Source organism: Paenibacillus sp. JDR-2 (assembly GCF_000023585.1).
GTDB lineage: Bacteria > Bacillota > Bacilli > Paenibacillales > Paenibacillaceae > Pristimantibacillus.
In genome coordinates this window covers 6,477,501-6,531,919 of the sequence record NC_012914.1, presented here as the reverse complement: position 1 = coordinate 6,531,919, position 54,419 = coordinate 6,477,501, and the positions used below count along the sequence as shown (strand labels likewise).

The window sequence follows — 54,419 nt, the reverse complement described above, 5'->3', positions numbered from 1 at the left end:
ACGTTAAGTTAAACAATCCGAGGGTAGAACATTTATCGTATTCCTTGGCGACAACTTCGTCTAATTTAATATCAAGCAGATTGCACATGGCGGTCATGTAGAACAGATTCCGTCCGAGCTCGGATTTGAGCACGTCGCGGCAGGATTCGCATACATGGCCAGAGATATGACTTTGAAGCGTAGATTTGGCACTCTCGAGATTTGGTTCATCTGCATACTCTTGCTTGCGTGCATTGAGTTCAATACAACCACAGTCCGTTACGGTCTTCGTCACCGCGCGGTTAACGGATGTACCGGACTGACCAAACTTGGACATAACGTCCAGCAGGCTTCGATGCCTAAGCAATAGTTCTGATACTTGCTGCTGGAATTGTTCCAGTGTAGGAGCACTCATCGATTCCACCTCTTTCATCAGCTTCATCTGCTTTAACTGCTAATTCCATTATAAACATACCCCGCTATCATTTCAAAATGAAAAATCATTCACGAACCGCCGTTTAGTCCGTCCATTATTGGAACATAATTGTAATGGAGGTGGTATTTATGATGAAACGAATTATTCAAATGGCCGGTCTATTATTTGGCGGATTGGCTGGGCTCGAAGTAGAAGGCAGAACGAATAGCATAGAAGGCTGGACGCAATCGTCGCTTGGTATTTGGCAAGGAACTAGCGTGTATTATTTCGCGATTGGGGCACTTTTTGGACTTCTTGTTGCGAGCATGGCTGCAGGACGAATTATGAAGTTTATGCAGCGCGGTATTGATCAAACGGCCGAAATGCCGATGAAGGATTTACTGGCCGGCAGCGGCGGGCTTCTTGCGGGATTGTTCTTGTCCGCGCTCTTGTACCCGGCGGTAGCAAAGCTTGGCGGACCGGGGCTTTTGATTCCGGCCGTGATGTCCCTGTTCTTCGGCTACTTGGGTCTTCGAATCGGTCTTAGCAAGAAGGACGAGCTGGCGGCAGCGGCATCGGCGATGCTGGAACTGCGCAAGTCAGCTCCGGTGGCTGATGAGGCGGGTGGCTTTGAAGAGCATAAAATTCTGGACACCAGCGTAATTATCGACGGCCGGATTGCGGATATCTGCAAGACCGGATTTATCGAAGGAACTCTCGTTATTCCGGAATTCGTGCTTGAGGAACTGCAGCATATTGCGGACTCTTCGGATCTGCTGAAGCGTAACCGGGGACGCCGCGGACTTGATATTTTGAACAAAATTCAAAAGGAATTAGATGTTCGGGTGCTTATCTACGAAGGAGACTTTGAAGAAATAAGCGAGGTGGACAGTAAATTGGTCAAGCTGGCGAAAGCCCTTAAAGGCAAGGTTGTTACCAATGACTTCAACTTGAACAAGGTATGCGAGCTGCAAGGTGTATCGGTACTGAACATTAATGACTTGGCTAATGCAGTGAAGCCCGTCGTCCTGCCCGGTGAAGAAATTATCGTACAAGTTATTAAGGACGGCAAAGAGCATGGACAGGGCGTCGCTTATCTGGACGACGGCACAATGATCGTTGTGGAAGGCGGACGCGATTATATCGGTACCACGATGGAAGTTCTTGTAACAAGCGTTCTGCAAACATCTGCAGGCCGGATGATATTCGCGAAGCCGAAGCTGTTGGAAAAAGCGCTGTAACCTTGTATAGTAGGGAGTAGTTGTTTATACGTACGAGGGAGATTGGGCGATGAATGCACATTGGGGAGCGGTTGTCGTTGCGGCCGGACGCGGCTCGCGGATGGGAACCGCAGAAAGCAAGCAATATTTGCCGCTGCACGGTAAGCCGATTCTCGTGCATACGCTGGAATTATTCCAAGCGATGGACGAGATAGCAGATATAGCGCTTGTGGTTGGCGCGGAGGACGTGGAGCGCTGCACCGGGCTTGTCGAGGAGTATAAGCTTGGCAAAGTGACGGCCGTGGTAGCCGGGGGAAGCGAGCGCCAGCATTCGGTCTTTGCGGGAATCAAGGCGTTGTCGCCGGCTGCCGAGTGGGTGATGGTGCATGACGGCGTGAGGCCGCTTGTAACGCAAAAGGCGATACGCGCCTGCTGCGGGAAAGCCGAGCAGAACGGCGCTGCCGTCTTGGCCGTACCGGTCAAGGATACAATCAAACAGGTAGACGACACGGGTCTGATCGTTTCAACGCCGGACCGCCGAAGCTTGTGGGCGATACAAACGCCGCAAGCTTTTCGTCGTGATTTGCTGACCGCAGCGCATGAGCGCGCGGCAGAGGAGCATTTTCTCGGTACGGATGATGCCATGGTGGTGGAACGTACAGGCGCGCCTGTCGTTATTGCGGAAGGCGACTATACGAATATCAAAATTACGACGCCGGATGATCTGCCCTGGGCAGAATTTTTGTTAGAGAAACGCAGGAGAGAGGAGAACAAACAATGATTCGAGTAGGACAAGGCTTTGACGTGCATCAGCTGGTGGAGGGCCGTCCCTGCATTATCGGGGGCGTAACGATTCCTTACGAGAAGGGACTGCTGGGCCATTCCGACGCGGATGTGCTGCTGCATGCGATTACGGACGCGATTCTAGGGGCGCTTGGGCTTGGCGATATCGGCAAGCACTTCCCGGATACTTCCGAAGAATTCAAGGACGCCGACAGCCTGAAGCTGCTTGAACACGTATGGGCGCTGGCGAAGGAGCGGGGCTACAAGCTTGGCAACTGCGATTCGACGATTATTGCCCAACGTCCGAAGATGGCGCCTTACATACCGCAAATGGCGGAAATTATCGCGCGCGCGCTGGAAGCGGACATCGAGCAGGTGAACGTGAAGGCGACCACGACCGAGCAGCTTGGTTTTACCGGCAGAGGCGAAGGAATTGCCTCCCAATCGGTTGTCTGCTTGATCCAGGATGTTATAATCAAGTAATGGTTTAGTTATACGAGAGGGGTTATTAGCGATGACACAAGAAGTGAGAGTCCGTTATGCACCGTCCCCGACGGGTCATTTACATATCGGTAATGCCAGAACGGCCTTATTTAATTATTTGTATGCGCGCAGCCAGGGCGGCAAATTTATTATCCGGATTGAAGATACCGACGTGAAACGCAACGTGGCAGGCGGGGAAGAGAGCCAGCTGAAATATTTGAAATGGCTTGGCATCGACTGGGATGAGAGCATTGACATCGGTGGAGGCTACGGCCCTTACCGTCAGACCGAGCGCCTTGATATTTATAAGGAATATTGGCAGGACTTGATTGACCGCGGCCTTGCTTACCGTTGCTATTGCACGGAAGAAGAGCTTGAGCAGGAGCGGGAAGAGCAGATGAGCCGCGGCGAGACGCCTCGTTATTCCGGACGCCACCGCAACCTGACGGAGGAACAACGCCAGGCGTTTGAAGCGGAAGGCCGCGTAGCCAGCGTGCGATTCCGTGTGCCGGAAGGCAAAACCTTTGCGTGGGACGACATGGTCAAAGGCTCGATCAGCTTCGATACGGCGGAGATGGGCGACTTCGTTATCGTGAAAAAGGATGGCATTCCGACTTACAACTTTGCCGTCGTCATCGACGATTACCTGATGAAGATCAGCCACGTGCTGCGAGGCGAGGATCATATCTCGAATACTCCGCGCCAGCTGATGATTTACGAAGCGCTTGGCTGGGAAGCTCCGAAGTTCGCTCATATGACGCTGATCGTGAACGAGAGCCGCAAGAAGCTCAGCAAGCGCGACGAGTCGATCATCCAGTTCATCGAGCAATACGACGATCTTGGCTATCTGCCGGAAGCGCTGTTCAACTTTATTGCTTTGCTCGGCTGGTCGCCTGAAGGCGAGCAGGAGATGTTCTCTCATGACGAGCTGGTAAACGTATTTACGGCTGAACGTCTAAGCAAAAGACCCTGCCGTATTCGACACGCAGAAGCTGAGCTGGATGAACGGCGAATACATGAAAAAGATCGACCTCGAGCGTCTCGTCGACCTTTGTTTGCCGCATCTGCAAAAGGCTGGCCGCTTGGGCGAGCAACTGGATGCCGCTGACCGTGAATGGGTTACGGCACTTGCTGCTCTCTATCAAGAGAAGCTACGCGCAGCGTCGGACATCGTAGAGCTTACGGAGCTGTTCTTCCTCGATACGGTCCAGGATGAAGAGGAAGCTAAGGCTGTGCTTGCCGAAGAGCAGGTACCGGCTGTCCTGACTGCGTTCCTTGCGAAGATCGAAGATAGCGAAGCTTCCGCCTTTACCGTTGACGGCATTAAAGACTGGATCAAAGCGGTTCAGAAGGAAACGGGCTTCAAAGGCAAGCAGCTGTTTATGCCTATTCGCGCTGCGCTTACGGGCCAGACGCATGGCTCCGACCTGAACCAGTCCATCGCCCTTCTTGGCCGCGATAAGGTGGTTAACCGTCTTAAGAATCGTCTGGGTTAAGCATTACCCAATGCGGACGAGGTTGACAAGCGGTGTTATAAATTCCTTGTCACCTTTAAGGTGATTCGCTATACTGTTACTAATTACAATTCGATGACTTAAAAAGCCATGAACAGGAAAAGTACGTTTTGCCGGATTTACAGAGAGGACAATCAGCATTTGCCTATAGCCTAGTTAAGGATTGGCATGTAGGGATGCGGGCTGCAAGTTGTCTAGTTCGGGGGACGGAAAATTGCACCTGGGAGCTTTGTTCCGATCCGTAATCCTACCGCTTCGTATACCGGAGCCGGCGGAGCGGGGTAGGCAGCAACGTATCAGCCAACGTTACAGGCTTTAAGACGGACAGCCGGATTAGGCTGGGCCAAAGCTCGTTGTTGAGCTATGGTTCGTAATCTGGTCGTTCAAGCAGAGTGGAACCGCGACGTTACACGCCCGCCTCTGCAGCATTTCAAATGCTGCGGAGGCTTTTTTTATTTTTCAGGCATTGAGTAGCTTCACCTTGTTAGCTTTGTTTCACTGCGGGGGGCCGCAGCACAGGGGAGAGGAGAACACGCATGTTTCGCCATATTAGATCAGACATTAAGGCAGTATTTGAGAACGATCCGGCAGCTCGAAGTCGATTTGAAGTTGTCTTTACGTATTCGGGTCTGCACGCGATATGGGCTCACCGGATTGCGAATAAATTCTTCCGCAGAGGATGGTTTACGCTTGCGCGGATCATCTCGCAGTTCAGCCGTTTTATGACGGGGATCGAGATTCATCCGGGAGCAACGATCGGAGAGCGGTTGTTCATCGACCACGGAATGGGTATAGTGATTGGAGAAACATGCGAGATCGGTGATGATGTCGTTATTTATCAGGGCGTAACGCTTGGAGGGACCGGCAAGGAAAAAGGCAAACGCCATCCTACCATCGGCAACAATGTTGTCATCGGTTCCGGCGCCAAAGTATTAGGCTCGTTTAGTGTTGGCGATAATTCGAATATCGGATCGAATGCCGTTGTCCTGCGGGAGGTGCCAGATAACTGTACCGTCGTGGGCAATCCGGGGCGTGTCGTCAGACGTAATGGCGAACGGGTCGGAGACCGGCTTGACCATAAGCAGCTGCCGGACCCCGTCATTGAGATGTTCCGCGAAATGCAAAGGGAAATAGATAGTTTAAAGGCCGAAGTCGAGAGGCTTCGCGAGCCAGTAGCTGGAGGAGAAACGAGATCATGAATGTTCAAATTTACAATACGCTGACCCGATCAAAGGAAGCATTTGTCCCGCAGGAGCCGGGAAAAGTAAAAATGTACGTCTGCGGACCAACGGTCTATGACTATATTCATATCGGCAACGCGCGCCCGGTTATTTTCTTCGACGTCGTACGCCGTTACCTGGAGTATGCGGGTTATGACGTCAACTACATTGTGAACTTCACGGATGTAGACGATAAGCTTATCAAGAAGGCGGAGCAACTCGGACTTACGGTTCCGGAGGTTGCCGATAAGTTCATTAACGCGTTTAACGAGGATATTGCTTCGCTAGGCGTGCATAAGGCAACGTTGAACCCGCGGGTTACCGAGCATATCCCATCGATCATTGCGTTTATTCAAGGCCTTGTCGACACAGGCTATGCTTATGCAAGCGAAGGCGACGTGTATTACCGCACCTCGAAATTCGAGGAATACGGCAAGCTGTCGCATCAGAATCTGGAGGAGCTGCAGTTCGGCATCCGGATCGAGGTTGGCGAGCGCAAGGAAAATCCGCAGGACTTCGTGCTCTGGAAAGGCGTAAAACCTGGCGAAATTAACTGGGAAAGCCCTTGGGGACCGGGACGTCCGGGCTGGCATATTGAGTGCTCGGCGATGGCGCGCGAATATTTGGGCGATACGCTTGATATCCATGGCGGCGGCCATGACCTGCAATTCCCGCATCATGAGTGCGAAGTTGCCCAATCCGAGGCATTGACCGGCAAGCAGCTTGCAAACTACTGGATGCATAACGGTTACATTCATATTAACAACGAGAAGATGTCCAAGTCCCTTGGCAACGGGATTACGGTTAACGAGTTGGTAAAGCGCGTGAAGCCGGCGGCTATCCGTTACTTTATTTTGTCGACGCATTACCGCAGCCCGCTTAACTTCACGGATGAGACAATCGCTCAAGCCGAGAACAGCGTAGATCGGATCGCGAATTGCGCGGCTAACCTGAAGCACAGGCTTTCCACGTTTGACGGTCAGTCAGAGGGTGCTGCTGCTGGGGAGCTTGGCGACAGAATCGCTCAGCTTAAAGCACAATTCGAAGCGAAGATGGGCGACGACTTCAATACGCCGGATGCGATTACCGCCGTATTCGAGCTGGTTACGGAAGCGAACCAGTACATGAACCGCGCAGACGCTTCGTCGGAAGGAATTGCCGCATTGCTGGCGGCGCTTGAGCAAATGAACACGGTGCTGGGATTACTGCCGGAAGCGGGTACTGATGCCGAACTTCTGGATGACGAGATCGATGCGCTTATTGTTGAACGGACGGAAGCACGTGCGGCGAAGAATTGGGCAAGAGCGGATGAAATCCGTAACCTGCTCACCGAAAAAGGCATTGCGTTAGAGGACACTCCGCAAGGGATTCGCTGGCGGCGCCTGTAGAACTCTGCCGCAAATCGATTGGAGGAAGTGTCATATTGAACAGCAATGAACGAGAACATGCAAGCTTAAGCTTAGAGGAAGCGGGACAAGGAGGTGGAGCAGGAGCGGGGCTTCTGTTCCATCGTCCGTCCAAGAAGACGCAGCTCATTAATCCGGTTGTGCTCGCTTACGTAGGAGACAGCGTATTTGAGCTGTTGGTCCGGCAGTACCTGGTGTCGCTGCCTAATCATAAATCGCATCATCTTCACAAGGAAGCGACCAAGATCGTATCGGCGAAGGCGCAGCGCAAGCTGCTTGAGAAATGGCAGCCGATGCTGACGGAAGAGGAAGCGGATATCGTAAGGCGCGGCCGCAATACGAAATCCGGGGCACCGCCCAAGAATGCGGACCCGGCTGATTACCGGCAGGCTACCGCGCTCGAATGTTTGGTCGGCTATTTGTACTATGAAGGACGGATTGAACGTCTGCATGAATTGTTTGCGGCAGCAGTTGCGCCGCAGTCGGAAGACCATCAGGAAGAGAAGGAGGGACAAGCGTGACTGAACGTTACAACCAAGAAGAAATGATTGCCGGCAAGCATCCTGTTATGGAGGCGCTTCGTTCCGGACGTGATATTAATAAGATCTGGATCGCGGAGGGCGCGCAGAAGAGCCTGACTCAGCCGATCGTGGCGGAAGCTAAGCAGCATGGCGTCATCGTGCAGTTTGTGGACAAGCGCAAGCTGGATACCATGGTGGAGGGCGTACAGCACCAAGGCGTTGTTGCGCAGGCTGCTGCTTTTGCGTATGCAGAGATTGAGGATCTGCTGGCGAGAGCCCGCGAACTGAACGAAACGCCGTTCCTGCTTATTCTCGATGAGATTGAGGATCCGCATAATCTAGGCTCCATTTTGCGTACGGCGGAATGCACCGGGGTCCATGGCGTTATTATTCCGAAGCGCCGTTCGGTTGGCTTGACGGCAACGGTGCTCAAGACATCCGCTGGCGCGGCCGAGCATGTGCCCGTAGCGCGGGTGACGAACCTTGCCCAGACGATCGACCGTTTGAAGGAAGAGGGCGTATGGGTAGCGGGCACGGACGTAAGTGCTCCGCAGGATGTATACAAGACAAAGTTCGATCTGCCGCTTGCAATTGTCATCGGGAATGAAGGTAAAGGCATGGGCCGCTTGATCAAGGAAAAATGCGATTTTCTTGTCAAGCTGCCGATGCACGGCCGTCTTAATTCCCTGAACGCATCCGTGGCAGCGGGCGTTTTGATGTACGAAGTGGTCAGGCAGCGCCGGAGTGTATAGCCGATGAACCGGCGCAATGATATTTTGCTGGTGGACGGCTATAATATGATCGGCGCCTGGCCAATGCTTGAGAAGCTGAAGGAGATTGATCTGGAGGAAGCGCGGGACAAGCTGCTGGATATGCTGGCCGATTACCAAGGCTTCTCGGGCATGACGGTATATGTTGTTTTTGATGCCCATCAGGTGCCCGGACTTGGCGCAACTTATCGGCATCACAAGCTTACGATTGTCTATACGAAAGAGAAAGAAACGGCAGACGAATGCATTGAGCGGCTGGTTACGGAATTGACGGCCAGACGGCGCAATGTATTTGTCGCCACCTCCGACCTTGTCGAGCAGCATGTCGCTTTTGGTAAAGGAGCACTCCGGCTGTCGGCTCGCGAGCTGCTAATCAATATTCAGCAGAATCGCAAGCAAATTGAGCTGACTTTGCGGGAGGATATACCGGTCAAGCGCAACACGCTCGACGGTAATCTCAGTCTTGAAGTGCGAACAAAGCTGGAGCGACTTCGTCGCGGCGGTAAATAATCCTCTTTTTCATCCATAAAATTACAGAATTTCTATTAAAACGACTCTCCCAAAACGGCAAATTGGTTGACGGTGTAAGATTACATAATGTATACTGACTCTATATTTAGTGATGTGAACGGCAGTTTTATCGCTATTTTGCCTTGTTTAAATCGATGTGGCAGGAAGCCATGGAAATAAGTTGCATATGAATCTAGCGGCGTACGCCTTGCAGGCCGGAGGGATAGTTCGTGAGCATCGACCTCAAAAAATGGAGTACGCTTGAGTATGACTGCAGTTCTGACGAGGATATCGTAGAAGCGGTTCGTAACGGCGACAGTCTGGCTCTTGAATATTTGATCAACAAATATAAGAACTTTGTCCGTGCCAAGGCGCGTTCTTACTTCCTTATCGGGGCCGATCGGGAAGATATCGTGCAGGAAGGCATGATCGGACTCTATAAATCTATCCGCGACTTTAAAGGGGATAAGCTTGCTAGCTTTAAAGCTTTTGCGGAGTTATGTATTACGCGGCAGATTATTACGGCCATAAAGACGGCTACCCGGCAGAAGCATATTCCTCTTAACTCTTATGTTTCTTTGGACAAGCCGATTTATGACGAAGATTCTGACCGTACTCTTCTTGACGTAATTTGCGGCACCCGGGTATCTGATCCGGAGGAGCTTATCATCAACCAAGAGGAATTTGTTGGTCTCGAGGACAAGATGTCCGAGATTCTAAGCGATCTGGAGCGAAAGGTGCTTATGCTGTACCTGGATGGCAGATCGTATCAGGAGATTGCCGTTGACCTTGACAGACATGTGAAGTCGATTGACAATGCGCTGCAGCGTGTTAAGCGCAAGCTCGAGCGTTACTTGGAAGTTCGGGATCTTAGTGGATAAGCTATCAATCTTTATTCATCGTATAGAGTGGATATGAGCTGTTCTCTCATCCGGTATCAAGCCGGCATCGGAGGGCAGCTCATTTTAAGTTTTAAAAGCGGGAATTGTGACGATAATGGTAGAGACGAGCGTCCTGGTGTCGCCATATTTCCATAATATTCGATATGGCAGGGCCTATGTTTCCATTGACATTGGAATAGGCCATGTGATAAATTGTTTTAGGTAGGCCTTGATGTGAGGCTTTGTTTTGTATTGGGGCCGTAGTTGCAATGTCATACTACATATGGCGTTGTGAACCGTTATTTAGCAGTTCGGGAGGTGTAATTCAATGCGGGTAATAATCACGTTGGCATGCACAAACTGCAAACAGAGAAACTATGCGAGCAGCAAGAACAAACGCAATCACCCCGACCGCATCGAGTTGAAGAAGTTTTGCAAGTTCTGTAACGAGCAGACTCCTCATCGCGAGACGAGATAGTCATTGGAGGTGTTGACGTGGCATTTTTGGCTAAACTGAAGCAAAGCTTCGGAACAACGTTTAGTTTCTTTGCCGACAGCTGGGCAGAACTTAAGAAGGTTCGCTGGCCAAACCGTAAAGAGTTGACAAGCTATTCGATCGTCGTACTTCTAACGATCGCGTTTGTGACGATTTACTTTTGGCTTCTTGACATCGGGATCTCGTCTCTAGTTAATCTGATTGTTTAAGAAGGGTCCAAAGGTGGATTGGAATGGAAAAAAGATGGTATGTCGTACACACTTACGCCGGTTATGAGAACAAAGTGAAAGCCAATTTGGAGCGTCGCCTCGAATCGATGGGCATGGAAGACAAAATCTTTCGCGTTCTGGTTCCGATGGAAGAAGAAGTGGTAGAGAAGGACGGTAAGAAAAAGACTGTTCAACGTAAAGTCTACCCCGGCTACGTCCTCGTGGAGATGGTTCAAACTGACGATTCATGGTATGTTGTTCGCAATACGCCGGGCGTCACAGGATTTGTAGGGTCAACCGGTTCTGGTTCCAAGCCAATTGCGCTTATGCCAGACGAAGTAGAACAAATTCTGAAGCATATGGGCATGGAAGAGCCTAAGCCGAAGATTGAATTCGACCTGAAGGAAACCGTGCGCGTCAAAGTAGGTCCTTTTGCAGATTTCGTTGGTACAGTAGAAGAGATTCTGCTCGACAAATCCAAGCTTAAGGTACATGTCAACATGTTTGGCAGGGAGACCCCGCTTGAGCTGGACTACACTCAAGTGGAGAAGATATAACAATCCGGTTTCCGCAGTTTGGGATTACTTGTGTAAGGAGGTGTAAGTCATGGCAAAAAAGGTTATCAAAATGGTCAAACTGCAAGTTCCTGCAGGTAAAGCTAATCCGGCTCCGCCGATTGGTCCAGCACTTGGTCAAGCAGGCGTTAACATTATGGCGTTCTGTAAAGAATTCAATGCTCGTACTGCAGATCAAGCGGGATTGATTATCCCGGTTGTTATCACAGTGTTTGAAGACCGTTCCTTCACTTTCGAAACTAAAACTCCACCGGCAGCAGTATTGCTCCGCGTTGCAGCAGGTATCGAAAAAGGTTCCGGTGAACCAAACAAAAAGAAAGTTGCTACGGTTAAACGTTCGAAAGTTCGTGAAATCGCCGAGCAAAAAATGCCCGACCTGAATGCGGCTTCCGTTGAGGCAGCGATGCTTATGATTGAAGGTACTGCACGCAGCATGGGTGTTACTATCGTTGACTAATTGTGCGACTGACCGCTTGCGGTCGGTAAGCACATGGGCGACCGATTAGGTGCAGCCCGGCGAAGTGTTATGCTTCGTACAAGTGGGAGGAGTCCCAAAAGGGGAATTTTCCGCTACAACCACAAAGGAGGAAAACTCAAATGGCTAAACACGGCAAAAAGTATGTAGAAGCTGCTAAGTTGATTAACAGCGAAGCTACTTACGAGTCTTTGGAAGCAATCGAGCTTGTGAAGAAAGCCGCTACAGCAAAATTCGACGAGTCCGTTGAAGTAGCTGTGCGTCTGGGCGTTGACCCTCGTAAACAAGACCAAGCGGTTCGTGGCGTTGTTGTACTTCCGCATGGTACTGGTAAAACTAAACGCGTTCTGGTATTCGCTAAAGGCGATAAAGCAAAAGAAGCAGAAGCTGCTGGCGCTGATTTCGTAGGCGATTCCGACATGATCAACAAAATCCAACAAGGCTGGTTCGAATTCGACGTCTGCGTAGCAACGCCGGACATGATGGCTGAAGTTGGTAAACTGGGTCGTATCCTCGGCGGTAAAGGCCTTATGCCTAACCCTAAAGCGGGTACGGTAACATTCGACGTTACTAAAGCTGTTCAAGAAATCAAAGCTGGTAAAATCGAATACCGTCTTGATAAAGCAGGTCAAATCCATGCTCCAATCGGCAAGGTTTCCTTCGACGCAGAGAAACTTAACGAAAACCTTAAGTCTCTGATCGACGCTTTGAACCGTGCTAAACCGGCAGCAGCTAAAGGGGTTTACCTGAAAAACATTTCCGTTTCTTCGACAATGGGCCCTGGCGCTCGCGTAAACGCAGCGGTTTACCGTTAAGTTTAACGAGAACGGAATTAACATTCGAATACGCATACCGTAGACAGTAGGTGCCGCAAGGCTTAATTTCCTACCGAGGTGTTATGATAAATACAGCTTGCGCGTGATTAACTTCACGGCAGCGATATATCATGGCCTTCGCAGTCGCTGTGGAGGCCTTTCTCATGCACCCTAGGCATTAGGAAGCTCGTCATATAAACGGGATGTACAACTATTACAGGAGGTGTACAGTTTGGCTAACGTTAAAATCATCCAAGAGAAACAACAAGCGGTTGAAGAAATCACAGCGAAGCTTCGTGAGAGCTCCAGCACTGTTGTTGCTGACTACCGCGGATTGAACGTTGCGCAAGTAACTGAACTTCGTAAACAACTGCGCGAAGCAGGTGTTGAGTTCCAAGTTCTGAAAAACTCGCTCGTTCGCCGTGCGACTGAAGCTGCGGAATTGTCCGATCTGAACAGCATTCTGGTTGGTCCTACAGCCATTGCTTTCAGCGTCAACGATGCTGTAGCACCAGCGAAAATCTTGAACGATTTCGCTAAAAAGAACGACGCTCTGAAACTTAAAGGCGGCGTTGTTGAAGGTAAAGTAGTAGGTGCACAAGAGATTAAAGCACTGGCGGAACTTCCGTCCCGCGAAGGCTTGCTCTCCATGCTCCTCAGCGTCCTGCAAGCTCCAATGCGCAACTTCGCGCTTGCGGTTAAAGCAGTCGGCGAGCAAAAAGAAGCACAAGCTTAAGTTAAACCGTCGTTTATACGAACGAACCGCCGACCTTCCCCGGAAGGCGGCATAAAACAAAAAAAATCAACCACTTTCGGAGGTATAACCATGTCTAAAGAGCAAATCTTGGAAGCAATCAAAGTTATGACTGTTCTTGAACTGAACGATCTTGTTAAAGCAATCGAAGAAGAATTCGGCGTTACTGCTGCTGCACCAGTTGCAGTTGTTGCAGGCGGCGCAGCAGAAGTTGCTGAGCAAACTGAATTCGACGTTATCCTTAACAACGCTGGCGCTTCCAAAATCAACGTAATCAAAGTTGTTCGCGAAATCACAGGTCTTGGCCTGAAAGAAGCGAAAGACCTGGTTGACGGCGCTCCAAAAGCAATCAAAGAAAAAGTAGCTAAAGAAGAAGCAGAAGCAGTAAAAGCTAAGCTTGAAGAAGCTGGCGCTGCTGTAGAAGTGAAGTAATATCGCTTCAAGCTATAATAACGGGCCCCTTGAAACGTCACGTTTCAAGGGGTTCGTTGCATGTTTAAGCGATATAGAGCGATTGACAGGAGGCCATAGAGATGTCAGACCACTATTACTCTCAAACTCCGGGAGTGAAGCATGATAGGCAAATACATGAGGCGAACCTTCGAGGCTATTCGCTGCGATTTATGACGGATGCCGGCGTTTTCTCCAAATCAGGTGTCGATTATGGCAGTCGTGTGCTGCTGGATGCGCTCGTTCTTGCGCCATCTGCTCAAGTACTCGATGTCGGGTGCGGTTACGGGCCCATCGGATTAACTGCGGCGAAGCTTGCACCGGAGGGGCATGTAACCATGATCGACATTAATGAACGTGCGGTTGAGCTATCAAAAGAGAATGCGAAGCTTAATGGCGTTTCTAATGTTACGATTGTCCAAAGCGATATCTATGAATCGGTGAAGAATAACCGTTATGACGTGATCTTGACCAACCCTCCTATCAGGGCGGGCAAACAGGTTGTCCATCGTATTTTTGAAGAGGGGTACAATCTATTAAATCCCGGCGGCAAGATGTGGGTTGTTATTCAGAAGAAGCAAGGTGCGCCATCGGCGGAAGCCAAGCTGGAATCGCTATTTGGCGATGTAGAAGAGGTAACGAAGGATAAAGGCTACAGGATATTTTTAGCAACTAAATCTATTGCTTGATTTTCTTGACTTGACTTTTTAGATATGGTAGTATTATAAAATGTCAGCATTAAATTGGGCTCAATCTCTTTAGCTAACTAAAATGTCAAGTGCGAATTTTGGCGCGGAATGCATATTTATTGCACATTTGACGTATAATGTTTACATTTTGGGCAAAATTACTTGATATGGAACCATCGCGCCGCGCTGCGTTTGGTTGGCTGCCGGAACACGCTCTTTTTTCGAACTATTCGATAAGGGCTTTTCTTTATTTAAAGTAGTGACGCAGTAGATATCGATGCTGTGAGACAGACATGAGGGGTGAGGTTAAGTTGGCAGGACAACTTGTTCAGTATGGTCGGCGCACGCGGAGAAGTTACGCCCGGATCAACGAGGTGCTGGAAGTCCCGAACCTGATTGAAATCCAACAAAAATCGTACGAAAAATTCTTGGATAACGACTTGCTTGAGTTGTTCCAGGATATTTCGCCGATTCAGGACTTTACGGGCAATCTATCGCTTGAGTTTATCGACTATAGCTTGGGCGAACCGAAATATTCGGTCGATGAATCAAAGGAACGCGATGTGACGTACGCTGCTCCACTACGCGTTAAAGTACGGCTCTTCAACAAAGAAACCGGCGAAGTGAAGGAACAAGAAGTGTTCATGGGCGACTTCCCGCTGATGACAGAGACCGGTACGTTCATTATTAACGGGGCGGAACGTGTTATTGTCAGCCAGTTGGTTCGATCCCCAAGTGTGTACTTCAGCACGAAGGTTGATAAGAACGGGAAGAAAACATACACGGCAACGGTAATTCCGAATCGCGGAGCTTGGCTCGAGCTTGAGACGGATGCTAAGGACATCATGTACGTTCGTATTGACCGGACCCGGAAAATACCGGTGACGGTGCTTTTGCGCGCTCTTGGCTTCGGAACCGACGCTGAGATCTTAGAATTGCTCGGCCATGACGAGTATATTCGCAACACGCTGGATAAAGACAACACAGATTCGACGGAGAAAGCGTTAATTGAAATCTATGAACGCCTTCGTCCAGGCGAACCGCCTACTTTGGACAATGCGAAGAGCTTGCTTGTAGCTCGTTTCTTTGATCCAAAACGTTACGACCTGGCTAATGTCGGCCGTTACAAAATAAACAAAAAGCTTCACATTAAGAACCGTCTGTTTAATCAACGTCTTGCTGAGACGCTGGTAGATCCAGGTACAGGCGAGATCATTGCAGAAGCAGGCCAAATGATTGACCGCCGTCTGCTGGATGAGATCCTCGACAAGCTGGAGAAAAACGTCGGTTTCAAAACATACCATGTTGCTAATGGTGTGCTGGATGCGGACAGCATTCCTCTTCAAGCGATCAGCGTGTATTCACCGCTTGATGACGCGAAGGTTATCAAAGTCATCTCGAATGGCGTTATTGATAAATCCGTTAAGCATATTACGCCGGCGGACATTATTTCGTCCATTAACTATTTCATTAACCTCCTTCACGGAGTAGGCAATACAGACGATATCGACCATCTGGGTAACCGTCGTCTGCGCTCTGTAGGTGAATTGCTTCAAAATCAATTCCGTATCGGTCTTTCCCGTATGGAACGCGTTGTTCGCGAAAGAATGTCGATTCAGGATGCTAATGCAATTACGCCTCAAGCCTTGATTAACATTCGCCCTGTAATCGCATCGATTAAAGAGTTCTTCGGTTCCTCGCAGCTGTCGCAGTTCATGGACCAAACGAACCCGTTGGCAGAATTGACGCACAAACGTCGTTTGTCTGCACTCGGTCCGGGTGGTCTGACGCGTGAGCGCGCAGGCTTCGAAGTACGTGACGTCCATCACTCCCACTACGGGCGTATGTGTCCAATCGAAACGCCAGAGGGCCCGAACATCGGTCTGATCAACTCCTTGTCGACGTTTGCCCGCATTAACGAGTACGGCTTCATCGAAGCTCCTTATCGTTGGGTAGATCCGAAGACAGGCGTCGTTACCGAGCAAATCTCGTATTTGACGGCTGACGAAGAAGATAACTACGTTGTTGCGCAAGCGAACGCGAAGCTGACTGAAGAAGGCAATTTTGTAGACGACAGCGTAATCGTTCGTTACAACAAACAAGCAGATAACATCCTGACTATGCCAAGCGAACGTGTAGACTACATGGACGTATCGCCGAAGCAGGTCGTATCGGTTGCGACAGCGCTCATTCCTTTCTTGGAAAATGACGACTCCAACCGTGCGCTCATGGGATCCAACATGCAACGTCAGGCCGTGCCGCTTCTTATTCCTAAAGCACCACTTGTTGGTACAGGGATGGAGCACAAGTCGGCAAAAGACTCCGGTGTATGTATTGTATCCAAGTATGACGGTGTTATTGAACGTGCATCCGCGAATGAAATTTGGCTTCGCCGGACAGAGATTTTGGACGGTAAGCAAGTTGTTGGCGATCTTGTAAAACATAAACTGCATAAGTTTATGCGCTCTAACCAAGGAACATGTATTAACCAACGTCCGCTTGTTCGCAAAGGCGATGTGATCAAGAAAGGCGATATCCTCGCTGACGGCCCATCGACAGAGCAAGGCGAATTGGCGCTTGGCCGTAACGTTGTCGTTGCGTTCATGACTTGGGAAGGCTACAACTATGAGGATGCTATTCTTCTTAGCGAGAAGCTTGTGAAAGAGGATGTATATACCTCGATTCACATAGAGGAATATGAATCCGAAGCACGTGATACGAAGCTTGGACCGGAAGAAATTACGCGCGACATTCCGAATGTCGGCGAAGATGCGCTCAAGAATCTCGACGAACGCGGTATCATCCGTGTTGGTGCAGAGATTAGCGCAGGCGATATCCTTGTTGGTAAAGTAACGCCTAAAGGCGTAACGGAGCTGACGGCGGAAGAACGCCTCCTTCACGCGATCTTCGGTGAGAAGGCTCGTGAAGTTCGTGATACATCGCTTCGCGTACCGCATGGTACCGACGGTATCGTTGTAGACGTTAAAGTATTTACTCGTGAGAACGGCGATGAACTGCCACCAGGCGTGAATCAGCTGGTTCGTGTATATATTGCTCAAAAACGTAAAATTTCCGAAGGCGACAAAATGGCAGGACGTCACGGTAATAAAGGGGTTATCGCCCGCATTATGCCGGAGGAAGATATGCCGTTCTTGCCAGACGGCACACCAGTTGAAGTCGTATTGAACCCACTCGGCGTACCATCGCGGATGAACATCGGTCAGGTGCTCGAAGTCCATCTGGGTATGGCTTGTAAGCGTCTTGGTCTCCATGCGGCAACGCCGGTATTCGACGGCGCGCGTGAGTATGACGTATTCGATACGATGGAAGAAGCCGGCATGCAGCGTAACGGTAAAACGATTCTGTACGATGGACGTACAGGCGAATCGTTTGAGCGTGAAGTTACGGTTGGCGTCATGTACATGATCAAACTGGCGCACATGGTCGACGATAAAATCCATGCCCGCTCGACGGGTCCTTACTCTCTCGTTACGCAGCAACCATTGGGCGGTAAAGCTCAATTCGGCGGCCAGCGCTTCGGTGAGATGGAGGTTTGGGCACTCGAGGCCTACGGCGCAGCCTACACGCTTCAAGAGATTCTTACCGTCAAATCCGACGACGTGGTCGGCCGCGTGAAGACGTACGAATCGATCGTGAAGGGCGAGAACGTTCCGGAACCAGGCGTTCCGGAATCGTTCAAAGTATTGATCAAAGAGCTTCAGTCCCTTGGTATGGACGTTAAGATCCTCACCGAGAATGAAGAAGAGATCGAAATGAAAGAAATCGATGATGAAGATGACGGAACAAGCGATAAGCTTAACCTCAACTTAGAAGGTGCCGAAGCCGGCGCTGAATAAGCTTTGAATAAAAGGCTGCTCGTCCTTCGTAACTGAAGGGCGTGCAGCCGCCAATTTGTACGACATAGCCATACATGACGAAGGAGGGTTGCTCCTTGTTGGACGTGAACAACTTCGAGTATATGAAAATCGGGCTTGCCTCGCCTGATAAAATTCGCTCTTGGTCCCGCGGAGAAGTCAAAAAACCGGAGACGATCAACTATAGGACGTTAAAACCGGAGAAAGAGGGTCTTTTCTGCGAAAAGATCTTCGGGCCTACAAAAGACTGGGAATGTCATTGCGGTAAATACAAACGCGTTCGTTATAAAGGCGTTGTCTGTGACCGTTGTGGCGTTGAAGTTACACGCGCGAAAGTACGCCGCGAGCGTATGGGCCATATCGAGCTTGCTGCTCCAGTATCGCATATCTGGTACTTTAAGGGCATTCCAAGCCGTATGGGCCTTGCGCTTGACATGTCGCCTCGTTCCCTTGAGGAGATCATTTATTTTGCATCCTATGTCGTAACCGACCCTGGTGATACGCCGCTTGAGAAAAAACAACTGCTGTCGGAGAAAGAATACCGCAGCTACCGTGAGAAATACGGTTATGGCTTCCAAGCGAGCATGGGTGCCGAAGCAGTTAAGAAATTGCTGCAAGACATCGATGTAGAGAAAGAACTGGAGACACTTAAAGAAGAATTGCGTACGGCTCAAGGCCAACGACGCAATCGTGCGATTAAGCGTCTTGAAGTAATCGAAGCCTTCCGCAACTCCGGCAATGAGCCGGAATGGATGATTCTCGATGTGCTTCCGGTTATCCCGCCAGAGCTTCGTCCGATGGTACAGTTGGACGGCGGACGTTTTGCAACGTCTGACCTGAACGACCTGTACCGCCGTGTTATTAACCGTAACAACCGTCTGAAACGCTTGCTTGATCTGGGCGCTCCGGACATTATCGTTCAGAACGAGAAGCGCATGCTGCAAGAAGCAGTTGACGCCCTTATCGATAACGGCCGTCGCGGCCGTCCGGTAACCGGCCCGGGCAACCGTCCTTTGAAATCCCTCAGCCACATGCTGAAAGGTAAACAAGGCCGTTTCCGTCAGAACTTGCTCGGTAAACGGGTTGACTACTCTGGTCGTTCCGTTATCGTCGTAGGTCCAAACCTGAAAATGTTCCAATGCGGTCTTCCAAAAGAGATGGCACTGGAGCTGTTCAAGCCTTTCGTAATGAAAGAACTTGTGAACAAAGGTCTGGCTCATAATATCAAGAGCGCAAAACGCAAAGTTGAACGCGTAAGCCCTGAAGTTTGGGACGTTCTTGAAGAAGTAATCAAGGAGCATCCGGTTCTTCTTAACCGTGCCCCTACGCTTCACCGTCTCGGTATCCAGGCGTTTGAACCGATTCTGGTTGAAGGCCGCGCCATCAAGCTTCATCCGCTCGTATGTACCGCTTATAACGCGGACTTCGACGGTGACCAAATGGCCGTTCACGTACCGTTGTCGGCAGAAGCACAAGCTGAAGCACGTCTCCTGATGCTTGCATCGGGCAACATCTTGAACCCGAAAGACGGTAAGCCGGTTGTTACTCCATCCCAGGATATGGTTCTCGGATCGTACTACTTGACGATGGATAACAAAGAAGCAAAAGGTTCCGGATCGGTGTTCGCTACCGTAAACGAAGCAATCTCTGCGTACCAACGCGGTATTGTATCGCTTCATGCGCGTGTATTCGTGCCTGCGAGAGTGTTGAAGAAAACGATCTTTACGGAGCAGCAACAGAACTCGCTGATTAGTACAACTGTCGGTAAAGTTATTTTCAATGAAATCTTCCCGGAAGATTTCCCTTACATCAACGAAGCTACCAAAGCGAACTTGCTGCAAGGCACACCGGATAAGTATTTCGTTTATGAAAAAGGCAGTGACTTGAACAAAATCATGGATGAGTTGCCAATTGCCGGCGGCGTCGGCAAAGAGTATCTCGGCAACATCATTGGCGAGTGCTTCCGTATCTACCATACAACATTAACGTCGATTATTCTTGACCGGATTAAACAACTGGGCTTCACGTACTCCACGCGCGCAGGTATCACTGTAGCGGTATCGGACGTTATCGTTCCGGAGGAGAAAGTTGAGATCCTGAAAGAATCCGATGCTAAAGTAGCTGTCGTTATGAATCAGTACCGTCGTGGTCTGATCACAAACGAAGAGCGCTATGACCGTGTTATCGAGATTTGGAGCAAATCCAAAGATCAAATAACGGAAATTCTCATGAGATCGATGGACCGTTACAATTCCATCATGCTCATGGTTGACTCCAAAGCACGGGGTAACAAATCGCAGATCGCCCAACTCGGCGGCATGCGTGGTCTGATGGCGAACCCATCCGGCCGTATCATCGAGTTGCCAATCAAATCGAACTTCCGTGAAGGTCTGACCGTCCTCGAGTACTTCATCTCGACGCATGGTGCGCGTAAAGGTCTGGCCGATACCGCCCTTCGTACCGCTGACTCGGGTTACTTGACTCGCCGTCTCGTAGACGTTGCGCAGGACGTTATCGTCCGCGAAGACGATTGCGGTACGGATAAAGGCTTCGCGGTAAGCAAGATCCAAGACGGCAAAGAGGTTATCGAGGATCTTTACGACCGTATCGAAGGCCGTTACTCTTTCGAAACGCTTCGTCATCCGAAAACGGGCGAGGTTATCGTTAAGAAGAGCGAGCTGATTGACTCCGGTAAAGCGGATGCGATTATCGAGGCGGGTATCGAAAAACTTCAAATCCGCTCCGTTCTTAGCTGTCGTGCACGTCATGGCGTATGTAAAGTATGCTACGGCCGTAACTTGGCAACTGGTAAACACGTTGAGATCGGTGAAGCGGTTGGTATTATCGCTGCGCAATCTATCGGTGAGCCGGGAACACAGCTGACAATGCGTACATTCCATACCGGCGGCGTTGCCGGCGACGATATTACGCAAGGTTTACCGCGTATCCAGGAGCTTTTCGAGGCGCGTAATCCGAAAGGTCAAGCGATCATTACGGAGCTCGACGGTGTCGTGAAAGAAATTCGCGAAGCGAAAGACCGCCGCGAAATCGAAGTACAAGGCGAAGCGGAAACAAAAGTCTATGCGATTACGTATGGCTCGCGTATCCGTGTCACCGAAGGCCAGCAACTCGAAGCAGGCGACGAACTGACAGATGGTTCGATCGACCCTAAAGATATGCTGCGTATTAAAGGTATCCGTGGCGTTCAAAACTACATTTTGCAAGAAGTACAGCGCGTATACCGTAACCAAGGTGTAGAAATCAACGACAAGCACGTTGAGGTTATGGTTAAGCAAATGCTTCGCAAAATCCGTATCGTTGACGCTGGCGACACCACGCTTCTTCCGGGTGCATTTGTCGACATCCACGAATACGAAGCAGCTAACCGCGAAGCAATCTTTGCAGGTCTTGAGCCTGCCGTTGCGAAGCCGGTATTGCTTGGTATTACGAAGGCGTCCCTTGAGACAGATTCGTTCTTGTCCGCGGCATCGTTCCAAGAAACGACCCGCGTCCTGACCGACGCTGCTATCAAAGGCAAAGTCGACCAATTGCTTGGTTTGAAAGAGAACGTTATTATCGGTAAGCTGATCCCGGCTGGTACAGGTATGAACCGTTACCGCAGCATCAAGCTGGTAGGCCTTGAAGATGAGCCTGAAGCAACAGCGGAAGGCGAATTGGAATCCGAAGCTGTAACGATCGAATAGGATCCGCATAAGTTGTAATAGATGAGGAGAGCGCGGCATTCGGCAGGGATGGTTGGTCTTCCCTGTTGATGCCCGCTCTTTTACATGTATAATAGTTGAGGGGCCTTACCTTTAACCTCGTGAATGAGATGACCAAAACTTTGCAATTGGACAGGGTGTAATACAGCTTGACACTTCTAGATGTAGGTGTTAATATATCGAAGTGTGCCTAATTGTGTGATCGCTCTACCGCAAAAGGAATGGTGATATCATGCAGTTTAAGGTTGGCGCGAAACAGACGACTAAGATGCTTGAACAGAGTAAAGCTATCGAAGTCTATGTGGCTCGTGATGCAGATCCGCGGATGAGAGAGAAGATCGTTCATCTGTGCGAGCGGTTGAGTGTTCCGGTCAAGTGGATAGATACGATGCAAGAACTCGGGGAAACCTGCGGGATTGATGTCGGAGCCGCTATGGCAGCGCTCATTATTGACGAAGAATAAAGTAGACTCCATTTTTGTTGGTGCAGAATTGAAAGATGATGGACTGACAGAAATTTTTATTTGTTCTTTTATGAACCGCCTGGATCTGTGGGCTTAATTAATTGGGTAAAATGTCTTGCCATTAATAAGACATAATCATGGGAAGGGGGTGGCAACATGCCAACAATTAACCAGCTGGTCCGCAAAGGCCGCCAAGCTAAAGTCGTAAAATCGAAATCGCCTGCTTTGCAAAGAGGTTTCAACGCCTTGAAACGTGAAGCAACGAACATCAGCGCTCCGCAAAAACGCGGTGTGTGCACTCGTGTAGGTACTATGACTCCGAAAAAACCAAACTCCGCACTTCGTAAATACGCGCGTGTACGTTTGACTAACCGCGTAGAAGTAACAGCGTATATCCCTGGTATCGGTCATAACCTGCAAGAACACAGCGTTGTATTGATCCGTGGTGGACGCGTAAAAGACCTTCCAGGTGTACGTTACCATATCGTTCGCGGCGCATTGGATACTGCGGGTGTTAACAACCGTAACCAATCTCGTTCGAAATACGGTACTAAACGTCCTAAAGTTAAAAAATAATAATAGCAATCTGTTCGGATAAATATTCGGATATTGCGACTAACTAAGAAAGGGGGACTTTCTCATGCCACGCAAAGGTCCTGTTACAAAACGCGACGTATTGCCGGATCCGGTTTACAATAGCAAACTGGTAACCCGCCTTATCAACCGCATCATGATCGACGGTAAACGCGGCGTTGCACAAACGCTGTTGTATGATGCTTTCACGCTGATCCAAGAACGCACGGGTAAAGATCCAATGGAAGTGTTCGAAGAAGCGTTGAAAAACATCATGCCTGTACTCGAGGTTAAAGCTCGCCGTGTCGGCGGTTCCAACTACCAAGTACCGATCGAGGTAAAACCTGAACGTCGTACATCGCTTGGTCTCCGTTGGCTCGTGAACTATTCGCGTAACCGCGGTGAAAAAACGATGGAAGAGCGTCTGGCTGCTGAAATCATGGACGCATCGAACAACACTGGTGCATCTGTGAAAAAACGCGAAGACACACACAAAATGGCAGAAGCGAACAAAGCGTTTGCTCACTACCGTTGGTAGGATTCTAACCAAAATGTTTGAGTTTAACTCAAAACACGAGAGGAGACAAATTCATGTCTAGAGAGTTCTCCTTGAATAATACGCGTAACATCGGGATCATGGCGCATATCGATGCTGGTAAAACAACTACCACTGAGCGTATCTTGTTCTATACAGGCCGTACTCATAAAATCGGTGAAGTGCACGAAGGTGCTGCAACGATGGACTGGATGGAGCAAGAGCAAGAGCGCGGTATCACAATTACGTCTGCCGCGACTACTGCTCAATGGAAAGGCAACCGCATCAATATTATCGACACCCCGGGGCACGTTGACTTCACAGTAGAAGTTGAACGTTCCCTGCGCGTATTGGATGGGGCCGTTGGCGTATTCAGTGCTAAAGAAGGCGTTGAGCCACAGTCTGAAACGGTATGGCGTCAAGCTGACCGTTATGGCGTTCCTCGGATCGCTTACATTAACAAAATGGACATCATCGGTGCAGACTTCCTGAATGTTATTAAAGACATGCGTGAACGTCTGCAAGCGAATGCTGTTGCTATTCAATTGCCGATTGGCGCTGAGAGTGATTTCCTTGGCGTAATCGACATTGTAGAGCGCGTAGCTTACAAATACAAAGACGACCTCGGGAAAGATCCTGAGCAAGTCGAAATTCCTGCTGAGTATGCTGACCAAGTTGAAGAGCTTCGCACGGAGCTGATCGAGAAGGTCGCTGAGCTGGACGAAGAATTAACTATGAAATATCTGGAAGGCGAAGAAATTACGATTCCAGAAATCAAAGCAGCGCTCCGTAAAGGTGTTTGTGAAGTTAAGATCTTCCCAGTAATCGCAGGTTCTTCTTACCGTAACAAAGGTGTTCAAATGATGTTGGATGCTGTTGTTGACTACCTGCCATCCCCACTCGACGTACCTGCTATCAAAGGTACACTCGAAGACGGCGAAGAGTCGGTACGTCATTCTTCTGACGAAGAGCCGTTCGCGGCACTCGCATTCAAAATCATGACTGACCCTTATGTTGGTAAATTGACGTTCTTCCGTGTATACTCGGGTATTCTGAAATCCGGATCGTATGTTCTTAACGCAACAAAGAACAAACGTGAACGTATCGGCCGTATCCTGCAAATGCATGCGAACAGCCGTCAAGAAATTTCCGAAGTATATTCCGGTGATATCGCTGCTGCAGTCGGTCTGAAAGACACGATTACGGGCGACACGCTGTGCGATGAGAAGGAACCGATCATTCTTGAATCGATGAACTTCCCTGACCCAGTTATCTCGGTAGCTATCGAACCAAAAACGAAAGCTGACCAAGACAAGCTGGGTATCGCAATCTCCAAACTGGCTGAAGAAGATCCAACTTTCCGTGCTCATACAGACGAAGAAACGAATCAAACGATCATCTCGGGTATGGGTGAGCTTCACCTTGAAATCCTGGTAGACCGTATGCTTCGCGAATTCAAAGTTGAGACTAACGTTGGTAAACCTCAAGTAGCTTACCGCGAGACTTTCCGTACTGCGGCTAAGGTTGAAGGTAAATTCGTTCGTCAGTCCGGTGGTAAAGGTCAATATGGACATTGTTGGGTGGAATTCACTCCGCAAGAGCCAGGTCAAGGCTTCGTATTCGAAAACAAAGTTGTGGGTGGATCTATTCCGCGTGAATTCATTGGTCCTATCCAAGCGGGTATCGAAGAGTCGATGAAGAACGGCGTAATCGCTGGCTTCCCGCTCGTTGACGTTAAAGCAACTGTTGTAGACGGATCGTACCATGACGTTGACTCCTCGGAGATGGCGTTCAAAATCGCTGGTTCCATGGCGCTTAAAGCCGCTAAGGATAAATGTAACCCAGTTCTTCTTGAGCCAATCATGAAGGTTGAAGTTACAGTACCAGAAGAGTACATGGGCGACGTTATGGGTATGCTGAACTCCCGTCGCGGTCGTATCGAAGGTATGGATACTCGTGCAGGCGCACAAATCATCCGTGCTAAGGTACCTCTTGCAGAGATGTTCGGTTACTCCACAACTCTTCGTTCCGGTACGCAAGGCCGTGGCGTATTCTCCATGGAGCTCTCGCACTATGAAGAAGTACCACGTTCGATCTCGGAAGAGATCATCTCGAAAAACAAAGGCGCTTAATTATTAAGCCCTTAAAATTCATACCTTTGGTATGCAAGGCCGGGCACAAATACCTTAAGGCATTTGTGTTTGGCCCACACATAAAACTTCAGTTATATTAAGGAGGATTAAGTTCAATGGCAAAGGCTAAATTTGAACGTAATAAACCGCACGTAAATATCGGTACTATCGGTCACGTCGACCATGGTAAAACTACTTTGACAGCTGCTATCACTACTGTACTTTCCAAAAAATACGGTGGCGCGGCAATCGCTTTCGACCAAATCGACAAAGCTCCAGAAGAGCGCGAGCGCGGTATCACGATCTCGACAGCTCACGTTGAGTATGAGACTCCTAACCGTCACTATGCTCACGTTGACTGCCCAGGTCACGCCGACTATGTTAAAAACATGATCACTGGTGCTGCTCAAATGGACGGCGCTATCCTGGTTGTATCCGCAGCTGACGGCCCTATGCCGCAAACTCGCGAGCACATCCTTCTGTCCCGCCAAGTAGGCGTACCTTACATCGTTGTATTCCTGAACAAATGCGACATGGTTGAAGACGAAGAGCTTCTTGAACTGGTTGAGATGGAAGTTCGCGACCTTCTTAACGAGTATGAGTTCCCAGGCGACGACACTCCAATCATCCGTGGTGCAGCTCGTGAAGCTCTGCAAAACCCAGATGGTCCTTGGGCTGACAAAATCGTTGAACTGTTCGAACAAGTTGACACTTACATCCCAACTCCTGAGCGCGACACAGCTAAGCCTTTCCTGATGCCTGTCGAGGACGTATTCACAATCACAGGTCGTGGTACAGTTGCTACTGGCCGTATCGACCGTGGTGTGGTTAAAGTTGGCGACGAGATCGAAATCGTTGGTCTGGCTGAAGAAACTCGCAAATCCGTTGTTACGGGCGTAGAAATGTTCCGTAAACTGATGGATTCCGCTCAAGCGGGCGACAACATCGGCGCACTGCTTCGTGGTGTAGACCGTAAAGACATCGAGCGTGGTCAAGTACTGGCTAAACCGGCTTCGGTTAAACCACACACTAACTTCACTGCTCAAATCTACGTTCTGACTAAAGAAGAGGGTGGCCGTCATAAGCCTTTCTTCACTGGTTACCGTCCACAATTCTATTTCCGTACAACTGACGTAACAGGTATCATCAACCTGCCTGAAGGTACTGAAATGGTAATGCCTGGCGACAACATCACAGTTACTGTAGAACTGATCGCTCCAATCGCGGTTGAAGAAGGAACTCGTTTCTCCATCCGTGAAGGCGGCCGTACTGTAGGCGCTGGCGCTGTTGCAACTATCCAAAAATAATAAGGTGCGGCTTTAGCCGCGCTTTATGAAACCCTCTGCCTCTGGCAGAGGGTTTTTTAATTTCCAGATAAAACCCACCATTGACGTATATCTTTACATGCCATTAGAATTAATGGATAAGCGTCTATCGACGTTATTCGAAGTATTCAGACAAATATCCGGGAGGGGCAAACTAGAAATGAATAAGAAATGGTTGGTACCGCTTGCTTTAGTACTTTTGCTCGTTACAGCAGCATGTGGGAACAGTGGCAAAAACAACGAGAACACCGGCTCTGGCAATACTGCAGACGCAGGTAATTCTGACGCGAAGAAATCGTATAAGATCTCGATTTCTCAGATCGTTGAGCATCCGTCGCTTGACGCAACAAAAGAAGGTTTTCTTGCAGCATTGAAGGATGCCGGTTTTGTTGAAGGGGAAAACTTGAGCGTAGATTTCAATACAGCACAAGGCGATCAAACGAATAACCTGTCGATCGCTCAAAAGATTGCAGGCGCAAAAGCCGATCTGGCTCTTGGTATTGCAACTCCGTCGGCGCAGGCGCTTGTGCAAGCTTACTCGAATGCCGGCAATAAAGCTCCAGTATTATTCGCAGCTGTAACGGATCCGCTTTCCGCAGATCTGGTTTCCGACCTTGATGCTCCGGGCGGCAACGTAACGGGTGCATCCGATACGAATCCAGATGCAGCCGTTCAACTGATGGACTTCATCGCGGCTAACTTCCCTAACGTGAAAAAGGTTGGTTTGGTCATTAACAAAGGCGAGAGCAATGCGGTTGTTATGGCTGCTACTGCTAAAGAAGCACTTGCTAAACATAATATCGAACTGATTGAAGCACCGGTTACAAACACTTCTGAAGTAAAACAAGCCGGTGAGTCGCTTATCGGTAAAGTAGATGCCATGTACATCACGTTAGATAACGTTGTTGTATCCGGTGTAGACGCGCTTCTGCAATTGGCAAAACAAAACCATATCCCGTTCTTCTCGAGTGACCGCGATACGGTTGAGAAAGGCGCTTTTGCAACTGTAGGCTTTAAATACTACGATCATGGTTACCAAGTAGGCCAAATGGCCGCTGAAATTCTGAAGGGTAAAAATCCGGGCGAGATGAAAGTTACGAAACCGGACAAGCTCGATCTGATTCTTAACCTGAAGGCAGCTGCCGATGAAGGTATTACAGTAACGGATGCCATGAAAGCCGGAGTTAAAGATCCGGACAACAATATCATTCAATAACAAGTTGAGAACGGGGTAAACGCTCCCTTGCGTTCATCCCGTTCTCTTATTATGTGGAGGAGGTGCCCCGGTGCCAGTATGGTTGAATGGTGCTTTTGAGCTAGGTTTACTTTATTCCTTAATGGCTCTAGGCGTTTATATTACATTTCGCATTCTTGATTTTCCCGATCTCACGGTTGATGCAAGCTTCACAACCGGAGCAGGGGTAGCAGCAGTTCTGATTACGAACGGCACTTCGCCATGGCTCGCATGTCTTGCGGCATTTGGCGCCGGAGCTGCCGCAGGTGCAATTACAGGCTTGCTGCACACGAAAGGAAAAATCAACGGATTGTTATCCGGTATTTTGATGATGATCGCGCTCTATTCCGTTAATATGCGGATTATGGGCAAGCCGAACATCGGACTTATGGGATCGGACATCTCGACTGTGTTTTCGGGAGTTAAGGTTCTTGTGCTTATGCCGATTGTCGTTGTAATTATTAAGGTTCTGCTTGATTTGTTCTTCAAGACGGATCTTGGGTTGAGTCTTCGTGCTACTGGTGATAACGAGCGCATGATCCGAAGCTTTGGCACAAATACAGATACGACTAAGATTATGGGTATTGCGTTATCAAACGGTCTGGTCGCTTTGTCGGGTTCGTTTGTCGCTCAGCAAAGCGGATTTGCCGATATTACGATGGGTGTCGGGATGATTGTTATCGGTCTCGCATCGGTTATTATCGGTGAAGCTCTGTTTGGCGCGAAGACCGTATTCCGGGCGACACTGGCAGTTGTGCTTGGCTCGATCGTTTATCGTATTATTATCGGTCTTGCTTATCAAAGCGACTTCTTCGAAGCATCCGATCTCAAACTGATTACTGCCGTTATCGTTATTATCGCGCTAGTCTTCCCGTCTCTTCAGAAATCGTGGAAACAAAAGAGGATGGCCCAAAAACGCACAGCAGCTCTTTTGAATAGCGTTGAACAAAAAGGGGGCGGACGCTGATGCTGGAAATATCCAAAGTATCAAAGCTTTTTAACCCGGGGACATTAGATGAAAAGACGGCCCTTGTGAATACGAACCTGGCGATGAAGCCAGGGGACTTTATTACGGTTATCGGCAGCAATGGCGCCGGCAAGTCGACTCTGATGAATATCATCTCGGGTGTTATGAAGCCGGATACCGGCGAAGTACGGATCGAGGGCAAAAACATTAGCAATCTGCCGGAGTTCCGCAGAAGCAAATGGATTGGCCGCGTATTCCAGGATCCGATGGCCGGTACTGCGCCTCGGATGTCAATTGAAGAGAATCTGGCGATGGCCTATACTCGCGGAAAGCAGCGTGGTTTCTCGCTAAGCATAAATCGTGGACGCCGCGCTATTTTCCGGGAACAGCTTTCCCGGTTGGGTATCGGGCTTGAGAATCGCTTGAGCGCCAAGGTAGGCCTTTTATCCGGCGGTGAGCGTCAGGCGCTTAGCCTTCTGATGGCTACCTTTACGAAACCCCAGATTCTTTTGCTCGATGAGCATACGGCAGCTCTTGACCCGGCCCGTGCGGAGCTCATCACAACGCTGACCGAAACGCTTGTGCGAGAGATGAACCTAACTACCTTGATGGTTACTCACAATATGGAACAGGCGATTCGGCTCGGCAACCGATTGATCATGATGGATAAAGGCAGAATCATTCTTGAAGTCAATGAAGACCGGAAGAAAGATCTGACTGTAGAACGGCTGCTTGGCGAATTCGAACAGATCAGCGGCAAAAAAATGGCCGACGACCGTGTCGTTCTCGGCTAATCGGCCTTTTAGGAAACGCAATGGCGAAATTCGCTGTTGCGTTTCTTCTATTATATAGAAGCTATTTTTCAGGTCAAAAATGGATTTGAGAGTTTGATCATAATCGTGTAATATAGGCGAAGTGGAAAACACGGTTCGTCCAGGCGGCGGACGCGGGCAAGTCGATCATAAATCGTTGTTGCACCAAGCTGAGTGAAAATAGGAAAAGATACAACTTTCCCTTGCATTTGCCCAGCTGTTTCGGTATAATATTGACTGTTGGTCTGTGACGTTGCGATGATGTGAGAGGTTGCCGACACACCCGGCCCCTTTGCCATGGGGCATGTGCCGGGTTTTCTCACGGAGTATGTCCGATAAGAAATTGGGCGATAGAAGGAGGGACTTATATGGCAAAGCAAAAGATTCGTATTCGCTTGAAAGCATACGATCACAGAATTCTTGATCAATCCGCTGAGAAAATCGTGGAAACAGCAAAACGTTCCGGTGCAGGCGTATCCGGGCCGATTCCGCTTCCTACGGAAAAGCAAATCATCACTATTCTCCGTGCGGTGCATAAGTACAAGGATTCCCGGGAGCAATTCGAAATGCGTACACATAAACGCTTGATCGATATTGTTAACCCAACGCCGCAAACGGTTGATGCGTTGATGCGCCTGGATTTACCATCCGGTGTAGATATCGAAATCAAACTGTAATAAGCATAATTGATTATTGAAGGAAAAGAGGTGTCAACATGAAAGGTATCTTAGGGAAAAAACTTGGTATGACGCAAGTGTTTACCGCTGAAGGTAATGTCGTTCCTGTAACGGTTATCGAAGCTGGTCCTTGTGTAGTTCTCCAGAAGAAAGATCAAGAGAACGATGGTTATGAAGCCGTACAATTCGGTTTCTCCGATAAGAAAGAAGCTAGAGCGATCAAGCCGGAAATCGGTCACGCGAAGAAAGCTAACACAGCTCCTAAGCGCTACGTTCGTGAAATTCGCGGAATTAACTTGGGCGAATATGAAGTTGGCCAAGAAGTAAAGGCTGATCTGTTCGCAGAAGGCGAATTTGTTGACGTAACAGGTATTTCGAAAGGTAAAGGCTTCGCCGGCGTTATCAAACGTTGGGGACAAAGCACGGGTCCTATGGCCCACGGTTCCCGTTACCATCGTGGTCCTGGTTCCATGGGTTCCATTCAAGCGAACCGCGTACCAAAAGGCAAACACCTTCCTGGTCACATGGGTCATGAGACAGTTACGATCCAAAAACTCGAAATTATCCGTGTAGACGCTGAGCGTAATGTGATCCTTGTTAAAGGCTCCATTCCAGGTCCTAAAAACGGTTTCGTTAAAGTGAAACAAACAGTTAAGAACTAATTGCTTACAAGAAAGGAGGAACAAGAAATGCCTAAAGTTACAGTATTTAACGTGAGTGGCTCTGAAGTTGGTGAAATCGAATTGGCGGACAGCGTATTCGGTATCGAGCCTAACTCTCATGTACTGCATAGCGCTGTATTGCTTCAGCAAGCTGCTGAGCGTGCAGGTACGCACAAAACAAAAGGACGCTCCGAAGTACGCGGCGGCGGTCGTAAACCTTGGAAACAAAAAGGTACTGGCCGTGCTCGTCAAGGTAGCATTCGTTCGCCACAATGGGTTGGCGGCGGTACAGTATTTGGACCGACTCCGCGCTCTTATGGCTTTAAACTTCCTAAGAAGGTTCGCCGTCTGGCGATTAAATCCGCATTGTCTTCCAAAGTGATCGCTAACGAGATCGTCGTTCTTGATCAATTGACATTCGCGGCTCCTAAAACGAAGGAATTCGCAGCAATCTTGAACAACCTGAAAGCTGATCGCAAAGCACTTGTTGTTTTGCCAGCTTATGATGACAATGTAGCATTGTCCGCTCGCAATATTCCAGGTGTTAAATTCGTCGCTGCTGACGGCATTAATGTTCTGGATGTATTGGTGCATGACAAGCTCATCATCACGAAAGAAGCCGTAGAGAAAGTACAGGAGGTGTTTGCATAATGAAAGATCCTCGCGATATTATCAAACGCCCTGTTATTACGGAACGCACAAGTGACTTCATGGCGGTTAAGCGCTATGTATTCGAAGTTGACCTTCGTGCGAACAAAACCGAAATTAAAGATGCTATTGAGCAAATCTTTAAAGTAAAAGTAACGAGCGTTAATACTATGCGTGTTGCCGGTAAGCCGAAACGCTACGGTAAATACAATGGTTATAGACCTGATTGGAAAAAAGCAATCGTTCAGCTTAGCGCTGAAAGCAAAGAACTTGAATTCTTTGAAACGTCTGTTTAGAAAAGGAGGGAAACTAAGTGCCAATTAAAAAGTACAAACCGACATCCCCGGCTCGTCGTAACATGTCCGTTTCGACTTTTGAAGAGATCACAACAAGCACACCGGAGAAATCCTTGCTTGCTCCGCTTTTCAAAAGAGCTGGTCGTAATAACCAAGGTAAAATTACAGTTCGTCACCATGGCGGCGGACACAAACGTAAATACCGTATCATCGACTTCAAACGTACTAAAGATGGTGTTGTAGGTAAAGTTGCTTCGGTCGAATACGATCCAAACCGTACTTCGAACATCGCTCTGATCCACTACATCGATGGTGAGAAAGCTTACATCATCGCACCTAAAGGTCTGAAAGTTGGCGATCAAGTTGTTTCCGGTCCTGATGCTGACATCAAAATCGGTAACGCTTTGCCACTTATCAACATTCCAGTAGGTACGGTTATCCACAATATCGAATTGAAACCAGGCAAAGGCGGCCAATTGGTTCGCGCAGCTGGTACAGACGCTCAACTTCTTGGTAAAGAAGGCGACTATGTATCCGTTCGTCTGACATCTGGTGAAGTTCGTCGCATTCTGAGCACTTGCCGTGCAACAATCGGTTCCGTTGGCAACGAAGATCACGAACTCGTGAAAATCGGTAAAGCTGGCCGTTCCCGTTGGATGGGCAAACGTCCTGAAGTCCGCGGCGTAGTAATGAACCCGAACGATCACCCACACGGTGGTGGTGAAGGCCGTGCTCCAATCGGTCGTAAATCCCCTATGTCTCCTTGGGGCAAACCGACTCTTGGTTTCAAAACACGCAAGAAGAAAAAAGCATCGAGCCAATATATTATTCGTCGTCGTACGAAGTAATAACCGCTTGTTTGCAAGCTGCGTGACTGATGGTCGCGCTACGTTTCCGCGAAGGGAGGACTCCAAATGGGTCGCAGTTTAAAAAAAGGTCCGTTTATTGACGGCCACCTGCTTAAAAAGGTCGAGGTTTTGAACGAAACGAATAAAAAAGTCGTTATCAAAACATGGTCCCGTCGCTCGACAATTTTCCCACAGTTCATCGGTCACACGATTGCAGTCTATGACGGCCGCAAGCATGTACCGGTTTATGTTACGGAAGATATGGTTGGACACAAGTTCGGTGAGTTTGCACCGACTCGTACCTACAAAGGCCATGACGATGACAAAAAAACAGGCAAAAGATAATTTGCCTAGATTATTTTTTTATGTATGAGAGGAGGTTCATCCATGCCAGAAGCTAAAGCGCACGCTAATTTCGTACGCATTGCTCCTCGTAAAGCACAGCTGGTTGCGGACTTGATCCGTGGCAAGCAAGTAGGTGAAGCGATCGCGATTTTGCGTCATACACCGAAATCTGCTTCCCCAATCCTGGAGAAGTTGCTGAACTCTGCTATTGCTAACGCTGAGCATAACTACCAATTGGACGTGAACAAACTGGTTATCACACAAGCGTTCGTGAACCAAGGTCCGACAATGAAACGTTTCCGCCCTCGTGCAATGGGACGCGCAAGCCGGATCAACAAAAGAACCAGCCACATCACATTGGTTGTATCTGAAAAATAAGGAGGGATAACGTGTGGGTCAAAAGGTAAATCCGGTCGGTCTTCGTATCGGGATTATCCGTGATTGGGAATCCAAATGGTACGCTGGCAAAGACTTCGGCGATCTTCTGTTGGAAGACGTGAAAATTCGTGAATACCTGAAGAACAAACTGAAAGATGCAGCAGTATCCCACATCGAGATCGAGCGCGCGGCTAACCGCGTTAACGTAACGATTAACACTGCTAAGCCAGGCATGGTTATCGGCAAAGGCGGTTCTGAAGTAGAAAGCCTTCGTACGGAGCTTGGCAAAATCACTAAAGGCAAAAAAGTTCACATTAACATTTCCGAAATTAAACAAGCAGATCTGGATGCTATTCTTGTAGCTGAAAGCATCGCGCAACAACTGGAGCGTCGTGTTTCTTTCCGTCGTGCTTTGAAACAAGCGATCCAACGTTCGATGCGCGCAGGCGCTAAAGGGATTAAGACTGCTGTCAGCGGTCGTCTCGGCGGTGCTGAAATTGCTCGTTCGGAAGGCTACAGCGAAGGTACAGTACCGCTTCATACACTGCGCGCAGACATCGACTACGGCACAGCTGAAGCACACACTACTTACGGCCGTATCGGCGTAAAAGTATGGATCTATCGCGGCGAAGTCCTTCCAGCTAAGAAGAAAGCTCCCCAGGAAGGAGGCAACTAATCATGTTGGTACCTAAACGTGTCAAACACCGTAAGCAACAACGCGGAAATATGAGAGGTCGCGCTAAAGGCGGCACTGAAGTAGCTTTCGGCGAATACGGCTTGCAAGCTCTTGAACCAACTTGGATTACGAACCGTCAAATTGAAGCGGCTCGTATCGCAATGACTCGTTATATCAAGCGTGGCGGTAAAGTGTGGATTAAAATCTTCCCACATAAACCGATCACTCAAAAGCCTCTCGAAGTTCGGATGGGTAGCGGTAAAGGTAACGTGGAAAAATGGGTTGCAGTCGTGAAACCAGGCAAGATCATGTTTGAACTGGCTGGTGTTTCCGAAGAAGTCGCTCGTGAAGCGATGCGCCTCGCGTCCCACAAACTGCCGATCAAAACGAAGTTCGTGAAACGCGAAGAAGTAGGTGGTGAAGCAAATGAAAGCTAGTGAATTTCGCAACCTTACCTCTGCTGAGATTGAAGTAAAAATCGCTGGTTTTAAAGAAGAGCTTTTCAACCTTCGTTTCCAACTGGCTACTGGCCAATTGGAAAGCCCGACACGTATTCGTGACGTGCGTAAGAATATCGCTCGCGCTAAAACCATTTTGCATGAAAGACAACTCGGTATCAGCAGCTAATTTAGCTGTCCTTGACTAAGGGTTACCAAGGTTTAAGGAAGGAGGAAGAACATGAGCGAACGTAATGCCCGCAAAGTTCAAATCGGTAAAGTCGTTAGCGATAAAATGGACAAAACAATCGTTGTTGCTGTTGAAACATACAAAAAACACGATTTGTACCATAAACGCATCAAATACACGAAAAAGTTCAAAGCGCATGATGAGAACAATCAAGCGAAAATTGGCGATATCGTGAAAATCATGGAGACTCGTCCACTTTCGAAAGACAAACGCTTCAGATTGGTAGAAGTTGTTGAAGTGGCAGTTGTCCTTTAAGATGTTATAATCAGTGAATGAGCATTTTCCCGGAAGGAGGACGTTGAGATGATTCAACCATTTACTCGTTTGCGTGTTGCCGACAACTCCGGAGCTAAAGAACTGATGTGTATTCGTGTTCTTGGCGGTACTGGCCGTCGCGTAGGCGCTATCGGTGACCTGATTGTGTGTTCTGTAAAACAAGCAACACCAGGCGGCGTTGTCAAAAAAGGTGACGTTGTTAAAGCGGTTATCGTTCGTACGAAGCGTGCAGTTCGTCGTAAAGACGGTTCTTACATCGCATTCGATGAGAACGCAGCTGTAATCGTTAAAGAAGATAAGAGCCCGCGCGGTACTCGTATTTTTGGACCTGTTGCCCGTGAGCTTCGCGATAAAGATTTCATGAAAATCGTATCGCTTGCACCAGAGGTTATCTAAGACAAATGCCCTGTGTATAACAGGGATCGCGATATAGCCTGAAAGCTTATTGAGCAGGAGGTGTAATCAATGCCAAGACTGAAAAAGATTCTTGAATCGCACAACAACAAGCTTCACGTTAAAAAAGACGACACGGTTATCGTTATCTCCGGTAAGGATAAAGGCAAAAAAGGTCGTGTAATCGCTGCGTATCCGCGTGAAAACCGCGTACTCGTAGAAGGCGTGAACTTTGTTAAAAAGCATACTCGTCCGTCCCAAGTGAACCCACAAGGCGGAATTATCGAGCAAGAAGCTCCAGTTCACGTTTCCAACGTGATGCACATTGATCCGAAGAGCGGTAAAGTTACTCGTATCGGATACAAAGTGCTGGACAACGGCAAAAAAGTCCGGTACGCAAAACGTTCCGGCGAAGTGATCGACTAATCGTTACTGTAGGAAAGGAGGTCCATAAATAATGGCAGCAAGATTGAAAGATAAATTTCTTAACGATATTACGCCTGCATTGATGCAGAAGTTTAACTATACGACTGTAATGCAAGTGCCGAAGATCGAGAAAGTTGTCATCAACATGGGTGTTGGCGAAGCGGTTGCTAACTCCAAAGTGCTTGATGTCGCTGTCGACGAACTTCGTCAAATCTCCGGTCAAAAGCCGGTTGTAACTCGTGCGAAGAAGTCCATCGCGGGCTTTAAACTTCGTGAGAACATGCCAATCGGGGTTAAAGTAACACTGCGCGGCGAGCGCATGTACTACTTCCTTGACAAGCTGTTCAACATCTCGCTCCCACGCGTACGTGACTTCCGCGGTGTATCGACGAAAGCATTCGACGGTCGCGGTAACTACACGCTTGGCCTGAAAGAGCAACTCATCTTCCCAGAGATCGAGTATGATAAAGTTGATAAAGTTCGTGGTATGGACATCGTCATCGTCACGACGGCAAAAACGGACGAAGAATCTCGTGAACTGCTTACCCAAATGGGCATGCCGTTCGCGAAGTAATCCACTTCTAGGAGGTGTAATACCAAGTGGCAAAAACTTCGATGAAAGTGAAGCAACAACGTACACCGAAATTCCAAGTGCGTGCCTATACGCGCTGTGAACGTTGCGGCCGTCCGCACTCTGTTTTGCAAAAGTTTAAAATTTGCCGGATTTGTTTCCGCGAATTAGCATACAAAGGCCAGATTCCTGGCGTTAAAAAAGCAAGCTGGTAATCAGCCTAGTTCGGGAAGGAGGTTAACACAAATGGTTATGTCTGATCCGATTGCAGATATGCTGACACGCATTCGTAATGCGAATGTTGTTCGTCACGAAACCGTGGAATTGCCCGCTTCGAAAGTTAAGAAGCAAATCGCAGAAATTCTGAAACGCGAGGGCTTCATCCGCGATGCTGAATATATCGAAGACAACAAACAAGGGATTATCCGTATTTTCTTGAAATACGGCCCTAACCAAGAGCGCGTTATCACTGGTCTGAAACGTATTTCTAAACCAGGTCTGCGCGTTTACACTAAATCGACTGAAATCCCACGCGTTTTGGGTGGTCTGGGAATTGCTATCATTTCCACATCCAAAGGGGTTATGACCGATAAAGAAGCTCGCCAAGGCAAAGCAGGCGGCGAAGTCGTTTGCTACGTTTGGTAATTAACTAGTCACAAGATTGGAGGTGTAACAATGTCCCGTATTGGTCGTAAACCAATCCAAGTGCCAGCTGGCGTTAGCATTAACTTGGATAACACGGTTATTACTGTAAAAGGACCGAAAGGATCGCTTACTCGCGAAATTCACAAAGACATGAAAGTGAACGTTGCTGAGAACGAGATCGTAATCGAACGTCCTTCCGATAATAAATTGCATCGTTCTTTGCACGGAACAACTCGCAGCGTCATCGCTAACATGGTGAGCGGCGTTACTGAAGGCTTCTCGAAAAACCTGGAGCTGGTAGGCGTAGGTTACCGTGCGAACAAAACTGGCGATAAGATTGTTCTTAACGTTGGTTATTCCCACCCAGTGGAGATTGCACCTGAAGCCGGTATTGAGTTCGAAGTTCCAGCGAACACGAAAATCACTGTTCGCGGTATCGACAAAGAGCGCGTAGGCGCTGTTGCTGCTCAAATCCGTTCCGTACGTGAACCAGAGCCTTACAAAGGCAAAGGTATCAAGTACGAAGGCGAGCGCATCATCCGCAAAGAAGGTAAAGCTGGTAAGAAGAAATAAGCAGTCTGATTGGGCTGCTTAAAATAGCGGTATAAGGCAGAAGGAAAGGAGTGAACCTTGAATGATTACGAAAGGCGATAAAAACAAGGCTCGTCTGAAAAGACACTTGCGTGTTCGTAAAAAAATCAACGGAACGGTAGCTCGTCCACGTCTCTCGGTATTCCGTTCGGCGAAGCATATCTATGCTCAACTGATCGATGACGTACAAGGCGTAACGCTTGCATCCGCATCCACAGTGGATAAAGAACTGGTAGAAGCAATCGGCAACGGCGGTAGCGTAGAAGCTGCTCGTCAAGTTGGACAATTGATTGCACAACGCGCTCAAGCGAAAGGGGTTTCCCAAATCGTATTTGACCGTGGTGGTTACTTGTATCATGGCAGAATTCAGGCGCTTGCTGAAGCAGCACGCGAAGCTGGTCTGGAATTCTAGTCGAATTTACTTATAAGGAGGTTAATCGACTTGCGTGTAGATCCAAATACGTTAGAACTAACTGAAAAAGTTGTCCACATCAACCGCGTTGCTAAAGTTGTTAAAGGCGGACGTCGTTTCAGCTTTAGTGCGCTCGTAGTTGTCGGCGACGGCAAAGGCTACGTAGGCGCAGGGATCGGTAAAGCGGGCGAAGTACCTGATGCGATTCGCAAAGGTATCGAAGACGCTAAGAAAAACCTGATCCACGTTCCACTCGTTGGAACAACAATTCCACATCTTGTAGTTGGACATTTCGGTGCAGGTGAAGTTCTCCTGAAACCGGCATCCAAAGGTACAGGTGTTATCGCCGGCGGCCCTGTTCGTGCAGTACTCGAACTGGCTGGTGTAGGCGATATCCTGACGAAATCGCTTGGTTCTTCGAACTCCATGAACATGGTTAACGCAACGCTTGAAGGTCTTTCCCGCCTGAAGCGCGCGGAAGATGTTGCGAAGCTTCGTGGAAAAACTGTCGAAGAGCTGTTAGGTTAAGGAGGGGAATAGGATGGCAAAATTGCAAATCACCCTCGTTCGCAGTGTGATCGGCCGTAACGAAAAGCAACGCGCGACTGTTGAATCTTTCGGTTTGAAGAAAATTCACCAATCCGTTGTTTTGAACGACAGCCCGGCTGTTCGCGGCATGATTAACGCTGTAAGCCACTTGATCAAAGTAGAAGAAGTGTAAGCAACTTGCTTGCTATAAGAAATAAATAAGGAGGTGCAAGAACGATGAAATTGCATGAACTCGCACCAGCACCAGGCTCCACGCAAGTGGCAAAGCGCAAAGGTCGCGGTATTGGCTCCGGTAACGGTAAAACATCTGGTAAGGGTCATAAAGGTCAAAACGCTCGTTCCGGCGGCGGTGTACGCCCTGGTTTCGAGGGTGGCCAAAACCCATTGTACCGTCGTTTGCCGAAACGCGGCTTCAACAACCGTTTCCGCACTGAGTACGCTATCGTTAACATTGAAGAGCTGAACAAATTTGCAGCAGGTTCCGAAGTTACTCCAGAAGTTCTTCTTGAGCAAGGGATCATCAAAAATCCTTTGGCGGGCATTAAGATCTTGGGTAATGGCGAAGTTAAGGTTCAATTGACTGTAAAAGCAAACAAGTTCTCTCAATCTGCGGTAGAGAAAATCCAGGCTGCCGGCGGTAAAACCGAGGTGATCTAATTGTTTAACACCGTGTCCAACATTTGGAAAGTGGCGGATTTGCGCAGGCGGATCCTCTTCACCCTTTTCATACTGCTTGTTTATCGCATCGGAGCTTTTATTCCGGCGCCAGGCGTTGACAAAGATGTATTCAAACAGGTTGACCAATCCGGTGTAAATCTGTTCGGTTTGCTTAACACGTTCTCCGGCGGTGCGTTGTACCACTTCTCTATTTTTGCGATTGGTATCGCTCCATACATTACGGCTTCGATCATCGTACAGCTGTTATCGATGGACGTTATCCCTAAATTCGCGGAATGGGCGAAGGAAGGCGAGAACGGGAAGAAAAAGCTCGCGCAGATTACACGTTACGGCACGGTAATCCTTGGTTTATTGCAAGGTTTTGCAACAGCAATCGGCTTCAATCGTCAATACAACTACGAAATGGTTCCTAATGCGAATTTTGTCGATTACTTGCTCATCGCTCTCGTTCTGACAGCGGGCGTATCATTCCTGATGTGGCTTGGCGAACAAATTACAGAGCGCGGTATCGGTAACGGTATCTCGGTTCTGATCTTTGCCGCTATCGCAGCAAGCATTCCGCAACATATTCGTACGATCTACACGACAGAATTTGCATCGCAAGATGGCAACCTGTTCTGGAGCATTGGCAAAGTTGTGCTGATCGCAGTGGCGATTGTACTGATTATTGTAGGGGTAATCTTCGTACAACAAGGTATCCGTAAGATTCCGGTTCAATATGCTAAACGCGTAGTTGGTCGGAAGATGTATGGCGGTCAATCGACTCACATACCAATGAAAGTGAACGGCGCTGGTGTTATTCCGGTCATTTTCGCAATTTCGTTATTGATGTTCCCGGCAACAATCGCTCAGTTCTGGTCTGGTGCCACTTGGGCAGATTGGATCATGCATAACCTGACGTACACACAGCCGCTTGGCATGGTACTGTATGTTCTGCTGATTATCGGGTTCACGTTCTTCTATACATTCGTACAGATCAATCCGGTTCAAATGGCGGATCAGATGAAGAAGAATGGCGGTTACATCCCAGGCATTCGTCCTGGTAAACCAACATCCTCTTATTTGACTCGCGTATTGTCGCGGATTACGCTGACGGGTGCGATTTTCCTGGCCGTTATCTCCTTGTTGCCAGTGGTATTCGGCGAAATCGCCGGATTGCCTGCTTCGGTAAGACTTGGCGGTACCTCGCTTCTTATCGTTATCGGTGTTGCACTTGATACGATGAAGCAAATCGAGAGCCAGTTGATAAAACGCCATTACAAAGGGTTTATCAATAAATAACAATAGGTTCCGACCGGGATTCCGTAACGTCGCAAACGCGATGGACGGAACCCGCACGAGCCTATTGTGCTTAAAGCGAGGAAGACGGAATGAACATTTTATTCATGGGTCCTCCGGGGGCCGGTAAAGGTACGCAGGCAGAACGTATCGTTGGCGAGTTCGGCATTCCGCACATCTCGACAGGCGATGCATTCCGTCTTGCGATGAAACAGGGGACTCCGCTCGGTCTTAAAGCGAAAGAGTATGTCGATCAAGGCAAACTCGTTTCCGATGAGATTACGAACGGTATTGTCAAAGAACGTCTTGCTCAAGACGATTGCAATAAAGGTTTCTTGCTTGACGGTTTTCCACGTACGCTGCAGCAAGCCGAAGCGCTTGATGTTATGCTTACTGAATTGAACCGTAGCATTGACCATGTTGTTAATTTGAAAGTTGACCGCGGCTTGCTGCTCGCCCGTCTGACTGGTAGACGCATTTGTAAAGCCTGCGGCTCGACATACCATGTAATGTTCAACCCACCGAAACAAGAAGGCGTCTGCGACAAGTGCGGCGGCGAATTGTACCAACGGTCGGATGACACGGAAGAGAAAGTCGGAACGCGTCTTGACGAGTATATCTCGAAAACCGCGCCGCTTCTTGACTACTACAACGGTAAAGGTCTACTTCGCGAAGTCGACGGCGAGAAGGAAATCGATACGGTTACGGCCGAGATTGTTTCCTGCTTGCGAGGTTCATTGTAATGATCATTTGCAAATCCGATTCGGAGCTGCGATATATGAGGGAAGCCGGCCGCATTGTAGCGGAGACACATCGGATTATGGCTGAAGCGGTAAAGCCCGGGGTTACGACCCAGGAGCTCGATCAGCTGGCCGAAGCGTACATCCGCAGCCAAGGCGCTGAGCCATCCTTCAAAGGTTACAATGGTTTTCCTGCCAGCATTTGCGCTTCTGTAAATGACGAGCTGGTACACGGTTTTCCCGGACCTCGTAAGTTGAACGAAGGCGATATTATAAGCATCGACATTGGAGCGCAATACAAAGGCTATCATGGCGACTCTGCCTGGACCTATCCGGTCGGTAACGTATCGGATGAAGTCAAGCGGTTGCTTGAGGTGACAGAGGAATCGCTGTACGCAGGGATTAATCTGATCCGCCCAGATGTTCGTTTATTTACAATATCGCATGCGGTTCAACAGGTTGCCGAAGCGGCGGGCTTTTCGATTGTACGGGAATTTGTCGGACACGGTATTGGCAAGGACCTCCATGAGGAACCGCAAATTCCGAATTACGGCATTCCGGATCGCGGGCCGCGTCTTAAGCCAGGAATGGTGCTTTGCATCGAACCTATGGTCAACATCGGCGAACGTTATGTTCGCACGCTTGAAGACAATTGGACGGTCGTAACGGAAGACGGCTCTTGGTGCGCTCACTTCGAGCACACGGTTGCCGTAACGGAGGACGGATTCGAAATTTTGACGAAACTACCGCAGTCGGTGTAATCTGTTATGGATAAGCAACCGCAAATCGGTCAAATCGTTAAGGTGCTTCGGGGCAAAGATGAGAACAGCTATGCTGTTATTATTGAAATTGTTGACGAACGCTTCGTACTGATCGTCGATGGCGATAAGCGCAGGTTTGATCAACCGAAGAAAAAGAACGTTCTGCATCTCGAGTTACAACCCGCTATAAGCAGCGAAGTTACAAGCAGCTTGCTTGAAACGGGCAGGGTGACCAATGCCAAGTTACGTTATGTGATTCAGAAGTACGCACATGCGAAAGGAGAATGACGGTGGCTAAGGAAGACGTCATTGAGGTCGAAGGTACGGTAATCGAACCGCTGCCGAATGCCATGTTCAAGGTGGAGCTGGAGAACGGTCATCAAATTCTCGCACATGTTTCCGGTAAACTCAGAATGCACTTCATCCGTATTCTGACTGGGGACAAAGTGGTTATACAGTTATCGCCTTATGATTTATCAAGAGGGCGCATCACCTATCGGAAGTAGGCCGCTTGCGGTTTGCTCTCGAAGGATTCGGGAGGTAATTCACAATGAAGGTTAGACCTTCGGTAAAGCCGATTTGCGAAAAATGCAAAGTCATTCGTCGCAAAGGCAACGTTATGGTAATTTGTGAAAATCCGAAACACAAACAAAAACAAGGATAAAAGGAGGGACAATGGCTTATGGCACGTATTGCTGGTGTAGATATTCCGCGTGATAAACGCGTTGAAATCGCCCTGACGTACATTTTCGGTATTGGCAAAACAACTTCGCAAAAGATTCTGGCTTCTACTGGCGTGAACCCTGATACTCGCGTTCGCGATCTGACAGAAGACGAACTTGCTAAATTGCGCGAAGCAATTGACAAATCCGTTAAAGTGGAAGGCGACCTTCGTCGTGAGATTTCGCTTAACATTAAACGTCTGATTGAGATCGGCTGCTACCGTGGCGTTCGTCATCGTCGTGGCTTGCCTGTTCGCGGTCAACGTACGAAAACAAATGCGCGTACGCGTAAAGGTCCTCGTCGGACTGTAGCTAACAAGAAGAAATAATAAAGGGGTGAAATAGGCAATGGCTAAACCTAAAAAAGTCGTTCGTACAAAACGTCGTGACCGGAAAAATATTGAGTCGGGCGTAGCACACATCCGTTCGACATTCAATAACACGATCGTAACGATCACTGACCCTCATGGCAATGCAATCTCTTGGGCAAGCTCCGGTAACCTGGGCTTCAAGGGTTCGCGTAAATCCACGCCTTTCGCAGCGCAAATGGCAGCTGAAGCAGCAGCTAAAGCAGCGATGGAGCATGGCATGAAAGCTGTTGAGGTTATGGTTAAAGGTCCTGGCGCAGGCCGCGAAGCAGCGATTCGTTCGCTTCAAGCAGCTGGTCTGGAAGTTAACCTGATTAAAGACGTAACGCCAGTTCCTCACAACGGATGCCGTCCGCCGAAACGTCGTCGCGTATAGTTGGATCCGCTGTGGTATCAAATAACAACAACTTGTGAATAATGGTTGTGAAGGTTTGGCATACTACGAGATTTGACTAAACAATACGAATGGTAACGGAGCGACGTTTGAAGGAGGGTACTATTAGTGATTGAGATCGAAAAGCCGAAAATCGAGACCGTAGATTTGAATGAGGATGGAACATACGGGCGTTTCGTAGTAGAACCGCTCGAGCGTGGATATGGCACGACGCTTGGAAATTCGCTTCGCCGAATTTTGTTGTCATCGCTGCCAGGTGCGGCAGTAACATCTGTTCAGATCGACGGAGTGCTTCACGAGTTCTCTACGGTTCCTGGAGTGATCGAGGACGTAACTGAGATCATTTTGAACTTGAAAGGACTCTCGTTGAAAATCCACTCCGATGAAGAAAAGGTGTTGGAAATCGACGCTGAAGGCGAAGGAATCGTTACGGCAGGGGATATTCGAGCTGACAGCGATGTCGAGATTTTGAACCCTGATCTTCACATCGCAACCTTGGCCTCCGGCGCGCGGCTCCATTTGCGAATTTTTGCCAATCGCGGACGTGGTTACGTCCAGGCGGACCGTAACAAACGGGACGATCAACCGATTGGGGTTATTCCCGTTGATTCGATTTACACGCCAATTACCCGTGTCAATTACAGCGTTGAAAATACCCGCGTTGGTCAAGTAACCAACTACGACAAGCTTACGCTTGAAGTATGGACTGACGGCAGTATTAGACCGGAAGAGGCTGTAAGCCTTGGCGCTAAAATTTTGACAGAGCATTTGGACCTGTTCGTCGGATTGACCGATGAAGCCAAAGACGCGGAAATCATGGTCGAGAAGGAAGAGGACAAGAAAGAGAAAGTTCTGGAGATGACAATCGAAGAACTGGATCTGTCTGTTCGTTCCTACAACTGCTTGAAACGTGCAGGCATTAACACTGTTCAAGAGCTGATCACGAAATCCGAAGAGGATATGATGAAGGTTCGTAACCTGGGCCGTAAATCCCTCGAGGAAGTTCAAGAGAAGCTGGAAGAGCTGGGTCTTGGCCTGCGCATGGAAGAGTAGTAGCTTGAACATCTAGAACAGACTATAGGCAAGGGAGGGGAAAACAAAATGGCATATCAAAAATTGGGCCGTGACGCTAGCGCGCGGAAAGCATTGTTCCGTGACCTCGTTACTGACCTGTTCCTGTATGAGCGCATTCAAACAACAGAAGCTAAAGCGAAAGAGGTTCGTTCTATCGCTGAAAAGCTGATCACGAAAGCGAAAAAAGGTGACTTGCACGCTCGTCGTCAAGTAGCTGCATACGTTCGTCGTGAAACTGTTAATGGAGAGCAAGATGCAATCCAAAAGCTGTTCTCCGAGCTGGCCACCCGTTACTCGGAACGTGCGGGCGGATACACACGGATTTTGAAACTGGGACCTCGCCGTGGCGACGCTGCGCCTATGGTGTACCTGGAACTGGTTGACCGTGCGTAGCACAAGCGTAATCAGCTCGCCGCTTTAAGCGGTTGAGCTACGTTTCGCGGTGAGAAAGGGTGGACCCTTGAGGCCACCTTTTTTTATTGCCTGGCGGGGTAGTGATTGTTCCGTTTGGCATTATGCTGCATGAAAGGTTTATCCTTCGATCGCTGTTGTTCACAGATTTCTTCATCACACACGCTTAAGCGGTTGAAATCTGTGAACAAAGGCGAACGCTTAAAAGCTTTCTGCAAGAAAGCTGCTTCGGAAGCATTCACTCGCTTCTCAGGACAAAACCTTTCATTCCGCAACATGCCGGAACAATTTCTACAACGCAAAGGCAAGAAAAAAGAGTGGCCGAAAAGGGTCCACCCTTTTGAATTAAGGGGATTGAATGTTAATTACGTATGTTGTTAACAGATGGGGAAGTGATGAAGGATGAGGAATATAGCAGCGACGGTAAGCTACGACGGGACGGACTTTAACGGGTTTCAGTCTCAGCCGTACGGACGGACCATCCAGCAGGAAATCGAACTGGCAATCAAGAAGCTGACCGGCGAGGATATTATTATTCTCGGATCGGGCAGAACGGACGCCGGCGTGCATGCAAATGGACAAGTGTTCAACTTTCTGACGGAATCCACGATTCCGGCGGAGCGTTGGGCTATTGCCCTGAATACGCGCCTGCCGAAGGATATTGTTATTCTCGAAGCGCATGAAGTGCCGGAAGCTTTTCACTCCCGGCGCTCTGCGAAGCGGAAGACGTATCGCTACACGATTGATATGGGGAAGTTTCCGGATGTGTTCTATCGCCGCTATGCGTTCCATCATCCTACACCGCTTAATGTTGAGGCCATGCAGAAGGGACTTAGCTTCCTTGTGGGGGAACATGACTTCACTTCATTTACGTCCATACACTCGACTAAGCCGCATCATGTTCGGACTATCTACGAGGCTTATCTTGAGCGTGAAGGGCAAATGCTCCATATGTATATGACAGGCAACGGGTTTCTCTATAACATGATCAGAATCGTGATGGGCACGCTGCTTCATGTCGGCCACGGCAAGCTCAAGCCGGAAGATATGGCGCGCATATTGGAAGGCCGCAAGCGGTCTCTTGCCGGTCCAACGGCGATGCCTCACGGTCTGATGCTGATGAAGGTAGAATATCCGGAATAAACGCAAATTAACAATTAATAACTTCTTGATTTAGGCCATTATCTATAGTAGAATATAACTTGTGCTTTCTTAGTGGCTATCCCACAGCCCCGACTGAGACTGACACAAACTTGGCATGCAACACCCGATTCAACTAACTGTTAAAACGTGAAACGTTGTTTAATAAAACTTTAACTGTAATGGAAATAAGGAGGATCATCCATGCGTACTACGTATATGGCTAAGCCTAATGAAGTTGAGCGTAAATGGCACATCATTGATGCTGCTGGCAAAACGCTTGGCCGTCTGGCTACTGAAGCTGCTAGCCTGATCCGCGGCAAGCACAAACCGCAATTTACTCCTCACGTTGATACCGGTGACTTCGTTATCGTAATCAACGCTGACAAAATTGTTCTCACTGGTAAGAAAATGCAAAACAAAATGTACTATCGTCACTCGGGCTACTCTGGCGGTTTGAAAGTAACGCCAGCTCACGAAATGATCGCTAAAAAAGCTGATCGCGCTATCGAACTGGCTGTTCACGGCATGTTGCCAAAAACACGCCAAGGTAACGCAATGAAGCTTAGACTTAAAGCATACGCTGGTTCGGAGCATCCGCATCAAGCACAAAATCCAGAAGTTTACGAACTTCGCGGCTAATAAGGGGAGGACAGTTTCATGGCACAAGTACAATACTATGGAACCGGTCGTCGTAAACACTCTGTTGCACGTGTACGTCTGGTGCCGGGTGAAGGACGAATCATTGTTAATAAACGCGACCTGAACGAATACTTTGGTCTGGAAACTTTGAAGCTGATTGTTAAGCAGCCATTGGTTCTGACTGAAACTTTGAACAACTACGACGTTATCGTAATCGCTAACGGCGGCGGTATGTCTGGTCAAGCTGGCGCTATCCGCCACGGTATCTCCCGTGCTCTGCTTAAAGCAGACCCTGAGTTCCGTCCAGCTCTGAAACGTGCTGGCTTCCTGACTCGTGACCCACGTATGAAAGAACGTAAAAAATACGGTCTTAAAGCGGCTCGTCGCGCGCCACAGTTCTCGAAACGTTAATATCGAAATCAAACACCTTCTCTGCTTGCGGAGAGGGTGTTTTTTTGTTTTCCAAACGGAATGAGTATGTTCAAATGGATGCATCGACAGAACTTTATTTCATTTTGGATAAAACTTATGTTGATCATTTAAGTATTTGAACGTATACTTTATTTAATAGCATATGAATTTACTTGGAATTACAAATGGAGGGCAAAACCATGAACCTGTTCGAAAAAGAAGCATTGGTTAAACAAAAAGCGGAAGAGCTTGAAAATGCGACGCCACAAGAGATATTGGCCTACGCAGTTGAAGCATTCCCTAATATTACGTTTGCATGCAGCTTTGGTGCGGAAGACGTTGTACTGGTCGACATGCTGCAAAAGGTCAGCCCGAAAACAGATATTTTCTACTTGGATACAGACTTCCACTTTAAAGAAACGTATGAAACGCGTGATCGCATGGTAGAACGTTATCCCGGTATTCCATTTGTTGAAGTTAAACCGCTAATCACGCCTGAAGAGCAAGCAGAGCGCCATGGCGCCGAGCTGTGGAAATCGGACGCTAACGCTTGCTGCAATATCCGCAAGGTTGAGCCGTTGACAAGAATTCTGTCTAAGTACGATGCGTGGATCACGGGTATCCGTCGGGACCAAGCTCCTACTCGCGCTAATGCGAAAAAGGTTGAATACGATACAAAATTCGGTCTGATAAAATTCAACCCGATTGCAGGTTGGACTACGGAAGATGTATGGAATTACATCCGCGAGAACGATGTAATCTACAACCCGCTGCATGACCAGAACTACCCAAGCATTGGCTGTGAGTACTGCACACGCCAAGTTATGCCTGGCGAAGACCCTCGTGCTGGACGTTGGTCCGGTCAAGAGAAAACAGAATGCGGTTTGCATAAATAAGAGATCTGCATAAATAAAATAGTTAAGTACATGAAATGGCCGGCAACTCGGGATACACGTACCCAAGGAGGCTAAAGCATGAGTCAGATTTTACCGCATGGCGGCGAGCTCGTTAATCGTCTTGCTTCTCGCGAGCAGCGTGAGGCGCTTTTGATTGAAGCTAAGTCCTTGAATACGATCGTTATTAATAACTGGACGTTATCAGACCTGGATCTGATTGCTGTTGGGGCATTCTCGCCTCTGACCGGCTTCATGAACACCTGACACTGTCTGGTACTAAAGTTCGCGCATTGCTGCGCGAAGGCGTTTGCCCGCCGCCAGAATTCTCTCGTCCGGAAGTGGCGAAGATTCTGATTGAAGGTATGGCACAGCAACCGCGGTCAAAATCAAATTAATAAGGTTAAGCAAAGTCTAACTGCAGCTTGGCCATCATAATCAACCACCTCGTCCCATATAAATGATAAAGAGATCATTTGTATGGAAACGGGGTGGTTTTATTTATGCGCCGAAAACGTTTGGTCGTCTGGATGACTTATAAGGGAGCGCTCCGCATCGCGGCCGGCATGGCAGCGCTTGTGTTGACCTGGATAATACTTACCCAAGGTGGGGAGCCGGTATCCCGGACCTGGAGTTATTGGACGCTGCCTTTATCCGGGAAAACAATTGCGATTGATGCGGGCCATGGAGGCGTTGACGGCGGTGCGGTTAGCAAGGAGGGGGTAGTTGAAAAGGACTTAAACCTTGCGATTGCGCTCTACCTCAGAGATTATCTGCAGCAGGCAGGAGCCATTGTACTGCTCACCAGAGAAGGAGATTATGATCTGGCAGGCCAGGATACGAAGGGTTATTCCAAGCGCAAGACGGAGGATTTGCTGCAGCGTGTAGCCAACATCAAGGAAAGTAAGCCAAGCCTTGTTATCAGCATCCATATGAACAGCATTCCGTCCGCAAAGTGGTCAGGAGCTCAAACGTTTTTTAATCCTGCTAATCATCCGGACAACCAAGTTCTTGCCACGTTTATACAAAACGAGATCCGCCGTAATCTGGAGAATACAAGCAGGGTAGCCGTTATGGACAAAAATAACGTATACCTTCTTAAAGCACTGGATGATATTCCTACGGCACTTGTTGAAGTCGGATTCCTGTCTAATCCGGGGGAAGCCGCGCGTCTGGCTGATTCGAATTATCAGCGTCAGGTGGCCGCTTCGATTTATCAAGGTATTCTCCGGTATTCCTCAGGGGAAAAGCTGAATACGGGTACAGCGGCGGATGCTGCATCGGATATGAAGGCGGCTGAACCGACGAATTAACCTTGTCCCGCTTAATATGTTATAATCATTTTAAATAAGCAGCTACTTTTACGCTTACACCTACAACTACTCTTCTACATAAAGGTGGGACTCATTCATGTTGACACGTGAACAAGCTCTGGAAGCCGTCGGTTCAGTAACGGCCCAATATAGCGCGGACTCCGTTACCGTCCGCGATGTTGTTGTGAAGGACCGTCAAGTATCGATGACGGTCCTGACAGCCAGCGAGGACCTTCGTCCCTCGCTGGAAACCGCGCTGCGCGATGCGCTCGCGCGGGCTGGCGCCGAAACCGTGCATTGCCGGTTTCGTGCGCTGGAGAGCGGCGCAGGCGCAGCTGCCGCGCCGCAAGGACAAGCCGGCGGCAAAGCCCAGCCGGCCGCGGCCAAAGGCCCCGTACAAGGTCACGGGGCCGGAATCGAAAGCCCGCTGCTTGCCGCTGGCAGCGGCACTCAGTTCATTGCCGTCGCCAGCGGCAAGGGCGGCGTCGGCAAATCGACGGTGACCGTCAATCTTGCGGTCGCCTTAGCCCGCAAAGGCAAGCGCGTCGGCATCATCGACGCGGATATTTACGGCTTCAGCGTGCCCGATATGATGGGCATCGAGACGCGCCCCGAGATCGTGAACGAGCGCGTTATTCCAATTGAACGCTATGGCGTCAAAGTCATGTCGATGGGCTTCTTTGTTGAAGACAACAGCCCGATCGTATGGCGCGGGCCGATGCTGGGCAAGATGCTTCGCAATTTCTTTGCCGAAATCGAATGGGGCGAGCTGGATTACCTGCTGCTTGACCTGCCTCCGGGAACGGGCGATGTGGCGCTCGACGTCCATCAGATTATCCCGCAGAGCAAAGAGATTATCGTAACGACGCCTCATGCGACAGCAGCATTTGTAGCGGCCCGCGCCGGCGCGATGGCTATCAAGACTGAGCATGAGATTATTGGCGTCGTGGAGAACATGTCCTATTACAAATGCAGCAAATGCGGCGAGCCGGAGTACATTTTTGGACGCGGCGGCGGCGCCCGTCTTGCAGAATCCCTGCATGCGGAACTGCTCGCCCAGATTCCGCTGGGACAGCCGGATAATCACATTTCCGAGCCGGATTTCTCGCCTTCGGTGTATAAGGCCGAGAGCGAGACAGGTGCGTTGTACCTGGATATTGCCGAACAAGTTATTCAAAAATGCAGCCGTTAATCCAAAATAAAAGCCCGGACCGGGAAGAGAGCGTATAGCTCTCGACCAGGTCCGGGCTTTTCGTACATCTATAGCCTTCCATCTATGTCACGGTTAAGTCGAAGAATCAGAGCCGTCTCCTTCGCCGCTGCCGCCATCATCACTTTGTTTTTCATCTCCGGAGGAGCCGCCTTCTTCACCACCGCCGCCGCCTTCTTGCGACTTCTTATCAACTTTTTCATCCGGCTTTGGTTTTAGCTCTTCCTGTACTGCTTTTTTCATCAGATCAAGCACTTCCAGACGGAAGAGGGGGTTTTGCATCGATTCCTGCATGAGGGACATAACCTGCTTTTTATATTGCGTGCTTTGCAGCACTTCGAGAATCATTTTGTCCATTTCCGGCGTTTTGAACGCTTTGATCATTTGTTCCTGGTACGTCGGATCCTTCATTAGTTCCTTGTGAATGTCTTTGTTTTGCTTGTTTACGGCTTTGGCAAATTCACCGGCAAAACGGGTATCCGTCATTAAAGTCCGGATGACCTTGTCGTATTCCGGAGAAACCATTACATCTTTTACGGCAAGGCGCACCTGCTCTTGATCCTGTACAGACAACAGCTTGGTACCGCTGCCGTTATAGCCGGACATTTGCTGGGCGGATTCCTGTAAAGCTTTTTGAGCATCTTCGGTTTTCAGTATGTCAATAACCATCGACTTCATATCCTTGTAGCTGATCTGTTGGTTGTTGCCTCCTGAAGATTCCGCACCGCAGCTTGTTAAGACAAATGTTAGGGCGGAAAGCGCCGTTAATAAAGCCAATCGCATGCGCATGCTCCCACGATCTCCCTTCTATGATTACCATTGCTGAATTTAAACGTAGTATGCGTTAAAGTTCACGGGATTATCATGGCTTCGTAGTTAGCTTTTTATGACGAACGTGGTAAAATAATGGTTGGCACAGGAAAGTGCTTACAATGGCACGATCCTCGCCAAACATGAAGGAGGATAACGGAATTATGAATTTGAAAAGATGGGGACCTGCATGGCCGTCGGGGCTGTAGTTACAGTCATCAGCGGGTCGATCATGCAATGGACGGACCAGTCCTTCGGATTTATGGGGCTTGAGGCAGCCGGGTTTAACGCCTTCATGATGGCGATGGTCGGCTTATTGATAGGGGCATTTAGCCAAATGGGGTTCTTTGCTTACCTGACCTTGAATTACATTGCATTAAGCATTTTCCGCAAAAGCTATCTCTGGAACGCTCTCCAGGGCTATACAACGATTTTTGCCGTATTTGGCCTCGGTTATATGCTTTATGAGCAGCGGACCAACAACTGGTTCTTCTGGGTGCTGCCGCTTGTTCTTTTGATCTGCTCCCTCGCCGTGGCATACGTCAAAGTCAGCCAAACCAAACCAAGCGCATTTGTGCCAACCACGTTTTTGATGTTCTTCGTTACCTTCGTGGAAGCATGGCCGGCTCTGCAAGGGGAGACCAACATTTCGGCTATCGTCTTTATGATTATCCCGTTGTTTGTCTGCAATGCTTACCAAATCCTCATGCTGCACCGTTTGCTTCATAAAAATACAACAACCGACTCTGCAACATCTGCAAAGCCGGTCGCGTAATAATCAATAGCCAGTATCCGCAGCTGCCATAGCATCCTCGAGTCCAAGCATCGTAAGAGAGGTCGTTTTGTCCTGTACAGCACGGCCTTCCGACTCGGTTTGATTAATCAGCTCGGATACGGTTACGAATTCATATCCTTTCGCACGAAGCTCATCGATGATTACAGGGAGTGCTTCATGCGTTTGTTTCACGGAATCGCTGGCGTGCATAAGAATAATGTCTCCATTATGGGCACGGCTTACGACACGGTTGATAATCTTGTCCGTTCCAATGTTCAGCCAGTCCATTGAATCGGTATCCCATTGGATAACTTTGTAGTTAAGCTCTTCCGCGATACGGAGCACGCGTTTGTCGAAATCTCCGTTAGGAAGGCGAATCAGGTTTGGCTGCTTGCCGGTCAGATCGGTCAAGATAGTATGTGCGGTTGTGATTTGCGTACGAATCTCATCATCGCTAAGCTTGCTGTAGTTATCATGCTTGTGGCCATGGCTGCCGATCTCAAAGCCGTCATTCACGATATCTTTGACAATGTCGGGATGGGACTGGCTCCAAGGCGAAGACAGGAAGAAGGTTGCTTGTGTAACCCCTTTGTCTTTTAATACCTTCAGAATCGGTTCCGTACGCTTGTCCCCCCAGCTAATGTCGAATGTCAGGGCTACGACCTTTTTATCCGTAGGGACACTGTATATAGCGGCTGGCTGCTGTGGTGAGAATACCGTGATGTTGTCTCTTTCTGCGTAAATAACCCCTACAGAGAAGACGAGTGCGAGAACAAGAAGGAAGTTGCGTTTTAATTTTCGTCCGTTAAGTACATAAAAAAAGTTCATCTGATAAGGCTCTCCTTTCTAATGGAAGCTTGTTCTAGTACAATCCTATGCTCGTACACATCCAAGATATTCATGCTTGTTCAAACCATTTAATAAAGAAGTTACAAAGGAGAGAAGAGGCATGTTTCGCTGGTCTGAAATAAAAGCCCATTTCAAAATCATGAATCCCTACATCGCGTTTGGATTCATTTTGTTTTTTGCCGGACTTGTCGTCGGAGGAACCAACAGCGCTTTTAGCGATTATCTCGAGCAGCAGTTGAAGGCCCTCGGCAATGTAGCCGAATCTCTGGAGCAGACGAAGAATCCGACGCTTGCCTTTATGGTCTTTATCTTTTTAAACAATGCGATCAAATCCATCTTTATCATCTATATAGGCGCGATCTTCGGCATCATCCCGATTTTCTTCCTGGTTCTTAACGGCATGGTTGTAGGCTTCTTGCTGCAGCATGTAGCAGAGACGCAGGGAACGGGGGATATGCTTACGGTTATATTGGGACTGCTGCCTCACGGAATAATTGAGATCCCAGCGATCGTAGTGGCATGCGCTTACGGGATGAAGTTTGGCGTTCTGTTGCTTAAGGCATTAGGAAGGATCGTTATTCCGGGGAAGGAAGCGGGCAAATCCGGCCGGGAGATCGAATATTTCATGATTAGATCCGTTCCGGTGGTCGTTATTCTAACGGTGGCATTGCTTGTTGCGGCGGTAATTGAAAGCACAGTTAGCGTTTGGGTAAGTTCGTTGTAATATTTTTCCGATTAATTGAGCATAACAGTAAGGCGGCGTCGTGATGCGTAATCGCAAGACGCCGCTTTTGCTTTCGATTGCCGCAGCAAAACTTAGCTGCAGGGCCAATTCAGCTTAGGAGGGCGCACATTAGTTATGCTAGGAATTCTATTCAACGACAAAGAATGCAAAGAACTCGATTACGTCCTGCGCAAAGAATTAGATGAGATGCTGCTTGATCTGAATGACAATCGTTTAGACGGAGATATTAAGCAAGCGATAACGAGACGCTACAAAATCATCTTCCGTATGTATGCCCGCATTGCCTCCCCGAAAGAGCTGTCCCGGTATGCATTAAATGTCC

Annotated in this window: 71 protein-coding genes, 2 pseudogenes and 1 other annotated feature (2 of these 74 cut by a window edge); of the genes and pseudogenes, 70 read left to right on the top strand and 3 right to left on the bottom strand. The window is 48.7% G+C overall.

Annotated elements, in window-relative coordinates; all coding sequences use genetic code 11:
- Positions 1-394, bottom strand: the 5' portion of a protein-coding gene (locus tag PJDR2_RS28715; protein ID WP_015847252.1) for a hypothetical protein. The gene continues 2 nt to the left of window position 1, outside the view; the window shows 394 of its 396 coding nt (coding positions 1-394); the start codon lies at positions 392-394; the stop codon is cut by the window's left edge — 1 of its three bases falls inside, at position 1.
- A 149-nt stretch (positions 395-543) separates the two neighbouring features.
- Here PJDR2_RS28715 and PJDR2_RS28710 point away from each other — a divergent pair, with 149 nt between their 5' ends.
- The 67 genes and pseudogenes from PJDR2_RS28710 to PJDR2_RS28400 all read left to right on the top strand — a co-directional run bounded on the left by PJDR2_RS28710 (position 544) and on the right by PJDR2_RS28400 (position 50,900).
- Entirely contained in the window at positions 544-1,635 is a 1,092-nt protein-coding gene (locus tag PJDR2_RS28710) for a PIN/TRAM domain-containing protein (protein ID WP_015847251.1), read from the top strand.
- Between the two features lie 49 nt (positions 1,636-1,684).
- A complete protein-coding gene (gene ispD, locus PJDR2_RS28705) occupies positions 1,685-2,395 on the top strand; it encodes a 2-C-methyl-D-erythritol 4-phosphate cytidylyltransferase (RefSeq protein ID WP_015847250.1) in 711 nt (236 codons plus the stop codon).
- Complete coding sequence (gene ispF / locus PJDR2_RS28700; RefSeq protein ID WP_015847249.1) at positions 2,392-2,880, top strand: 2-C-methyl-D-erythritol 2,4-cyclodiphosphate synthase; 489 nt, start codon at positions 2,392-2,394, stop codon at positions 2,878-2,880. Before ispD ends, ispF begins: the two co-directional genes overlap by 4 nt.
- 31 nt (positions 2,881-2,911) lie before the next feature.
- A pseudogene (gene gltX, locus PJDR2_RS28695) lies at positions 2,912-4,376 on the top strand (glutamate--tRNA ligase).
- A gap of 554 nt (positions 4,377-4,930) precedes the next feature.
- Positions 4,931-5,593, top strand: coding sequence for a serine O-acetyltransferase (gene cysE / locus PJDR2_RS28690; RefSeq protein WP_015847248.1), 663 nt, complete (start codon positions 4,931-4,933; stop codon positions 5,591-5,593).
- On the top strand, positions 5,590-7,002 hold the full coding sequence (gene cysS / locus PJDR2_RS28685; RefSeq protein WP_015847247.1) for a cysteine--tRNA ligase: 1,413 nt from the start codon (positions 5,590-5,592) through the stop codon (positions 7,000-7,002). Before cysE ends, cysS begins: the two co-directional genes overlap by 4 nt.
- Before the next feature lie 35 nt (positions 7,003-7,037).
- A complete protein-coding gene (locus PJDR2_RS28680; protein WP_015847246.1) occupies positions 7,038-7,541 on the top strand; it encodes a Mini-ribonuclease 3 in 504 nt (167 codons plus the stop codon).
- 23 nt (positions 7,542-7,564) lie between these two features.
- Entirely contained in the window at positions 7,565-8,293 is a 729-nt protein-coding gene (rlmB, locus tag PJDR2_RS28675; RefSeq protein WP_041614742.1) for a 23S rRNA (guanosine(2251)-2'-O)-methyltransferase RlmB, read from the top strand.
- Between the two features lie 3 nt (positions 8,294-8,296).
- Entirely contained in the window at positions 8,297-8,821 is a 525-nt protein-coding gene (locus PJDR2_RS28670) for an NYN domain-containing protein (RefSeq protein ID WP_015847244.1), read from the top strand.
- A 230-nt stretch (positions 8,822-9,051) separates the two neighbouring features.
- Positions 9,052-9,702 (top strand): RNA polymerase sporulation sigma factor SigH, encoded by a 651-nt coding sequence (gene sigH, locus PJDR2_RS28665; protein WP_015847243.1) that lies wholly within the window; start codon positions 9,052-9,054, stop codon positions 9,700-9,702.
- Between the two features lie 328 nt (positions 9,703-10,030).
- Positions 10,031-10,180, top strand: a complete 150-nt coding sequence (rpmG, locus tag PJDR2_RS32650) for a 50S ribosomal protein L33 (protein ID WP_015847242.1) — start codon at positions 10,031-10,033, stop codon at positions 10,178-10,180.
- Positions 10,181-10,197: 17 nt separating this feature from the next.
- Positions 10,198-10,407: a preprotein translocase subunit SecE gene (secE, locus tag PJDR2_RS28660; RefSeq protein ID WP_015847241.1), complete on the top strand. Its 210-nt coding sequence runs from the start codon at positions 10,198-10,200 to the stop codon at positions 10,405-10,407.
- 23 nt (positions 10,408-10,430) lie between these two features.
- A complete protein-coding gene (nusG, locus tag PJDR2_RS28655) occupies positions 10,431-10,964 on the top strand; it encodes a transcription termination/antitermination protein NusG (protein ID WP_015847240.1) in 534 nt (177 codons plus the stop codon).
- A 49-nt stretch (positions 10,965-11,013) separates the two neighbouring features.
- On the top strand, positions 11,014-11,439 hold the full coding sequence (gene rplK, locus PJDR2_RS28650) for a 50S ribosomal protein L11 (protein ID WP_015847239.1): 426 nt from the start codon (positions 11,014-11,016) through the stop codon (positions 11,437-11,439).
- A 140-nt stretch (positions 11,440-11,579) separates the two neighbouring features.
- Positions 11,580-12,272 carry a 50S ribosomal protein L1 gene (gene rplA, locus PJDR2_RS28645; RefSeq protein ID WP_015847238.1) on the top strand — a complete coding sequence of 231 codons (693 nt, stop codon included), beginning with the start codon at positions 11,580-11,582 and terminating at the stop codon, positions 12,270-12,272.
- 19 nt (positions 12,273-12,291) lie between these two features.
- Positions 12,292-12,445, top strand: a sequence feature (ribosomal protein L10 leader region).
- Positions 12,446-12,504: 59 nt separating this feature from the next.
- Entirely contained in the window at positions 12,505-13,008 is a 504-nt protein-coding gene (rplJ, locus tag PJDR2_RS28640) for a 50S ribosomal protein L10 (RefSeq protein ID WP_015847237.1), read from the top strand.
- 90 nt (positions 13,009-13,098) lie between these two features.
- On the top strand, positions 13,099-13,458 hold the full coding sequence (rplL, locus tag PJDR2_RS28635; RefSeq protein WP_015847236.1) for a 50S ribosomal protein L7/L12: 360 nt from the start codon (positions 13,099-13,101) through the stop codon (positions 13,456-13,458).
- Positions 13,459-13,559: 101 nt separating this feature from the next.
- Positions 13,560-14,165 carry a class I SAM-dependent methyltransferase gene (locus tag PJDR2_RS28630; RefSeq protein ID WP_015847235.1) on the top strand — a complete coding sequence of 202 codons (606 nt, stop codon included), beginning with the start codon at positions 13,560-13,562 and terminating at the stop codon, positions 14,163-14,165.
- Between the two features lie 293 nt (positions 14,166-14,458).
- A complete protein-coding gene (gene rpoB / locus PJDR2_RS28625; RefSeq protein WP_015847234.1) occupies positions 14,459-18,022 on the top strand; it encodes a DNA-directed RNA polymerase subunit beta in 3,564 nt (1,187 codons plus the stop codon).
- Positions 18,023-18,117: 95 nt separating this feature from the next.
- The gene (gene rpoC / locus PJDR2_RS28620; protein WP_015847233.1) at positions 18,118-21,744 is read left to right on the top strand and encodes a DNA-directed RNA polymerase subunit beta'; all 3,627 of its coding nucleotides are present in this window, start codon (positions 18,118-18,120) and stop codon (positions 21,742-21,744) included.
- 250 nt (positions 21,745-21,994) lie between these two features.
- Positions 21,995-22,225 (top strand): ribosomal L7Ae/L30e/S12e/Gadd45 family protein, encoded by a 231-nt coding sequence (locus PJDR2_RS28615; RefSeq protein WP_015847232.1) that lies wholly within the window; start codon positions 21,995-21,997, stop codon positions 22,223-22,225.
- Positions 22,226-22,381: 156 nt separating this feature from the next.
- A complete protein-coding gene (gene rpsL / locus PJDR2_RS28610; RefSeq protein WP_015847231.1) occupies positions 22,382-22,801 on the top strand; it encodes a 30S ribosomal protein S12 in 420 nt (139 codons plus the stop codon).
- Between the two features lie 64 nt (positions 22,802-22,865).
- Positions 22,866-23,336 carry a 30S ribosomal protein S7 gene (gene rpsG / locus PJDR2_RS28605; protein ID WP_015847230.1) on the top strand — a complete coding sequence of 157 codons (471 nt, stop codon included), beginning with the start codon at positions 22,866-22,868 and terminating at the stop codon, positions 23,334-23,336.
- Between the two features lie 53 nt (positions 23,337-23,389).
- Positions 23,390-25,465, top strand: coding sequence for an elongation factor G (gene fusA / locus PJDR2_RS28600; protein ID WP_015847229.1), 2,076 nt, complete (start codon positions 23,390-23,392; stop codon positions 25,463-25,465).
- Between the two features lie 116 nt (positions 25,466-25,581).
- Complete coding sequence (gene tuf, locus PJDR2_RS28595; RefSeq protein ID WP_015847228.1) at positions 25,582-26,772, top strand: elongation factor Tu; 1,191 nt, start codon at positions 25,582-25,584, stop codon at positions 26,770-26,772.
- 178 nt (positions 26,773-26,950) lie between these two features.
- Complete coding sequence (locus PJDR2_RS28590; protein ID WP_015847227.1) at positions 26,951-28,006, top strand: ABC transporter substrate-binding protein; 1,056 nt, start codon at positions 26,951-26,953, stop codon at positions 28,004-28,006.
- Between the two features lie 70 nt (positions 28,007-28,076).
- Positions 28,077-28,991, top strand: coding sequence for an ABC transporter permease (locus PJDR2_RS28585; RefSeq protein ID WP_015847226.1), 915 nt, complete (start codon positions 28,077-28,079; stop codon positions 28,989-28,991).
- Positions 28,991-29,785, top strand: a complete 795-nt coding sequence (locus PJDR2_RS28580) for an ABC transporter ATP-binding protein (protein WP_015847225.1) — start codon at positions 28,991-28,993, stop codon at positions 29,783-29,785. Before PJDR2_RS28585 ends, PJDR2_RS28580 begins: the two co-directional genes overlap by 1 nt.
- 386 nt (positions 29,786-30,171) lie before the next feature.
- The gene (gene rpsJ / locus PJDR2_RS28575; protein ID WP_005544556.1) at positions 30,172-30,480 is read left to right on the top strand and encodes a 30S ribosomal protein S10; all 309 of its coding nucleotides are present in this window, start codon (positions 30,172-30,174) and stop codon (positions 30,478-30,480) included.
- Between the two features lie 38 nt (positions 30,481-30,518).
- Positions 30,519-31,142, top strand: a complete 624-nt coding sequence (gene rplC, locus PJDR2_RS28570) for a 50S ribosomal protein L3 (RefSeq protein ID WP_015847224.1) — start codon at positions 30,519-30,521, stop codon at positions 31,140-31,142.
- Between the two features lie 27 nt (positions 31,143-31,169).
- The gene (gene rplD / locus PJDR2_RS28565; protein ID WP_015847223.1) at positions 31,170-31,793 is read left to right on the top strand and encodes a 50S ribosomal protein L4; all 624 of its coding nucleotides are present in this window, start codon (positions 31,170-31,172) and stop codon (positions 31,791-31,793) included.
- A complete protein-coding gene (rplW, locus tag PJDR2_RS28560) occupies positions 31,793-32,086 on the top strand; it encodes a 50S ribosomal protein L23 (protein WP_015847222.1) in 294 nt (97 codons plus the stop codon). Before rplD ends, rplW begins: the two co-directional genes overlap by 1 nt.
- Before the next feature lie 17 nt (positions 32,087-32,103).
- On the top strand, positions 32,104-32,934 hold the full coding sequence (gene rplB, locus PJDR2_RS28555; RefSeq protein WP_015847221.1) for a 50S ribosomal protein L2: 831 nt from the start codon (positions 32,104-32,106) through the stop codon (positions 32,932-32,934).
- Between the two features lie 66 nt (positions 32,935-33,000).
- A complete protein-coding gene (rpsS, locus tag PJDR2_RS28550) occupies positions 33,001-33,279 on the top strand; it encodes a 30S ribosomal protein S19 (protein WP_015847220.1) in 279 nt (92 codons plus the stop codon).
- 42 nt (positions 33,280-33,321) lie between these two features.
- Positions 33,322-33,657: a 50S ribosomal protein L22 gene (gene rplV, locus PJDR2_RS28545; protein WP_015847219.1), complete on the top strand. Its 336-nt coding sequence runs from the start codon at positions 33,322-33,324 to the stop codon at positions 33,655-33,657.
- Between the two features lie 13 nt (positions 33,658-33,670).
- A complete protein-coding gene (rpsC, locus tag PJDR2_RS28540) occupies positions 33,671-34,333 on the top strand; it encodes a 30S ribosomal protein S3 (RefSeq protein WP_015847218.1) in 663 nt (220 codons plus the stop codon).
- A gap of 2 nt (positions 34,334-34,335) precedes the next feature.
- Positions 34,336-34,770 carry a 50S ribosomal protein L16 gene (rplP, locus tag PJDR2_RS28535; RefSeq protein WP_015847217.1) on the top strand — a complete coding sequence of 145 codons (435 nt, stop codon included), beginning with the start codon at positions 34,336-34,338 and terminating at the stop codon, positions 34,768-34,770.
- On the top strand, positions 34,760-34,960 hold the full coding sequence (rpmC, locus tag PJDR2_RS28530; RefSeq protein WP_015847216.1) for a 50S ribosomal protein L29: 201 nt from the start codon (positions 34,760-34,762) through the stop codon (positions 34,958-34,960). The genes rplP and rpmC overlap by 11 nt, the downstream gene beginning before the upstream one ends.
- Positions 34,961-35,011: 51 nt before the next feature.
- The gene (gene rpsQ / locus PJDR2_RS28525; RefSeq protein ID WP_015847215.1) at positions 35,012-35,275 is read left to right on the top strand and encodes a 30S ribosomal protein S17; all 264 of its coding nucleotides are present in this window, start codon (positions 35,012-35,014) and stop codon (positions 35,273-35,275) included.
- A gap of 48 nt (positions 35,276-35,323) precedes the next feature.
- Entirely contained in the window at positions 35,324-35,692 is a 369-nt protein-coding gene (gene rplN / locus PJDR2_RS28520; RefSeq protein ID WP_015847214.1) for a 50S ribosomal protein L14, read from the top strand.
- Between the two features lie 69 nt (positions 35,693-35,761).
- Complete coding sequence (rplX, locus tag PJDR2_RS28515; RefSeq protein ID WP_015847213.1) at positions 35,762-36,115, top strand: 50S ribosomal protein L24; 354 nt, start codon at positions 35,762-35,764, stop codon at positions 36,113-36,115.
- 31 nt (positions 36,116-36,146) lie between these two features.
- The gene (gene rplE, locus PJDR2_RS28510) at positions 36,147-36,689 is read left to right on the top strand and encodes a 50S ribosomal protein L5 (protein ID WP_015847212.1); all 543 of its coding nucleotides are present in this window, start codon (positions 36,147-36,149) and stop codon (positions 36,687-36,689) included.
- 26 nt (positions 36,690-36,715) lie between these two features.
- Positions 36,716-36,901, top strand: a complete 186-nt coding sequence (locus PJDR2_RS32645; protein ID WP_015847211.1) for a type Z 30S ribosomal protein S14 — start codon at positions 36,716-36,718, stop codon at positions 36,899-36,901.
- Positions 36,902-36,932: 31 nt separating this feature from the next.
- Positions 36,933-37,331, top strand: coding sequence for a 30S ribosomal protein S8 (rpsH, locus tag PJDR2_RS28505; RefSeq protein ID WP_015847210.1), 399 nt, complete (start codon positions 36,933-36,935; stop codon positions 37,329-37,331).
- A 30-nt stretch (positions 37,332-37,361) separates the two neighbouring features.
- Positions 37,362-37,904: a 50S ribosomal protein L6 gene (rplF, locus tag PJDR2_RS28500; RefSeq protein WP_015847209.1), complete on the top strand. Its 543-nt coding sequence runs from the start codon at positions 37,362-37,364 to the stop codon at positions 37,902-37,904.
- A 61-nt stretch (positions 37,905-37,965) separates the two neighbouring features.
- Positions 37,966-38,334 (top strand): 50S ribosomal protein L18, encoded by a 369-nt coding sequence (rplR, locus tag PJDR2_RS28495; RefSeq protein ID WP_015847208.1) that lies wholly within the window; start codon positions 37,966-37,968, stop codon positions 38,332-38,334.
- Positions 38,335-38,364: 30 nt separating this feature from the next.
- The gene (rpsE, locus tag PJDR2_RS28490; protein ID WP_015847207.1) at positions 38,365-38,862 is read left to right on the top strand and encodes a 30S ribosomal protein S5; all 498 of its coding nucleotides are present in this window, start codon (positions 38,365-38,367) and stop codon (positions 38,860-38,862) included.
- A gap of 13 nt (positions 38,863-38,875) precedes the next feature.
- The gene (gene rpmD, locus PJDR2_RS28485) at positions 38,876-39,055 is read left to right on the top strand and encodes a 50S ribosomal protein L30 (protein WP_015847206.1); all 180 of its coding nucleotides are present in this window, start codon (positions 38,876-38,878) and stop codon (positions 39,053-39,055) included.
- 44 nt (positions 39,056-39,099) lie between these two features.
- Positions 39,100-39,540, top strand: coding sequence for a 50S ribosomal protein L15 (gene rplO, locus PJDR2_RS28480; RefSeq protein ID WP_015847205.1), 441 nt, complete (start codon positions 39,100-39,102; stop codon positions 39,538-39,540).
- The gene (secY, locus tag PJDR2_RS28475; protein ID WP_015847204.1) at positions 39,541-40,842 is read left to right on the top strand and encodes a preprotein translocase subunit SecY; all 1,302 of its coding nucleotides are present in this window, start codon (positions 39,541-39,543) and stop codon (positions 40,840-40,842) included. It begins immediately after the preceding gene.
- A gap of 89 nt (positions 40,843-40,931) precedes the next feature.
- Positions 40,932-41,582: an adenylate kinase gene (locus PJDR2_RS28470; RefSeq protein ID WP_015847203.1), complete on the top strand. Its 651-nt coding sequence runs from the start codon at positions 40,932-40,934 to the stop codon at positions 41,580-41,582.
- The gene (map, locus tag PJDR2_RS28465; protein WP_015847202.1) at positions 41,582-42,340 is read left to right on the top strand and encodes a type I methionyl aminopeptidase; all 759 of its coding nucleotides are present in this window, start codon (positions 41,582-41,584) and stop codon (positions 42,338-42,340) included. Before PJDR2_RS28470 ends, map begins: the two co-directional genes overlap by 1 nt.
- A gap of 6 nt (positions 42,341-42,346) precedes the next feature.
- A complete protein-coding gene (locus PJDR2_RS28460; RefSeq protein ID WP_015847201.1) occupies positions 42,347-42,628 on the top strand; it encodes a KOW domain-containing RNA-binding protein in 282 nt (93 codons plus the stop codon).
- 2 nt (positions 42,629-42,630) lie between these two features.
- Positions 42,631-42,846, top strand: a complete 216-nt coding sequence (gene infA / locus PJDR2_RS28455) for a translation initiation factor IF-1 (protein ID WP_015847200.1) — start codon at positions 42,631-42,633, stop codon at positions 42,844-42,846.
- A gap of 44 nt (positions 42,847-42,890) precedes the next feature.
- Positions 42,891-43,004: a 50S ribosomal protein L36 gene (rpmJ, locus tag PJDR2_RS32640; protein WP_003333770.1), complete on the top strand. Its 114-nt coding sequence runs from the start codon at positions 42,891-42,893 to the stop codon at positions 43,002-43,004.
- An 18-nt stretch (positions 43,005-43,022) separates the two neighbouring features.
- Positions 43,023-43,391 carry a 30S ribosomal protein S13 gene (rpsM, locus tag PJDR2_RS28450; protein WP_015847199.1) on the top strand — a complete coding sequence of 123 codons (369 nt, stop codon included), beginning with the start codon at positions 43,023-43,025 and terminating at the stop codon, positions 43,389-43,391.
- 19 nt (positions 43,392-43,410) lie between these two features.
- Positions 43,411-43,806, top strand: coding sequence for a 30S ribosomal protein S11 (rpsK, locus tag PJDR2_RS28445; RefSeq protein WP_015847198.1), 396 nt, complete (start codon positions 43,411-43,413; stop codon positions 43,804-43,806).
- A gap of 126 nt (positions 43,807-43,932) precedes the next feature.
- Positions 43,933-44,877, top strand: coding sequence for a DNA-directed RNA polymerase subunit alpha (locus PJDR2_RS28440; RefSeq protein ID WP_015847197.1), 945 nt, complete (start codon positions 43,933-43,935; stop codon positions 44,875-44,877).
- Between the two features lie 48 nt (positions 44,878-44,925).
- Positions 44,926-45,291: a 50S ribosomal protein L17 gene (gene rplQ / locus PJDR2_RS28435; protein WP_015847196.1), complete on the top strand. Its 366-nt coding sequence runs from the start codon at positions 44,926-44,928 to the stop codon at positions 45,289-45,291.
- Between the two features lie 420 nt (positions 45,292-45,711).
- The gene (truA, locus tag PJDR2_RS28430) at positions 45,712-46,452 is read left to right on the top strand and encodes a tRNA pseudouridine(38-40) synthase TruA (protein ID WP_015847195.1); all 741 of its coding nucleotides are present in this window, start codon (positions 45,712-45,714) and stop codon (positions 46,450-46,452) included.
- 201 nt (positions 46,453-46,653) lie between these two features.
- Complete coding sequence (rplM, locus tag PJDR2_RS28425) at positions 46,654-47,091, top strand: 50S ribosomal protein L13 (RefSeq protein ID WP_015847194.1); 438 nt, start codon at positions 46,654-46,656, stop codon at positions 47,089-47,091.
- A gap of 18 nt (positions 47,092-47,109) precedes the next feature.
- Positions 47,110-47,502, top strand: a complete 393-nt coding sequence (rpsI, locus tag PJDR2_RS28420) for a 30S ribosomal protein S9 (RefSeq protein WP_015847193.1) — start codon at positions 47,110-47,112, stop codon at positions 47,500-47,502.
- Between the two features lie 200 nt (positions 47,503-47,702).
- On the top strand, positions 47,703-48,398 hold the full coding sequence (locus tag PJDR2_RS28415; RefSeq protein ID WP_015847192.1) for a phosphoadenylyl-sulfate reductase: 696 nt from the start codon (positions 47,703-47,705) through the stop codon (positions 48,396-48,398).
- Between the two features lie 78 nt (positions 48,399-48,476).
- Positions 48,477-48,662, top strand: a complete 186-nt coding sequence (locus PJDR2_RS28410; protein ID WP_041613679.1) for a hypothetical protein — start codon at positions 48,477-48,479, stop codon at positions 48,660-48,662.
- A pseudogene (gene sat, locus PJDR2_RS33880) lies at positions 48,653-48,793 on the top strand (sulfate adenylyltransferase); the annotation flags it as partial. The gene PJDR2_RS28410 and the pseudogene sat, both read left to right, overlap by 10 nt.
- A gap of 105 nt (positions 48,794-48,898) precedes the next feature.
- Positions 48,899-49,708, top strand: coding sequence for an N-acetylmuramoyl-L-alanine amidase CwlD (gene cwlD, locus PJDR2_RS28405; protein WP_015847191.1), 810 nt, complete (start codon positions 48,899-48,901; stop codon positions 49,706-49,708).
- Between the two features lie 97 nt (positions 49,709-49,805).
- Positions 49,806-50,900: an Mrp/NBP35 family ATP-binding protein gene (locus tag PJDR2_RS28400; RefSeq protein WP_015847190.1), complete on the top strand. Its 1,095-nt coding sequence runs from the start codon at positions 49,806-49,808 to the stop codon at positions 50,898-50,900.
- A 93-nt stretch (positions 50,901-50,993) separates the two neighbouring features.
- Here the strand turns inward: PJDR2_RS28400 and gerD are convergent, their stop codons facing one another.
- A complete protein-coding gene (gene gerD, locus PJDR2_RS28395; protein ID WP_041613678.1) occupies positions 50,994-51,707 on the bottom strand; it encodes a spore germination lipoprotein GerD in 714 nt (237 codons plus the stop codon).
- Between the two features lie 211 nt (positions 51,708-51,918).
- Between gerD and PJDR2_RS28390 the strand changes: the two genes are divergently transcribed.
- On the top strand, positions 51,919-52,503 hold the full coding sequence (locus tag PJDR2_RS28390; protein ID WP_015847188.1) for a KinB-signaling pathway activation protein: 585 nt from the start codon (positions 51,919-51,921) through the stop codon (positions 52,501-52,503).
- Between the two features lie 3 nt (positions 52,504-52,506).
- Here PJDR2_RS28390 and pdaB read toward each other — a convergent pair whose 3' ends face one another.
- Positions 52,507-53,331 (bottom strand): polysaccharide deacetylase family sporulation protein PdaB, encoded by an 825-nt coding sequence (gene pdaB / locus PJDR2_RS28385; protein WP_015847187.1) that lies wholly within the window; start codon positions 53,329-53,331, stop codon positions 52,507-52,509.
- A gap of 121 nt (positions 53,332-53,452) precedes the next feature.
- On the opposite strand from pdaB, the gene PJDR2_RS28380 reads away from it, so the two are divergent.
- Together PJDR2_RS28380 and PJDR2_RS28375 are read left to right on the top strand one after the other, a co-directional pair.
- Complete coding sequence (locus PJDR2_RS28380; RefSeq protein WP_015847186.1) at positions 53,453-54,076, top strand: stage II sporulation protein M; 624 nt, start codon at positions 53,453-53,455, stop codon at positions 54,074-54,076.
- Positions 54,077-54,211: 135 nt separating this feature from the next.
- Positions 54,212-54,419, top strand: partial view of a hypothetical protein gene (locus tag PJDR2_RS28375; protein WP_015847185.1) — the 5' portion only. It continues 14 nt past the right edge of the window; only the first 208 of its 222 coding nucleotides appear in the window; the start codon lies at positions 54,212-54,214; its stop codon lies beyond the right edge, outside the window.

What these genes read in the sequence shown, in the direction of transcription:
- PJDR2_RS28710 (WP_015847251.1), top strand. Translation starts at nt 544, where the DNA reads ATGATGAAACGAATTATTCAAATGGCCGGTCTATTATTTGGCGGATTG.
- ispD (WP_015847250.1), top strand. Translation starts at nt 1,685, where the DNA reads ATGAATGCACATTGGGGAGCGGTTGTCGTTGCGGCCGGACGCGGCTCG.
- ispF (WP_015847249.1), top strand. Translation starts at nt 2,392, where the DNA reads ATGATTCGAGTAGGACAAGGCTTTGACGTGCATCAGCTGGTGGAGGGC.
- cysE (WP_015847248.1), top strand. Translation starts at nt 4,931, where the DNA reads ATGTTTCGCCATATTAGATCAGACATTAAGGCAGTATTTGAGAACGAT.
- cysS (WP_015847247.1), top strand. Translation starts at nt 5,590, where the DNA reads ATGAATGTTCAAATTTACAATACGCTGACCCGATCAAAGGAAGCATTT.
- rlmB (WP_041614742.1), top strand. Translation starts at nt 7,565, where the DNA reads ATGATTGCCGGCAAGCATCCTGTTATGGAGGCGCTTCGTTCCGGACGT.
- PJDR2_RS28670 (WP_015847244.1), top strand. Translation starts at nt 8,297, where the DNA reads ATGAACCGGCGCAATGATATTTTGCTGGTGGACGGCTATAATATGATC.
- rpmG (WP_015847242.1), top strand. Translation starts at nt 10,031, where the DNA reads ATGCGGGTAATAATCACGTTGGCATGCACAAACTGCAAACAGAGAAAC.
- nusG (WP_015847240.1), top strand. Translation starts at nt 10,431, where the DNA reads ATGGAAAAAAGATGGTATGTCGTACACACTTACGCCGGTTATGAGAAC.
- rplK (WP_015847239.1), top strand. Translation starts at nt 11,014, where the DNA reads ATGGCAAAAAAGGTTATCAAAATGGTCAAACTGCAAGTTCCTGCAGGT.
- rplA (WP_015847238.1), top strand. Translation starts at nt 11,580, where the DNA reads ATGGCTAAACACGGCAAAAAGTATGTAGAAGCTGCTAAGTTGATTAAC.
- rplL (WP_015847236.1), top strand. Translation starts at nt 13,099, where the DNA reads ATGTCTAAAGAGCAAATCTTGGAAGCAATCAAAGTTATGACTGTTCTT.
- PJDR2_RS28630 (WP_015847235.1), top strand. Translation starts at nt 13,560, where the DNA reads ATGTCAGACCACTATTACTCTCAAACTCCGGGAGTGAAGCATGATAGG.
- rpoB (WP_015847234.1), top strand. Translation starts at nt 14,459, where the DNA reads ATGAGGGGTGAGGTTAAGTTGGCAGGACAACTTGTTCAGTATGGTCGG.
- PJDR2_RS28615 (WP_015847232.1), top strand. Translation starts at nt 21,995, where the DNA reads ATGCAGTTTAAGGTTGGCGCGAAACAGACGACTAAGATGCTTGAACAG.
- rpsL (WP_015847231.1), top strand. Translation starts at nt 22,382, where the DNA reads ATGCCAACAATTAACCAGCTGGTCCGCAAAGGCCGCCAAGCTAAAGTC.
- rpsG (WP_015847230.1), top strand. Translation starts at nt 22,866, where the DNA reads ATGCCACGCAAAGGTCCTGTTACAAAACGCGACGTATTGCCGGATCCG.
- fusA (WP_015847229.1), top strand. Translation starts at nt 23,390, where the DNA reads ATGTCTAGAGAGTTCTCCTTGAATAATACGCGTAACATCGGGATCATG.
- tuf (WP_015847228.1), top strand. Translation starts at nt 25,582, where the DNA reads ATGGCAAAGGCTAAATTTGAACGTAATAAACCGCACGTAAATATCGGT.
- PJDR2_RS28590 (WP_015847227.1), top strand. Translation starts at nt 26,951, where the DNA reads ATGAATAAGAAATGGTTGGTACCGCTTGCTTTAGTACTTTTGCTCGTT.
- PJDR2_RS28580 (WP_015847225.1), top strand. Translation starts at nt 28,991, where the DNA reads ATGCTGGAAATATCCAAAGTATCAAAGCTTTTTAACCCGGGGACATTA.
- rpsJ (WP_005544556.1), top strand. Translation starts at nt 30,172, where the DNA reads ATGGCAAAGCAAAAGATTCGTATTCGCTTGAAAGCATACGATCACAGA.
- rplC (WP_015847224.1), top strand. Translation starts at nt 30,519, where the DNA reads ATGAAAGGTATCTTAGGGAAAAAACTTGGTATGACGCAAGTGTTTACC.
- rplD (WP_015847223.1), top strand. Translation starts at nt 31,170, where the DNA reads ATGCCTAAAGTTACAGTATTTAACGTGAGTGGCTCTGAAGTTGGTGAA.
- rplW (WP_015847222.1), top strand. Translation starts at nt 31,793, where the DNA reads ATGAAAGATCCTCGCGATATTATCAAACGCCCTGTTATTACGGAACGC.
- rpsS (WP_015847220.1), top strand. Translation starts at nt 33,001, where the DNA reads ATGGGTCGCAGTTTAAAAAAAGGTCCGTTTATTGACGGCCACCTGCTT.
- rplV (WP_015847219.1), top strand. Translation starts at nt 33,322, where the DNA reads ATGCCAGAAGCTAAAGCGCACGCTAATTTCGTACGCATTGCTCCTCGT.
- rplP (WP_015847217.1), top strand. Translation starts at nt 34,336, where the DNA reads ATGTTGGTACCTAAACGTGTCAAACACCGTAAGCAACAACGCGGAAAT.
- rpmC (WP_015847216.1), top strand. Translation starts at nt 34,760, where the DNA reads ATGAAAGCTAGTGAATTTCGCAACCTTACCTCTGCTGAGATTGAAGTA.
- rpsQ (WP_015847215.1), top strand. Translation starts at nt 35,012, where the DNA reads ATGAGCGAACGTAATGCCCGCAAAGTTCAAATCGGTAAAGTCGTTAGC.
- rplN (WP_015847214.1), top strand. Translation starts at nt 35,324, where the DNA reads ATGATTCAACCATTTACTCGTTTGCGTGTTGCCGACAACTCCGGAGCT.
- rplX (WP_015847213.1), top strand. Translation starts at nt 35,762, where the DNA reads ATGCCAAGACTGAAAAAGATTCTTGAATCGCACAACAACAAGCTTCAC.
- rplE (WP_015847212.1), top strand. Translation starts at nt 36,147, where the DNA reads ATGGCAGCAAGATTGAAAGATAAATTTCTTAACGATATTACGCCTGCA.
- rpsH (WP_015847210.1), top strand. Translation starts at nt 36,933, where the DNA reads ATGGTTATGTCTGATCCGATTGCAGATATGCTGACACGCATTCGTAAT.
- rplF (WP_015847209.1), top strand. Translation starts at nt 37,362, where the DNA reads ATGTCCCGTATTGGTCGTAAACCAATCCAAGTGCCAGCTGGCGTTAGC.
- rplR (WP_015847208.1), top strand. Translation starts at nt 37,966, where the DNA reads ATGATTACGAAAGGCGATAAAAACAAGGCTCGTCTGAAAAGACACTTG.
- rpmD (WP_015847206.1), top strand. Translation starts at nt 38,876, where the DNA reads ATGGCAAAATTGCAAATCACCCTCGTTCGCAGTGTGATCGGCCGTAAC.
- rplO (WP_015847205.1), top strand. Translation starts at nt 39,100, where the DNA reads ATGAAATTGCATGAACTCGCACCAGCACCAGGCTCCACGCAAGTGGCA.
- PJDR2_RS28470 (WP_015847203.1), top strand. Translation starts at nt 40,932, where the DNA reads ATGAACATTTTATTCATGGGTCCTCCGGGGGCCGGTAAAGGTACGCAG.
- map (WP_015847202.1), top strand. Translation starts at nt 41,582, where the DNA reads ATGATCATTTGCAAATCCGATTCGGAGCTGCGATATATGAGGGAAGCC.
- PJDR2_RS28460 (WP_015847201.1), top strand. Translation starts at nt 42,347, where the DNA reads ATGGATAAGCAACCGCAAATCGGTCAAATCGTTAAGGTGCTTCGGGGC.
- rpmJ (WP_003333770.1), top strand. Translation starts at nt 42,891, where the DNA reads ATGAAGGTTAGACCTTCGGTAAAGCCGATTTGCGAAAAATGCAAAGTC.
- rpsM (WP_015847199.1), top strand. Translation starts at nt 43,023, where the DNA reads ATGGCACGTATTGCTGGTGTAGATATTCCGCGTGATAAACGCGTTGAA.
- rpsK (WP_015847198.1), top strand. Translation starts at nt 43,411, where the DNA reads ATGGCTAAACCTAAAAAAGTCGTTCGTACAAAACGTCGTGACCGGAAA.
- rplQ (WP_015847196.1), top strand. Translation starts at nt 44,926, where the DNA reads ATGGCATATCAAAAATTGGGCCGTGACGCTAGCGCGCGGAAAGCATTG.
- truA (WP_015847195.1), top strand. Translation starts at nt 45,712, where the DNA reads ATGAGGAATATAGCAGCGACGGTAAGCTACGACGGGACGGACTTTAAC.
- rplM (WP_015847194.1), top strand. Translation starts at nt 46,654, where the DNA reads ATGCGTACTACGTATATGGCTAAGCCTAATGAAGTTGAGCGTAAATGG.
- rpsI (WP_015847193.1), top strand. Translation starts at nt 47,110, where the DNA reads ATGGCACAAGTACAATACTATGGAACCGGTCGTCGTAAACACTCTGTT.
- PJDR2_RS28415 (WP_015847192.1), top strand. Translation starts at nt 47,703, where the DNA reads ATGAACCTGTTCGAAAAAGAAGCATTGGTTAAACAAAAAGCGGAAGAG.
- PJDR2_RS28410 (WP_041613679.1), top strand. Translation starts at nt 48,477, where the DNA reads ATGAGTCAGATTTTACCGCATGGCGGCGAGCTCGTTAATCGTCTTGCT.
- cwlD (WP_015847191.1), top strand. Translation starts at nt 48,899, where the DNA reads ATGCGCCGAAAACGTTTGGTCGTCTGGATGACTTATAAGGGAGCGCTC.
- PJDR2_RS28400 (WP_015847190.1), top strand. Translation starts at nt 49,806, where the DNA reads ATGTTGACACGTGAACAAGCTCTGGAAGCCGTCGGTTCAGTAACGGCC.
- gerD (WP_041613678.1), bottom strand. Translation starts at nt 51,707, where the DNA reads ATGCGCATGCGATTGGCTTTATTAACGGCGCTTTCCGCCCTAACATTT.
- PJDR2_RS28390 (WP_015847188.1), top strand. Translation starts at nt 51,919, where the DNA reads ATGGCCGTCGGGGCTGTAGTTACAGTCATCAGCGGGTCGATCATGCAA.
- pdaB (WP_015847187.1), bottom strand. Translation starts at nt 53,331, where the DNA reads ATGAACTTTTTTTATGTACTTAACGGACGAAAATTAAAACGCAACTTC.
- PJDR2_RS28380 (WP_015847186.1), top strand. Translation starts at nt 53,453, where the DNA reads ATGTTTCGCTGGTCTGAAATAAAAGCCCATTTCAAAATCATGAATCCC.